Genomic DNA, 57671 nt, shown 5'->3' with positions numbered 1-57671 from the left:
GCAGCCAGAGGGCCTGTCGGCCCGGTTTTTTCAGAAGCTGGCATCCGGCGTGCCGGGCGTGCTGTTTACCTATTGGCTCAGTGCCGATCATCAGTCACACCGCTATCCCTACGTCAGCGACCAGGTAAAAGAACTGTTCGGCGTCGAGCCGCAAAAGCTCCGGGAAAATGCCGATGCGGTTTTCCGGGTCATTCATCCTGACGATGCGGCCGGAGTAGGTGAGAGCATCCTGCACTCGGTGCGAACGCTGCAACCCTGGTGTTACCGCGCCCGGCTGAGGATGAAGAATGGCGAGTACCAATGGTACGAAGCCCATTCCGTGCCGGAGCGGCAATCGGACGGCAGCACCCTCTGGTATGGCCAGTTCCACAACATTCAGCACTACAAGGAGCTGGAGCAGCATCTTCGGGATAGTGAAGCGGAATTCTCGTTCCAGGCGGGTTTCCAGAAGCTGATTGCCCGGCTTTCCAGTGAGTTCATTCATCTCGGATTTGGCTCCATCGACGACTGCATTGATGAGTTGCTCAGATCCATCGGCGCCTTCTTCAGCGTTGATCGCGCCTACGTCTATGCCTTTTCGCCGGACTTTGCCACCATGACCAATACCCACGAATGGTGTGCCCCGGGTGTGCCATCGTTGATGGCGGATCAGCAGGCGGTGCCGATTGACGATTTCCGCTGGTGGCAGCAACAGATTCGCCTGATGGAGGCCCAGAGCAAGGTGGTGTTCATTGAGGATACTGCGGATTTGCCGCCTGAGGCCGCAAATGAGCGGGCATTGCTGGAGCAGCAGGGAGTCAGTTCCATGTTCTGCGTCCCTGTCCGGATCCGCGGCCAGGTGATGGGCTTCTTTGGTGTGGATTCGTTATCCCGGCGGAGTTGGCGGCGGGATATGGCGGATCTGTTGATTATTGTCTCTGGTCTGCTGTCCGGTGCGTTGGAACGCAACCGGCTGGAAGAGGACCTGCTTAACCAGTCGATTCGTGATCCCCTGACTGGACTGCATAACCGTCGTTACCTGATGCCCCGGCTGGACGAGATCCTTGCTGCCAGCAATCGCCATGGTGACCGTTTCTGCCTGGCCATGTTCGATATTGATCACTTCAAACGGATAAACGACAGCCTGGGCCACCTGGCAGGCGATCAGGTACTGATGCGATTTACCGACCTCCTGCTCGCCCACACCAGAACCACCGATGTAGTGTCCCGCTTCGGGGGTGAGGAATTTCTGGTGGTCTTTACCGGAGTAACCGAGAGGGATGTGCAAGCCCTGGTGATGCGAATCATGGAAGCAGTAAGGGAGGAGGAATGGTTGGTCGACGGCAAGGCATTGAGCATTACGGTCAGCGCCGGGGCGGTGTGCGTGTCGGAGCTGACAGACGAGCCGGCCACCCCGGAGGCAATGATTGCCAGGGCAGATGATAGGCTGTACCAGGCCAAAGATGGGGGCCGGGATTGCCTGGTTGATGCATCGGGATTATCGCGCATATAAGAAAACAGCATTTCACCTTATATATCGTTTCAGTATATCCTTAGATCAAATTAAAGAACTGGCGACTTCAAAGGTGAACACCATGACTCAGCCCATCGTTCAGCATTTTTTCGACGAACCCACTAACACCTTCAGTTATGTCGTGCGCGATCCCGGCAGCCGGGCTTGTGCGATTCTGGATTCGGTGCTGGATTTCGATTATGCCGCTGGCCGCACCGATGTGCGCTCGGCCGACGAGATTATTCAGTACATCCAGGCGAACGATCTGACCGTGGAATGGATTCTGGAAACTCACGTACATGCGGATCACCTGTCAGCAGCTCCCTACCTGCATGACAAGCTCGGAGGCAAAACCGGTATCGGGGCAAAAATCATTCAGGTACAGGAAATTTTCGGCAAGGCCTTTAACGCCGGTACCGAGTTTGCCCGCGATGGCAGTCAGTTTGACCGGCTCTTTGAGGAAGGCGACACCTTTGCGATCGGCAGCCTCGAAGGCAGTGTGCTACATACGCCCGGCCATACACCGGCCTGCCTCACCTATGTGATTGGCGACGCCGCATTTGTGGGCGATACCCTGTTTATGCCGGATTACGGCACGGCCCGCTGTGATTTCCCGGGCGGAGATGCCCGGGTTCTGTATCAGTCCATCCAGAAAGTTCTGGCGTTGCCGCCGGAGACTCGCATCTTCCTGTGCCATGATTACAAGGCTCCTGACCGTGATGAATACCAGCACATGACCACCGTGGCCGAGCAGCGCCGGGCCAATGTGCACGTGCACGATGGTGTGTCGGAAGAGCAGTTCGTGAAGATGCGCACCGAGCGGGACGCAACGCTGGATATGCCGAGACTTATCCTGCCGTCGGTGCAGGTGAATATGCGGGCGGGCCATATGCCGCCTGCAGAAGACAACGGCCAGGTGTACCTGAAGGTACCGGTCAACCTGTTCTGAGCCGCGCATGAATCTGAAACGCTATCTGCCCATTCTGCAATGGGCGCCATCCTACGGTCGTGACCAGGCCACCAGTGATCTGGTGGCTGCCGTCATTGTCACCGTTATGCTGATTCCGCAGTCCCTGGCCTACGCTCTGCTGGCAGGCCTCCCGGCGCAGGTCGGGTTGTACGCCAGCATCCTGCCACTGGTGATCTATGCGGTGTTCGGAACCAGTCGCACCCTCTCTGTTGGCCCGGTGGCGGTGGCCTCGCTGATGACGGCGGCTGCTCTGGCGCCACTGGCCGAGGCGGGCACTGCTGAGTATCTGGCTGGAGCTATCTTGCTGGCGGTGATGTCTGGCCTGATGCTGACCTTGATGGGGGTTCTGCGGCTGGGATTCCTGGCTAACTTCCTGAGCCATCCGGTGATATCCGGGTTTATTACCGCCTCGGGCATTGTCATTGCCGCCAGCCAGCTCAAGCACTTGTTCGGTATCCAGGCCAATGGCCACAACTTGCTGGATATTGGTCACTCGTTACTGGTTTCCCTGGGCAATACCAACGTGCCCACGCTGTTGATCGGGGGCGGGGCCTTGATGTTCCTGTTGTGGTCGCGCCGGTACCTGAAACCGGTACTGCATCGATTTGGCCTGGCGCCCCGGGCGGCCGATATCCTGACCAAGACCGCGCCCATTCTGGCGGTGCTCGTCACCGCTCTGGTTGCCTGGGTATTGCGGCTTGATGAGCAGGGAGTGCGACTGGTCGGTGAGGTACCGTCAGGATTGCCTGCCTTCACCATGCCCAGTCTGGATATTGGCCTGTGGTCCCAACTGGCGGTCAGCGCCTTGCTGATCAGTGTGGTGGGTTTCGTGGAATCGGTTTCCGTGGGTCAGACCCTGGCGGCCAAACGGCGCCAGCGCATTGACCCGGACCAGGAGCTGATTGGTCTGGGTACCGCCAATCTGGGGTCCGGCCTGTCGGGCGGTATGCCGGTTACCGGTGGCTTTTCCCGTTCGGTGGTGAACTTCGATGCCGGCGCAGAAACACCGGCCGCCGGTGCCTACACGGCGGTGGGCATTGCCCTGGCGACTCTGTTCCTCACGCCGGCGATAGCCTGGCTGCCCCAGGCGACGCTGGCGGCGACCATTATTGTGGCGGTGATCACCCTGATTGATCTGCCTGCCCTGGGCCGCACCTTCCGCTATTCCCGTACCGATTTCGGGGCCATGCTGGCGACCATCCTGCTCACGCTCGCTCACAGTGTCGAGGCCGGTATCATTGCCGGGGTGGCGTTATCGATCGGTCTGTTCCTGTACCGCACCAGTCGCCCCCACAGTGCCGTGGTGGGTCGGGTGCCAGGCACCGAGCATTTCCGCAACGTGCTGCGCCATGAGGTGGAACTCTGTCCCAAAGTTACCTTCCTGCGGGTGGATGAAAGCCTGTATTTCGCCAATGCCCGTTTCCTTGAAGAAACCGTGATGGATCTGGTTACCCGGGAGCCGGAGCTGACCGATCTGGTGCTGGTGTGTCCGGCGGTGAACCTTATTGACGCCTCAGCCCTGGAAAGCCTGGAAGCGATTAACGAACGGCTGCGCGACGCCGGGGTGCGTCTGCATTTCTCGGAAATCAAGGGCCCGGTCATGGACCGGCTCAAAGGCACGGAGTTGCTGGAACACCTGGGCGGACGCATTTTCCTGAGCACTTATGAAGCCTGGCAAGCGCTCACGGACCGGGCGGCGTTGGCGGCTTGACCTGAACGGTGTGATCCCATTGACGGTGTATGGGGTATGTGTAGACACTGCCCCCTATTTCCAATCGCACCCGCACCGGTAAAACGCCATGGGAATGACCGACAACCTGCTCTCCACCAGTCAATGGCTGATCACCGCCGTGTTGTTTGCGGTGATCCTGTTGAAAGCGGTGCGTTCTGTCGACTGGTCCGCCTTGCGCAAGGATAACGCCCTGCAGCATTCGTTTTTTGGTGCTGCGGTGATTCTGGGTTTTGTCTGGCAGTTACGGGCAGGTATTTCACCAGGATTGGCGATTCACATCTTTGGCATCACGGTGATTACCCTGATGCTGGGTTGGGCTCTGGCCGTGCTGGCGGGCCTGCTGGCCCTGGTGATCACCGTCATCACCGGGCGCGAGCCGCTACTGATGTTTGCCGCTAACGGCCTGATTACGGTGATGGTGCCAGCCCTGGTCAGCCATGGCATCATGTTGTGGGAACGGCGGCGCAATTTCCGTAACTTCTTCGCTTACATCTTCTTCTGTGGTTTTTTTGGAGCCGGTCTGTCGGTTGCCGCGGCGGGCATGGTGATGTGCCTGATGCTATGGAGCAGCGGTACCTACAGTTTTGATGAACTGGTGCATGAGTATCTGAGGTATCTGCCGCTGTTCATGATTCCGGAGGGTTTCATCAACGGCACCTTTGTCACTGGCCTGATGGTATTCCATCCGGACCGGCTCAGTACGCTGGATCAGAGCCGCTACCGGTAAGCGTGCTGTTCAGATGCCCTCGCCCTGTTCGGAAGCCGCCTGCAGTTGCTGGATTTCCTTTCTGGATTCGACCTGACGGCGCCAGTTTTGCAGCCACTCCAGTACCTCTCCGGATGGCATCGGGCGGGCGATGCCGTAGCCCTGAACCAGATTGCAGCCCATGTCCCGCAATGCGGCGGCATGATCCATGGTCTCCACGCCTTCCGCCAGCACAGGATGGTCAAAGCGCTGAGCCAGGAAGATCACGCTTTCAACGATAGCGCGGTCATTGGCGTCGGTGAGCATGTTGCGGACAAAGCTCTGATCAATCTTGATGACATCCACCGGCAGGGTGCGCAGGTAGGTTAGCGATGAAAACCCGGTGCCAAAGTCATCCAGTGCCACCTGCAGGCCCAGAGACTGGCAGCGCGCCAGCACATTGCTGGCGCGCTTGGTGTCCTCCAGCGCCGTGGATTCCAGCACTTCCAGAGTGATTTGCCCGGGGCTCACTTCCGGATGGCTTTGCAGATAGCCTTCCAGGTAGTCCGCAAACTTCCGGTCCATCAGGTGGGGCGCGCTGATATTGATGCTGACTCCCAGAGCTTCGCCGGCTTCCCGCCATCGGTTCATCTGGTGAATCGCTTCTTTCAGCACCCATTGGCCCAGGGGGATCTCCAGGTGACTGTTGGCCACCGCCGGCAGAAAGGCATCGGGGGTAATCAGTCCTTTTTCGGGGTGGTTCCAGCGAATCAGGGCCTCAAAGGCAATCACCTGACAGTCGGCCATGCGCAGTTGTGGCTGGAAGTAGAGTTCGAATTCCTCGTTCTCCAGGGCTCGGGAAATCTCCATCAGCAGGTTCCGACGTTCCTTGCGGAAGGCATATTGGCCTGGATCAAAAATATAAAACTGGTTGCGGCCTTTCTCTTTGGCAGCATACATGGCCTGGTCGGCATGGCGGATCAGGCCTTCGGCGTCGGTATCATCCTCCGGGTACAGGGTGACGCCGAGGCTGGCGGTCAGATTTACCGCTTTACCCGCCATGTCGAAAGGCTCACTGACCGAGCTCAGGATACGCTGATACAGCGGCTCGGAATGATCGCTCTGAATCAGCAGAACAAATTCATCGCCGCCGATTCGGGCGACGGTATCTCCGCTGCGGAGACTTCGGGTGAGCCGTTCCGCCACCATGCGGAGGGCCTCGTCGCCGAAATCGTGGCCGAGTTCATCGTTGATACCCTTGAATCCGTCCAGGTCAAGATAGCAGATGGCGAGTGAGCGTTTCTGCCGGTCCGCGTGCGCCCTGGCGGATCGCAACCGCTCTTCCAGAAGCTGGCGGTTGGGCAGGCCGGTGAGGTCGTCGTAATTCGCGGCCCGGTCGAGCTCTTTGGCGTGATTCTTCAGGGCAGTGATATCGGAGAACGCCGCCACATAATAATGTTTGCCGGGTTCTTCCAGGTGCACCCGGCTGATGGATAGCAGTTCCACATATTCCTCACCGTTTTTTCGGCGATTCCACACCTCTCCGCGCCAGTGATCGGTTTTTTCGATGGACTGCCACATGGAACGGTAGTATTCCCGGGAATGGCGGCCAGAGCTTAGAATGGAAGGGTTGAGGCCGAGTACTTCCTGACGGCTGTATCCGGTAATCCGGGAAAACGCTGGGTTTACATCGATAATGTGGTTGAGGTGATCGGTGATGACAATCGCCTCGTGGCTGCGATCAAAGACGCTGGCAGCGATGCGCAGGCCGCGTTCGCTGTTTTTCCGGTCGGAGATGTTGGTCTGGATTACCACAAAGCCGGGTTCAATGCCGTCCTCTCCATCGACGGGTGTGCAGTAGGTGTGTACCCAGTAAGGTTCGCCGTTGGCGGTGTAGTGCAGGATGTCTTCTTCAAACGCCTCGCCCCGGAACAGGTGGCGATGTATCCGGCTGACGGTCTCCAGATCCGTATCCGGGCCAGCCAGAACCTGATTCGGCAGTTTCCCGCGCACCGAATTCAACGAGTAGCCAGTGTGCTTCTCAAACGCCTGATTGACCCACTCGATGCAGCCACCGGCGTCCAGAATCAGTGCCATGTTGCGGGTGGCGGTGGCCACCAGCGCCAGTCGTTTCGGGTCGATATCCGTGGCAGGCTGAGGGGTATCCGGGGTGTTGGGCATAGATCAGGTGTTCCGGTTATCGGTGGCTTTCGGCTTCCTCCTCTCCATGTGAGAACTGTTTGCGAGTATAGCAATGATTGGCTACCCGCAACCTCCGTATTTGCCGTGTGCCTGTTATCCGTTTCTTGCAAAGGGAGGTTGCCGGGGATGCTACCGCATCCGGGATTGGAAGGCATTCGACCTTGGTTTCAGGAAGTTGACGATCGTCAATTCGAAGTGAGATTTTTACCGTTTCAGGACAGCTAGGAGATTCACTGTCGCCAGCGGGAATGCTTCTGGAGTTTTCGTTGCAGAGTTCGGCGGTGCATGTTCAGAGCCCTGGCCGTTGCGGATATATTGCCCTCGTGTTCATTCAGCACCCGCTGGATATGTTCCCACTCCATTTCCTCCACCGAGGGCGGTTCCTGGCGCAGTGCGGGGCCGCCCTCAAGGGGTTCAAAGCCCTGTATCAGCTGGCTGACGGTGACCGGTTTGCACAGATAGTTTGCGGCGCCACGGCGCATGGCCTCCACCGCCGTGGCGATACTGCCGTAGCCGGTCAGTACCAGTACCTCCAGATTGTCATCGTGTTGCAGCAGCTCTGGCAGTAATTGCAGGCCGCTCTCACCCGCCAGATTCAGGTCCAGCACGCAGCGGTTAAAGTGCTTCTCGCCAAGGGCCCGGAGCGCATCCGCCCGGTTACTGGCCGTCGCGCTCTCCACGCCCTGTCGTGCAAGAGAGCGACTTAGTACCTGCAGAAAGCTCTCATCGTCATCAATCAGCAACCAGCATTCGCGGTCTGTCATGTTCAGATAACTCCCGTGGAAGGTGCGCCAGACATCGGAAGGTCGATCACCATGGTGGTGCCCTGGTCGCTCACCCGGGCACGAAGGTGGCCGCCCAGTCGCTGTATGGTGGCGTTGGACAGAAACAGCCCCACCCCCAGGCCGTTGCGGGAATCCACCACGTCTTCGCCCGGCGCACCGGCAAAGGCACTTTCCAGACCATCGCCGTGGTCTTCGACGATGAACTCTACTCGTGCATTGTCGGCCCTCTGGCAACTGACCGCGACCCATTGCGGGCTGGCGGTGAGGGCGTTGGCGAGCAGGTTCAGTACCGCCTGATCGAGGGTGGCATCTACCGCAACCATGGCCTCGGGACAATCGTCCGCCCAGCGTATCGGCCCGGCGGGCCAGAGCAAGGTTGCAGACTCCCGAAGCCGTTTGAGCCAGGCGGACACCGGCAGGTTTTCCAGTTTTGCGTTGCGGGCTTCGACGGCCGCCTGGGTCAGCTGCTGGAGATGGCCACTGCACAGTGCCAGCTGCTGTTGCATCATGCTCAGATCATCCTCCAGATGCTTGTCGCCCTGATCAGAGGTGGCACAGCGAATTTCATCCAGCAATAACGTCATGGTGTTCAGGGGCGTTCCGAGACGATGGGCGACGGCCGCTGCTGACAGGCCCAGAGAAATAATCTGTTCGTCGCGAAGCCGGTTTTCCCGGAACTGTCCAAGCTGGGATTGCTGTGCTCTGAGTTGGCGGGCCAGGGTGCCCACTACCAGGAGCAGAATGGCGGCAGTCAGGGCAAAGGTCACCCACATACCCACCAGATGTAGCTGGGCCAGGTCGCCGCCGTGATGCTGATGTTCAATGGCGGGCGTATGCCAGAGCACCAGGGCGGTATACACCAGAACACCGGATACTGTCAGGACGATACTGTGGCGCCCAGGCACCAGGATGATGGCGACCGCGATCGGCAGCAGCAGGAGCGAGACCAGAGGGTTGGTGTAGCCTCCGGTAAGGTAAAGCCAGAACCCGATCAGTACCAGATCGGCTGCCAGGGTAAGGCTGACAAAAACCGCCGAGGCGGGCGGGCGCCGGCTGAACCATAACCATCCGAGCGTGGCCAGTACACCGTATAGCAGGCACAGCAGCAGCGCCTCGGCCCGATGAGCAAGGGTGATGGTGGTTTCGGCAACCGCAACGGCCACCAGCAAGGTGACAATGATGGCCAGCCGCATGCCCAGAAGGTAACGGGCGGCCTGGCGAAAACCGGTCTGTGAGTGTGTCAGCCATTCCATGGGGGCATTCTACCAGCGTGTAGCCGATGTCGGCGCGAAAAACCTCTGGCTATTGCTTCGGGTCAACCGGCCGGTAGCACACCAGTTCCTGCCGAACCACATCACCGGTCAGTTGCAGGGGTGTCTGGTCGGTGACATATACCCGGACGGCGCGCTCAATGTCACTGGCGTTGTCAGGCTGGGAGATTTCGCCAGGCAGAAGGTCAGGTCGGTAGCGGCACTGGTCTGATTCAGGAAACAGCGCCACATAGGCAATACCGGTTTCCACCAGATCCTGAAAGAAATGAGAGCCATAGGACAGATCCGGCACCATGTCGCCGGCGTTTTCGGATATCTCCACCAAAGCACTGACCCCGGCGATATCGGCAAACCTGACCGGTACGCCCAGTTCCGGGCTGCTGGTGCCCCAGCGGCCGGGGCCGATCAGCAGGGTGCTTTTGCTGGATTCCCGCACGATCTCGCCGACACGGCGGGCGACTTCGTAACGCTGGTTGGTATTCAGACTGGCGTAAACAGCTGCATCTACACGGATGACCCGCTCGATCGCCAGATTGATGTTGCCGCCCATGAAATGGCCCTGGGTGCGGAAAATCTCCCGCTCTGCTGGCAGGTGTTCCGGCAGTGTGACTGGGCCGGTTTCGCCAATGGTGGCCAGTGGCCGGCACTGCACCAGGTTGAAGGCCGGTTCGCCGTGCTCATCCAGGTGCAGGGTGAACTCGACATCCACGGGATGCTGATAGCCGGCCTCCAGGGTCGATAACAAGGACGACAGCCGCTGAATAAACGAGCTGGCCTGAACCAGCGGCCGGAAGGTGAGCCGCCACACAGGCCCTGGCAGGCCAATCTGTTCCGCCCGAGCACTGGCGGCCCGGTCGATCTCGCCCATGTGCGCCATGGGCAGGTCGCTAACGGTTTCCAGTAACTGGCTCAGGGGCCGGGTTTCCAGATGGCCTTCCTGCAGGTCGAGCAGGTCCACCAGATGTTGGGAGAACCGGTAATGTTCGTCCGGATTGCGAAAAGGTTGCCGGCCGGGATGATCCAGCGCCATCACGCAGGCGTGGTCGCCTTCAATCCGGTCCACGGCCCGGGTGCCAAGCCCCATAACCAGGCGGACCATGCCCGCTTTCGGGTCCATGGTGCTGTCCCAGGCAAAGGTGTTTCTGGACACGCCAACGCCGGCGGCATCGGGCAGGTAATAGCGGCCATGGAAACGGCCATTTACCCGCTGGATTAACAGGGCCATGGGTTCCTCGCGCTGATCCAGGCCTCGTTGTTTACGGTACACCAGAGCGTCGTCGCTCATGGACGAGGCGTAGACCTGTCGGATGGCATCTTCCAGTTCCGCCAGTCGCTGTTCCGGTGCCCCCTGGTTGATCAGGAAGACGCTGTCGTATTTGCCGGCAAAGGCGTTGCCGAAACCATCCTCCTGCAGGCTGGATGAGCGCACCAGGATGGGATACTGGCCATAATGGTCAAGCAGGCGTTCCAGCTCCGAACGGACTTCCGCCGGGAATTGCCCGGTCAGGATGGCCTTGCGCAGGGCGGGTGCTTCACTGAGATAACCTTCTGGTGAGCGTTGTCGCATGATGGCCGGCCAGAGGCCGTTATGGACCAGAAAAGCATAGTAGGCGTCGGTGCCCAGGTAGCTGGAATCGTGGGGTTCCAGATTCGGCTGCCAGAGTTCCGGGGCATCTTTCAACAGAATGTTCCTGGCAATCAGCATACCTGTGGCCTTGCCACCAATATAACCGCTGCCAACCAGACGGCTGCGGATGGTGAGCAGATCTTCCAGAGTCAGGTAGCGCCGGGCCAGTTCGAGAATCTTGGGGTCGCGGCTGATCATCACCTGCAGAACCTGCTCCTGCAGATCAGGCATGCAGGCCTGATCCTGTTCAAAAACGGCCCGGCTGGCTTCCTGGAACAGTCTGTCCCAGTAATCCAGCAGTGGCTGGCGATGCAGGTGCCCGGATTCCAGCGAGGCCTGTAAGCGGGTGGCATCGCTGCTGTCGGTAATTGGCCGAAACTGGCCAGCCTGTTCCCGATGAGGCAGGAACATGGTCGGCGACTGGCGGCGCCAGGCCTTGATGGGATGAATCTGCACATCCTCGCCGTGGCGGTGCACATCGATCATCACCTGGGTGGTCTGGCGAATCCGGTCCAGGGTCATCCGGGAGTGTCGGTCCGGGTGCAGGGCGAACCAGGCGACAGTATCCAGCTCGAACAGGAAGGGACACACCACCCGGAAAAAATTTCCCACCATGGCATCGGTGGCCCAGGCGTTCAGTAGCTCACTCAGGCTGTCGCACACGTAGAAGGCGCCGCGGCCATGCTGTTCTATCAGGTGCCAGACTCGGCTGGTAAAACTTTCGAAGCCGCCGAGGGCATCAATGGTGATGGTGCGCACCGCTGGGTGCCGGTTAATGATCGGGGGATGCTCGCCGAAGCGGAGGTAGATAATCTGTCGGCCGGCGTCGGCGGCGGCGTCCAGAAAGGGAAGAACGAATCGGCGGTAGTCGTCCAGATCGGAGACCCGCCAGACAACGTTGTCGCCGATTCGTAGGCCATCCAGCACCTCATCCAGACCGGGCAGCCCGGTGGAAACCCGGTCTGCGGTCTGGTGAGGCTGCTGGCTGGTCATGGCGCGATCAGATCACGCCCATGGCGGTCATGGCCTTGGCCACACGGATGAAACCGTTGATGTTGGCACCCAGCACGTAGTTACCCTGTGCGCCGAATTCGGCGGCAGTTTCGTAACAGTTCTTGTGGATATCGATCATGATTTCCTCAAGGCGCTTCTGGGTGTAATCGAAAGTCCAGGAGTCGCGGCTGGCGTTCTGCTGCATTTCCAGGGCGGAAGTGGCAACACCGCCAGCGTTAGCGGCCTTGCCCGGGCCGTACGCAATCTTGGCGTCCTGGAAGATGATGATGCCTTCCGGCGTGGTGGGCATGTTGGCGCCTTCAGCAACCGCGATACAGCCATTTTCTACCAGCATCTTGGCATCGCTGCCATTGAGCTCGTTCTGGGTGGCGCAAGGCAGGGCCACATCACACGGAATGCTCCAGATGTTGCCGTCTTCCACGTACTTGGCATCCTTGTGGAACTCAGTGTAGGCGCTGATACGGCGGCGCTCCACTTCCTTGATGCGCTTGACGGTCTGCAGGTCAATGCCTTTCTCATGCACGATCATGCCCTGGGAGTCAGAGCAGGCAATCACTTTAGCGCCCAGTTCGTGGCACTTTTCGATGGCATAGATGGCCACGTTGCCAGAGCCCGACACCACTACAGTCTTGCCTTCCAGCGAGTCACCACGGGCTTTCAGCATTTCGTGGGTGAAGAACACGGTGCCGTAACCGGTGGCTTCGGTACGGGCGCGGCTTCCGCCCCAGTCCAGGCCCTTGCCGGTGAAGACGCCGGACTCGTAACGGTTGGTGATGCGCTTGTACTGGCCGAACAGGTAGCCGATCTCGCGGCCGCCTACGCCGATGTCACCGGCGGGAACGTCGGTGTATTCGCCCAAGTGACGGTACAGTTCGGTCATCAGGCTCTGGCAGAAACGCATGATTTCGTCGTCGGACTTGCCTTTCGGGTCGAAGTCGCTACCGCCTTTACCGCCGCCGATGGGCAGGCCGGTCAGGGCGTTTTTGAAGATCTGTTCGAAGCCCAGGAACTTGATGATGCCCAGGTACACCGATGGGTGGAAACGCATGCCACCTTTATAGGGGCCAAGGGCACTGTTGAACTCGACGCGGAAGGCGCGGTTGATGTGAATTTCACCACTGTCGTCCTGCCAGGGCACACGGAAGATGATCTGGCGCTCGGGTTCGCAGATGCGCTGGATAATCTTCTTGTCCGCGAACTCCGGGTATTTCACCAATACGGGCCCCAGGGTTTCCAGCACTTCGTGAACCGCCTGGTGGAATTCTTTTTCACCCGGGTTGCGATGAAGAACGTCCTGGAAGATCGGTTCGAGCTTTTCGTCGAGTTTTGCAGTCATGGTGTCATGCCCTCGGAATACGCGTATTGAAAGTCGCAGGAAAATGCGACCGCCCAAAAAAAGGGCACTGATTGCACCACAGGGGTGCGGTATTTGGCAAGTAAATCTGCTGCGAAGCCCCGCGCTCTACCCGACGGAGATACCCCCAAGGGGGTGCGGCATTGTGTCTCAAGCCAATGAAAATGAAGCGGCATACAATTCCGGCTAATTAGCAAAATACCTGATCAAAACGCCCCAAGGACCGCCAACCCATGATGAGAAAGACCCACCTGGCTCGCTGTATCAGCCTTGTGATGGCCGGCTATGCTGTCGCACCTCTTGCCAACGCCCAGTCTGAAACCGATGCCCCGATGTTGATCCGGGTGACTGAAGGTCAGTCTGCCGAAGCCGCCCGGCTCTCTGCCGCGGCCATTCAGACCGAACCCGTACAGCGACTGTCCTCGGATGCGGGGGTTTCCCTGTCACGCATGGGCGGCCGTGGTCTTGATCCGGTGATCCGTGGCCAGAACGAAGAGCGGGTTGAGGTGCTGCTCGACGGCATGCGGGTTGAAGGGGCTTGTCCGAGCCGGATGGATCCGCCCACCAGCCGTTTGAGCACAGCGCTGGCGCCGGTGCTGGAAGTGCGCACCAGCAACCGCACCCTGCGCTGGGGCCCGATTGCCGGCGGCCAGGTTGTGGCCACTACCGCCGCCCCGGAATTTGCTGATGATAACCGCACCACTGGCCACCTGACGGTCGGCGGTGCCGACAATGGCGAAGGCAAGCTGGTTAACGGCAGTGTGGCGGCCGGCAGCAAGGATACCTTCATTCGCCTTGCCGGCGGCTACGACGAAGCCGACGACTATGAAGACGGCGACGGTAACGAAGTCCGCAGCGCCTATAAAAACTCTGGAGGCCGGGTGGATGCCGCCTGGACGGCTGATAATGGCTTTTACATCAAGGGCCTGGTCAGCCGCCAGGAAGAGCGGGATGTAAAGTTTCCCGGCCGGGGTATGGATGCACCGACAACGGATACCGACCTGTACCGGCTGGAGCTGGGCGCGCCGGTTGCCAGCGGCGGCTGGAACCTGATGGCATGGCAGGCAGAGGTGGATCACGTGATGGATAACTTCAGCCTGCGTGAGCCGCCGGTAAATATGGGTATGCCCATGAAAATGCAGACCAACTCGGAAACCCGTACCCGGGGCGCCCGACTGGTGCTGGATCAGACCATCAACTACACCAAAGACATTGCCTTTGGTGTCGATGTGGAAAGCAATGAGTGGGATGCCACCATGTACAACGGCATGAATCTCGACCACGAGGCCTCTTTGATGTGGCCGGGCGTCGAGCGAGACCGGGTAGGTGTGTTTGTGGAAGCCTTCCACCAGATACGCGCCAATGCCCGCCTCGGTGCCGGCATCCGTTATGACCGTGTGGAAATGGATGCCACCCGTGCCGATCAGACGTTTACTCCGATGGCCGGCGGTATGATGACGTTCTCCCCTTCCGGGCTTTACGCCTCGGCCTATGGTGCAAGCGATACCGAAGCCAACGATGACAACGTAAGCGGTTTCCTGACCGGGGAGTGGCGTTTTTCTTCGGTCCAGGCCCTTGAAGTTACGGCCAGCCACAGCGTGCGCTCCCCCAGCGTGAATGAGCGCTACGTTGCCCGTAAGACCATGAAAGGCAGTTGGATTGGAAACCCGGATCTGGACACCGAAAAACACCACAAGCTGGAAGTCAGCCTGCCCGGCAATCAGGGCGAGTGGAGCTGGCGCCCGGCTGTCTGGGTGGACCAGGTGGATGACTATGTTTACCGCTTTGACATCCTCAATCCCAATAACACCACGGATACCCGCTACGAAAATATCAGCGCCCGCCTGCTCGGCGTAGAGGGCATGCTGGGGTGGAGCAACGGTACCTGGAGCAGCACCAGCAAGCTGGCTTCCGTGCGCGGCGAAAACCGGGATGCCGACAAGGCGCTGCCGCGGATTCCGCCTATCCAGTTTATCCAGACCCTGGGCTGGCATTATCAGGGCCATACTCTGGAGGCCGAATGGCAACTGGCCCGTCGCCAGGATCGGGTAGATCTTGAATCCGGACTGGACCCCAGTACTTCGCCAGGATACGGCGTATTCAACCTGTCCGGCACCCACCCGCTCATGGCCAATCTGAGCCTGACCTGGGCAGTGGATAACCTGTTCGACAATACCTGGGCGAACCATGTCAGTAAGGACAACCTGGCCGACAGTGGGGTGTTCCGGGTCAATGAGCCGGGGCGCACATTGCGCGCAGCGCTTACGGCCCGGTGGTAAAAACGATTATGGCGGTTACCCGCTTCTCATAGCCGGCGGGTGACATTGATACCCCGGGTGGAGGTCACTCCATCCGGGGTTTTTTTGTCGTTGATCAAACCCGGTTCGCAAGGACAGCAACTAGACTGAAGGGTGTCAGGGGTAATGCTACAATTGGTTATCAAGTAATTCTCTAAAGGAATAACGAAGATGGGTAAGTGTGTTCAGGCGATTCGGGTGCTGCTTCTGATGCTGATCAGTTCCGCTTTATCGGCTGAGACCGTGGAAACGCAGGCGGTAACGCGGGCCACCCTGCAGGAAACCGCCCATCTTGATGGTGTTATTGAAGCGGTTCAGCAGAGTACCGTATCCGCCCAGACCAGCGGTACGGTGGTGGAGCTGCCCTTTGATGTGGATGATTCTGTTGCCGCCGGTGATCTGATCGTGCGCCTGGAAGACAGCGAACAGCAGGCCCGGCTCAACCAGGCTGAAGCCGGATTGCAGGAAGCCCGTTCCGGGTTGCAGGATGCCCGTCAGCAGTATCAAAGAATCGAAGCCATTCATGAACGGGGCCTGGTGTCCCGGCAGGAATTCGACCAGGCCCGCAATAATATGAGCGCTGCTCAGGCCAGGGTGGAAAGGGCGGAAGCGGCGGTGGCCGAAGCCCGCAAGCAGCTGGACTACACCCGTATTATCGCCCCCTATGGCGGCATTCTCACCGAACGGCATGTCGAGCTGGGTGAGTCTGTGAGCCCCGGCCAGCCTTTGCTTAGCGGTTTGTCCCTCGAACAGCTGCGGGTGGTGGTGGATCTGCCCCAGAAATACGCCGACGTGGCCCGCAGCCAGCGCCAGGCCACCGTGACCCTGCCCGATGGCCGCATGCTGGAGACCGGCGAGATGACCTTCTATCCCTATGCCAACCCTCAAACCCATACCTTCCGGCTGCGCCTTCAGCTAAACGAACCCAATGGTGCCTTGTTCCCGGGCATGCTGGTGAAAGTGAGTGTGCCGGTGGCGAGCCGGGAGGCGCTGTGGATTCCGGCGTCTGCCCTGCTTCAGCGCAGTGAACTGCGGGCCGTGTTCGTGATCAACCCTGAGGGCGAACCACGGCTGCGCCAGATTCGGCCCGGCGTTCGCGATGGTCAGCGGCTGGAGGTGTTGTCGGGGCTCAGTGCCGGTGAACAGGTGGTGACCAACCCGGGGGTTCTGGTGGGCAGCGAAACACTGGCCATGCCCGGTTCCTCAGCGGCAAGCGGGGAGTAAGCGGCCATGAGTCAGGAATTGCCCCCGGTTGGCCCGTCCGGTGTCATTGCCCGGGCCTTTCAGAACAATCATCTGACCCCGCTGCTGGCCATTCTGGCGATCATCCTCGGTGTCCTGTCGGTGATCGTCACACCAAAAGAAGAGGAACCCCAGATTGATGTCACCATGGCCGACATCATGGTGGCGCTGCCGGGAGCCAGTGCCCGAGAAGTGGAAAGTGTGATTGCCACGCCGGCCGAACAGGTGATGAGTGAGATCAAGGGCGTAGAGCATGTTTACTCCGTGTCACGACAGGGCCAGGCGGTGGTGACCGTTGAATTCGAGGTCGGTATCACCCGACAGGAAGCACTGGTGCGGCTCTACAACCAGGTGTATTCCAACCAGGACTGGCTGCCGCCGGATCTCGGAGCCTCCCAGCCACTGATCAAGCCCCGGGGTATAGACGATGTGCCGGTGATGAGCCTGACCCTGTTTGATCCCACCAACACCCATTCCGGGGAAGAACTCACCCGGCTGGCGCACATGCTCGAAGTGGCCCTCAAGCGCGTGCCCGGTACCCGGGACATCTATACCCTCGGCGGCGTACCGGACCGGGTGGACATCCTGTTTGATCCGGCGCTGTTGGCGGGCTATGGCCTCACCACCGAGGACATCGCGAGTGCGCTCAATGCCGGCAACGCGGCCAGCCAGGAAGCCCGGGTAACCCGCGACAACGTCTCCATTCCGGTACAGGCCGGAACGCTGCTGGAATCCGTAGACGATGTCCGTTCCCTGGTGGTGGGCATGCACAATGGGGCGGCCGTCTACATGGATGATGTGGCGCAAGTGCGCCGTGGCGGGACGGTGCCGGACCAGAGTGTAATGGTCGGTTTCGGCCCGGCCCACCCGGAGCACAAAGCAGGCGTGGCCGGCCAGGTGTATTCGGCGGTGACGCTGGCGATTGCCAAGAAGCCAGGCGAAAACGCCATCGACATCACCACTGCCATCGAGCAGCGGCTGGATGAGCTGCGTAACCGGGCCCTGCCACCGGATATTGAGGTGCTGGTGACCCGGGATTACGGGGTGACCGCCTCCGACAAGGCACAGAAACTGATCTCCGATCTGGTGTCCGCCACCGTGGCGGTGATGCTGCTGGTGTTGGCGGCCATGGGCTGGCGCCAGGCCCTGATTGTCGGTATTTCGGTACTGATTACACTGCTGCTAACGTTGGTATTTTCCTGGGCCTGGGGCTTTACCCTGAACCGTGTGTCGCTGTTTGCGCTGATCTTTTCCATCGGGATTCTGGTGGATGACGCCATCGTGATCACCGAGAACATCAACCGGCGCATCCAGAACACCCGCCGTTCGATCACGGACATCATCCCGGTGGCGGTGGATGAGGTGGGCACCCCCACCATTATGGCTAGCCTGACCATCATGGCCGCGCTGCTGCCCATGGCGTTTGTGACTGGCCTGATGGGGCCCTACATGAGCCCGATTCCGATCAACGCCTCGGCTGGGATGGTGCTGTCCCAAATCGTTGCTTTCGTGGTGGCTCCCTGGCTGGCCTTCCGGTTGCTCAAGCACAAGAAGGGTGAGCAGGCCGCCGAAGCCGAGGAGGCGTCCAGCTCTGCCGATGGCGTCAGCCCAGTGTCCCTGAGAATTTTCCGGACGGTGCTCGGTCCGTTCCTGGGTGATCATCCCTGGCGGCGTCGTGTGCTGGCGCTGGGCGTGGTGGGCCTGACCCTGGCCGCCACCTCGCTGCCGGTGTTCCAGGCGGTGATCCTGAAAATGCTGCCGTTCGACAACAAGTCCGAGTTGCAGGTGGTAGTGGATATGCCCGAGCGAACGCCCATGGAGCAGACCCAGCGGGTGTTAATGGAAATGGGCAGCTACCTGGAAACGGTGGATGAGGTGGCCAACTGGCAGACCTACGCCGGTACCGCGTCGCCGATCAATTTCAACGGTCTGGTCAGGCAATACTACCTGCGTGGCGATCCTTACCACGGCGATATCCAGGTCAATCTTATTCATGAGGAGCGCCGGGAACGGCAGTCTCATGCCATTGCCCAGTCGCTCCGGGGTCCGTTGACCGAGATCGGTAAGCAGCACGGCGCCAGCGTCAAGATTGTCGAGGTGCCGCCCGGTCCGCCGGTATTGTCACCGGTGGTGGCGGAGATCTACGCGGTGGATGAAAACCGTCGGGCGGAACTGGCCCGGCAAGTGGCCGAGGGCATGACCCGGGTGGATGGTCTGGTGGATATCGATACCACGCTTGAGGCGCCTACTCGACAGTGGGAAGTGGTTGTGGATCGGGACCGCGCGGCACGGCTTGGCGTGTCCCAGGCCCAGGTGGTCGGTGCCCTCCAGACGGCCCTGGGCGGCACCAGTGTCAGTTTCCTGCACGATGACCACGCCAAGTACCCGGTTCCGATTCGTGTGATTCTGAGCGAAGGCGACAAGGCCCAGCCCGCGGCATTGTTATCCCTGAACGTGCGCAGTCGTGATGGCAACCTGCTTCCTTTGGCGAGTATTGCCGATGTTCGCGAGGCCGACTGGATGGGCGCGATCTACCACAAGGATTTGCTGCCGGTGACCTACGTGACGGCGGATATGGCGGGCGAGATCGATTCACCGTTGTATGGCATGTTTGCGATGGTTGAACGTCTGGACCAACAGGAGTGGGCGCCGGAGCAGTATTTCATCGACCAGCCCCCATTGCCGGAGAAGGGCACCCTGAAATGGGACGGCGAATGGCAGATCACCTACGAAACCTTCCGGGACATGGGCGCGGCTTACAGCGTGGGTGTGTTTATGATCTTCGTTCTGCTGGTGGCGCAGTTCCGTTCCTATATTCTGCCGCTGGTGATCATGGCGCCCATACCGCTGACCCTGATCGGCATCATGCCCGGCCATGCGCTGCTGGGGCGCGAGTTCACCGCCACCAGCATGATTGGCATGATTGCCCTGGCCGGGATCATCGTGCGCAACTCGATCCTGCTGGTGGTGTTTATCCGGCAGCTGATCGACGAAGGCGTAGAGCTGGACGAAGCGGTGGTCCTGGCGGGCGCGGTGCGCATCAAACCCATCGCGTTGACGGCGATCTCGGCGATGGTGGGTGCTTACTTTATTCTGAACGATCCGATTTTTAACGGCCTGGCGATATCGCTGGTCTTTGGCCTGGCCATGTCCACTTTGCTGACGGTTCTGGTGGTTCCGCTTCTGTACTACACACTTGCGCGTTGCCGGTGGATTTGACGCCGGGTCATTTGCTACCGGGTTGGCCAGTAGCGCTGCATTTCGAGGAACAGGAAGGAGGCGCTCCAGGTAATCAGGACCAGCCCTGTCAGGGCCTCGATGCCGGTCAGATGACGGAGCATGCCAACGGCTTCAATATCGCCGTAGCCGAGGGTGGTAAAGGTTGTGAAAGAAAAATAGGTACAGTCCAGCATGGAGCCGTTGAAATTGCCAAGCAACTGGCCCCAGCCATCCGCGTGGTGCATGAAATAAAAGGCCGTGGCAAATATCCAGACCTGAAGAGCATGGGCGGTAAGGCAGCCGAGCACTGCGACGATCAAGCGGAAGTGGTGGCTTTGCCGCATTCGTCCCAAGAGGCTACTCAAACGGATCAGGACTTCGTTATGTATCACTACAACGGCACACACCAGAAGGATGTTCAGCAGGGTGACGTTGATCAGAGTATCGTGAGTGGCGTCCAACGGAGTCGGTCCTGAAGCCGGGAAACCTGCCGGAGTAATCCGGAACCTGTTGAAAATTGTATAGTAAATTCGTTGCCTTCGCGCACTTTCATTTAATCAGAGTATTGACTGTCCATGTCCAGAAAACTGCTTCCCCTGTTGATGATCGCCCTGGGTATTGCCGGCTTCCTGCTTTTGAAGGCAACCCGGCCGGAACCGGCGGAAGTATCCGCCACCGAGCGTAGCTGGCTGGTGCAGGTGCAGAAGGTCAAGCCCACTCGAGCGACCCCGGTGTTGCCTCTGTATGGTGAGGTGGTGGCGCCGGATCTGCAGACCATCACCGCCACTCTGGCCGGGCGTATTGACCGGTTACCGGTACGGGAAGGGCAGCAGGTGAGCGAAGGTGACTTGCTGATCGCGCTGGATTCCGCCGATATCGAGCCGGTACTTGCCCAGGCCCGGGCCCAGGTCGCCGACCTGGAGGCGCAGGTGCGGTCCGAACAGGTGCGATACCGCAACGATCAGCGATCCCTGGAGAGTGAAAAGGCCATTCTGGACAACGCCCGTCGCCAGTTTGAGCGTATTCAGTCGCTGGTTGAGCGTAACCTGGCCTCCCGCGAAAGCCTTGAGGCTGCCACCGATGCGCTGGCGAGGGCGGAGTTGACCCTTCGTATCCGGGAGCGGGCCATAGCCGAGCATCCGGCCCGGCTGCAAAGCCTGGAAGCCCGGTTGTCGCAGGCCCGGGCCAGTCTGACCACGGCAGAACTGGACGGTGAGCGGGCGGTATCAACAGCGCCTTTTGACGGTATGGTCACCAACCTGCAAGTGGCGGCTGGCGATCAGGTATCCCGCAATCAGGCGTTGTTGAGCATCTATCCGATACAGGGGCTGGAAGTCCGGGCGCGGGTGCCGCAGATGTATCTCGGCGAGTTGGTGGATGCCCTGGCCAAGGGGGCAACACTAACGGCTACCACCGAGGATTCCGGCCAGCGCTTTGAGCTGGTCCGGTTTGCTGGCCTGTCTGATCCGGCCGGTACCGAGGCGGTGCTGGAGCTGAACGGGGAATCGGGAGCCTTGCGGCCCGGGGCCTTGCAGCCACTGCTGCTGCAGCGGCCAGCAAGGGACAACCTGATTCCCATACCCTTCAGTGCACTGTACGGGGCCGACAGTGTTTACATCATGACTGATGATAACCGTATGCAGCGGGTGACGGTGCAACGGGTTGGCGAGGCACTCAGTGAGAATGGCGAGCGCCGGTTGTTGATCGCCAGTGAACACCTGAAACCGGGCATGCGCCTGATCACCACCCACCTGCCCAATGCGATCACCGGCCTGAAAGTAAAGCTGGCGGATAGCAAGGGAGCACCGGCCTCATGAGTCGCAAAAAGGGTGTGATCGGCTTTTTTGTCCATCACCGGTTGGCCGGCAATCTGGTGATGCTGGTGATGTTGCTCGGTGGCGTAATGGCCCTGACTCGTATGAATATCCAGTTCTTCCCTACTTTCGCCCTGGATGTGGTCAGCGTGCGGGTGGTGTGGAGTGGTGCGTCGGCCGAGGATGTGGAGCGCGGTATTACCGATCCGCTGGAGCAGCGTCTGCGCAGCGTCGACGGCCTCAAGAAGATGACCTCCACGTCGGCGCAGGGGGTGTCGTCCATTACCCTGGAATTCCATGAAGGCACCGACCCGATACAGGCAGTGGATGACGTGCGCCAGCAGGTCGACGAGTTCAATAACTTGCCGGCGGATGCCGAAGAACCGCAGGTGGCCAGGGTTGAACGGTACGAACCGGTGGCCCGGCTGCTGGTTTACGGTGATGTCGACCGGGCCGAGTTGCGCCAGCTGGTGTACCGGTTTGAAGATGAATTGCTGGACCGGGGCATCGACCGGGTCACGCTCCGGGGCCTGCCGGAGCAGCAGATCAGTATTGATGTGCCGGTGGAGCGGCTGGAATCCCTGGGCCTGTCGCTGGAACAGATTGCCGATCGGGTGGCGTCGCTGTCCCGTGACCTGCCGGCGGGGATGATGGCTCAGCAGGATGCCACCCGAGAGCTGCGGGCGGTGGAACAGCGACGCAGCCCCCAGGCCTTCGAGACCATTCCGGTACTCAGCGGTGATCGCATCCGCATGCAACTGGGTGACATAGCCATCATCCGCCAGGAAGCCCGGGACAACCAGACGGTCATGGAAAACAACGGCATGCCCGCCGTAGAGCTGCAGCTTCAGCGGGCGGAAAACGGCAACTCCCTGACCGCCGCGCGGGTGTTTGAGTCCTGGTTGACGGATACCCGCCCGACCTTGCCGGCCACCGTAAATATCAAGGTTTACGACGAAACCTGGCAGCTGATTGAAGACCGGATTTCCCTGCTGGTGAATAACGGCCTGGGTGGTCTGGTGCTGGTGGTGGGGCTGCTCTACCTGTTTCTTCCCGGGCGGGTCGCCGCCTGGGTGGCGGTGGGTATTCCCACCGCCTTTCTCGCAGCCCTGGGGGTGCTATGGCTGATCGGCGGCTCCATCAACATGATTTCCCTGTTTGCACTGATCATGGCCCTGGGGGTGATCGTTGACGATGCCATCGTGGTGGGGGAGGACGCGGACGCCCATGCCCGTATGGGAGAGCAGTCCATCTATGCCGCCGAAGGCGCTGCCAAGCGTATGGTCTGGCCAGTACTGGCTTCGTCCCTGACCACGGTGGCGGCGTTCATGCCACTGCTGGTGGTGGGAGGTGTAATAGGCAATATCCTGGGCGATATTCCGGTGGTGATGATCTGCGTGTTGATTGCCTCTCTGCTGGAGTGTTTTGTGGTCTTGCCAGCCCATCTTCGCCATGCCTTTGTTCGCAAGGTTTCCGAGAATCAGCCAGAGCGACGCCCTCACGCCGTGGCCCGTTTGCGCCGGGGATTTGAGCAACGGTTCGATACCTTCCGCGACGGCCCTTTCCGCCGGTTCTCCCGCTACAGCCTGAAGCACCGGGGCATGACCGTAGCCTCGGCACTGGCGTTGGCTATTGTCACCGTCGGCCTGCTGGCCGGTGGACGGCTTGGGTTCAATTTCTTCCCGACGCCGGAACCATCGGTGTTCTACGCCAATGCCAGCTTTGTGGCGGGCACGGATAAGGACACGGTGGCGCGCTTCATCCGGGAAATGCAGCGCTCACTCACTGAAACGGAGGAGGCCCTGGGTGGCGATCTCGTACTCCATGCCGTGACCACCTACGGCGCTACTCAAGGGGCTGAGGGCAGTTCCCGGAACGATGACGAGCTTGGCTCCATGCTGGTGGAGCTGGTGCCTTCGGACAGCCGTTCTGTGCGCAATGCCGAGTTCATTCGGGAATGGCGCAGCCGTATGACGCTGCCGGCCGGACTCGATGCCCTGAACATCAACGAGCGTCAGGCCGGCCCGCCCGGGCGAGATGTCAATGTGCGACTGACCGGTGATGACGCAGAGGCCCTGAAGCGGGCAGCGGATGAAGTGGCACAGGCACTGGATACCCTGCCGGGCGTGCTGGATGTGGAAGACGATATGCCCTGGGGCCGGGAACAGTTGCTCTATCAGGTCAGCCCTTATGGTGAGGCTCTAGGGCTGACCACTGTGGATCTGGGCCGACAGTTGCGGGCGGCATTTGATGGCCGGATCGCCCAGATCTACCAGGATGGTCGCGATGAGGTGGAAGTCCGGGTGCAGTTGCCGAGGGCGCAACGGGAACAATATTCCACCCTGGAGCGCATGACCATCCGCATCCCCGATGGCCGTTTTGTACCGCTGACCCAGGTGATGAACCTGGACCACCGCCAGGGATTCCAGGCCCTGCGCCATGCCGATGGCAAGCTTGCGGTGGAGGTCACCTCGGCGCTGAATACCCGGGTTGCCACCACCGACCAGATTCTTGAGAGCCTGCAGTCCGGGCCTTTGCCGGAGATCGCCAGTCGCCACGGTGTGCGCTACAGCTTTGAGGGCCGCTCGGCCGATCAACGCGAAACCATGGCGGACATGCAAACGGGGCTGCTTATCGGCCTGGCCCTGATGTATGTGGTGCTGGCCTGGGTGTTTGCATCCTGGAGTCTGCCCCTGATCGTCATGGCGATTATTCCCTTTGCCCTGGTCGGTGCCCTCCTGGGCCACTGGATCATGGGGCTGCAGCTCACCATACTGTCGCTGTTTGGGTTGTTCGGCCTGTCCGGTATCGTGGTGAATAACGCCATTATTCTGGTGGCTTTCTACAATCAGCAACGGCAGAAGGGGCTGGACATCACGGATGCCCTGAATGAGGCCGCCGTGCAGCGGGTTCGCGCGGTGCTGCTGACGTCCTTGACGACCATCGGGGGGCTGACACCGCTGCTGTTCGAAACGTCGTTGCAGGCCCAGTTCCTGATTCCCATGGCAACGTCGATTGCCTTTGGCTTGGGACTGTCCACCTTCCTGGTGCTGCTGGTGATTCCAGCGCTGTTGTCCTGGGTCGAGCAATTCCGGGAATGGCGTGCCCAACGCAGGAACGGTGCGGCAGAACCTCTGGGGGCTGCCGACTGAATACCGGGAGAAAACATGGCCGATAACCTGATCAGTGTCACCGGTCTGAGTAAACAGTTCGAGAGCGGCGACCAGCATGTGACCGTGTTGCGGGAACTGAGTGTGCATCTGGGGCGAGGCGAGTCGCTGGCGCTCACCGGCCCGTCCGGTTCCGGGAAAAGCACGCTGCTGAATGTTCTTTGTGGTCTGGAGTCTCCCGGTTCCGGTCGGCTGGCGATGTTGGGACAGCCTTTGGCCGGGGATGGCGCGCCAACGGGCAAGGCCCTGGAGCGGACCTGGTGCGAATTGAGGCAGAGCCGACTCGGCGTGGTCTTTCAGGATGCCAACCTGATGCCGACCCTGTCCCTGCTGGATAATATCCGGTTGCGAGCGCGCCTGGCTGGCCGGGACGACACCAGCGCTGGCGACTGGCTCCAGAGGTTGGGCATTGGTGAGCTGGGCCAGCGTTATCCGGATCAGGTTTCCGGTGGCCAACGCCAGCGGGCTGCGCTGGCCATGGTATTTGTTACCCGGCCGGCACTGATTCTGGCGGATGAGCCGACCGGTAGCCTGGACCGGAGGACGGCTGAGACTGTCGCCGATGAGTTGTTCGAACTCCAGGCCCGCCATGGCTGTGGGCTGGTGCTGGCGACCCACGATGCGGACCTGGCAGCCCGTTGCCTGCATCAACTGGACCTCGGGCACCAGGGCGGGCCCTGAAGACCTATGTCTCCCCGCATCGCATTGTTCAGTCATTATCGTCGTCACCCCCTGCAGCTGGCCGCGCTGGCTGCCATGATCCTGCTTGCCAGCGCGCTCTGGACCGGGATACATCACCTCACCAGCCAGGCCAGGACCAGCCTTGAACAGAGCGAGCGTGCTGTCGCCGAGCGACAGCAATTGGTGCGAGAGGACGGTAATCCGGTTTCGGTACAGGACTTTGTTAACCTTCGGCGCCAGGGCCTGTGCGTGATGCCTTGGCTGGAAGTGCCGGTACCGGGGCGCGGTCGGCTGGTGGGCATTGATCCGCTGGCGGCCCATTGCTTTGCCGAGCCGGGACACACGCCAGCACCCTGGCAGGGCGAACTCGATGGCAAGCCCTTCGTCGATATCAGCGAAGCCGCCGCCCAGGCCTCAGCCGAAGCATCGGCCCTGGTTCTGCTGGTGTCGCAAGCCGACGGTCAGTCGCCACCACCGGCGGGCTACCGCTATCAGGCATTCGCCGTTGCGCCTGACACGGCAGAGCTGGGTGACAGTTTTCTGCTCAACCTGGATGCGCTCGGAGTGCTGGTCCTGCTGATTACCTCGTTGTTGTTGCGCAGTGTGTTCCTTCTGGGTCTGGCTCAACGCCGGGAAAGCCTGGCTTTGCTGTATCGCTATGGCGTGAACAGGAGCCAGCTCAGCCGACTGTTGCTGGTGGAAAACCTGCTGCTGGCGTTGGTGTGCATACTGCCCGGGGTTTGGTTGGGGCGGGCGCTGTCACTGGTTTTGGCAGATGGCTTTGGGCAGGCCCTGGAAGGCCTGTTCGACCGTCCGCTCTATGCCGGTGGAGGGGAGGACTGGTGGCTGCCAACCCTGACCATGGTGGCGGTGATCGTGGCCGCTTGCCTGGCGGGCGTTCGGGACTCGTCGGGGCCGCTCCTGACTCGGGTGCAACCGGCATTTTTTGCGGTGCTACTGGCCCTGGGGCTGGCAGTATCTCTGTGGGCACCAACTCTGATCTGGCTGTTCCTGGCGGTGGCACTGGTTTTTCTCGCTGCCGGTTGGCTGGCCCCGCTGGCGATTGCCGGGGTTGTCCGCTGGCTGGCCCGTAACACCGGGGATCCGCTGATTCGCTGGCGTCTACAGGAAGTCGCAGTCCTGGTGCGTCGGCTGGCGTTACCGCTGGTGGCCCTGCAGTTTGCCTTGGCACTGGTGCTGGCGGTTCATGCCCTGGTAACCACGTTCGAGGACACCTTTGATCAGTGGCTGGGGCAACGGCTGGAAGCGGATTACTACATTGAAGTACCGCAAGGGGCGGATATCACCGCTGCCGTAAGCTGGCTGGCGGCAAAGCCGGAGCTGGTGAGCCCGGAATTGTGGCATCAGGTGATTCGTGGGCGGGCCAGCGTGCAGGCAGCATCAGGCAGGGAGCCGGTGCCTGTCGATGTGTTTGCGCTCGGGCCGGTCAGTCACCTGGTGCAAAACTGGCGCCTGCTGGCGCAAACAGAAACGCCCTGGCAGGCGTTGGCGCGGGGTGAGGGGCTAATGGTCAATGAGCAGTTGGCCAGAAGGCAACAGCTTGCAGTAGGCGACCGTCTCATTGTCAGGCTTGGCGCCCGTCGGTTACAGGCTCCGGTGCTGGCCGTTTATCCGGATTACGGGCGGCCCTCCGGTGAGGTGCTGGTGCCGGCGAGTCTCTTGCCCGAGGACTTTGAAGCCCGCTTTCGAAGCCTGTCGATAAGCGCGGGCATCGAAGAGATCAAAGTGGTTGAGGCGCAACTGGCCCGGCTTTGGCATACCCCTCAGCTGACCGTGAGGGATAACCAGGCCATCCGGACCCTGGCCACTGATGTTTTTGATCAGACCTTCTTGCTGACCCGGGCCATGACTACCCTCACGCTGATTCTGGCCGCCGCCGCGTTGTTGCTGATGGTGTGGGTCTTTCTCTCTACCCGCGCCTGGTATTTTCGCCTGCTGATCGTCTGGGGTATGCCCCAACGCCAGGCCGCGACTCAGCTCACCCGGGTCTCCCTGGCTCTGATTTTTGCGGTATTGGTTTGTGCACTGCCACTTGGCGTGTGGCTCACCTGGATTCTGGTCCAGCGCATCAATCCGCTGGCTTTTGGCTGGTCACTGCCGATGGCGGTGTACCCGGGGTTCTGGATCGAGCTGGCCGTGTTGGCTCTGATCATCGGCCTCAGCATTGCCTTGCTGATGCGCCTGCAGCTGCGTCGCCCGGCCTCGGCGCCGGAGTCCGCACACGGGCTGCAGGGAGGGGAACGATGAATCGTTTCGTTATCGTACTTCTGGCGCTGCTACTCACCGCCTGTGATCGAGCAGAAGAGCCGAGCGGATTCGCAGGCCTTGCCGGTGTGGCGGAATCTGAGCATGAGATTCAGTTCCTGCAGCCCGGGCCCGGAGACCGGCTGTCCTTCCCCGCCGATTTCGGCCCTCATCCCCAGCACCGCATTGAATGGTGGTATCTCACCGCGAATCTGGAAACCGAAAACGGCGGGCCGCTGGGTCTGCAATGGACGCAGTTCCGGCAGGCCTTGACCCCGAGGTCCGTTGAATCCGAACCGCCGAAGCCGGCACTTTGGCCTCTGGAGGCTGCCTGGATGGCTCACGCAGCGGTGAGCTACAGCGGTCAGCACCGCTTTGCCGAAAAGCTGGCCAGGGGTGACGTCGGGCATGCCGGGGCCACCGCCCAACCCTTTTCAGTCTGGCTGGATCACTGGCACCTGAGGCCAGCGAGCGGACACGTTGGCTGGCGGCTGTCGGTCGCTACAGAACACTGGTCCTACGATCTGTTGTTGCAGCCGCAAGGTGATCCTGTGGCTCATGGTGACGACGGTTTCAGCGCCAAATCCGCCAGTGGCGAAGGCTCCATGTACTTCAGCCTGGTAGATCTGAAAATTGAGGGAACGGTTACCCTTGAGGGTGACACGTTGACGGTGGCGGGCACTGGGTGGTTCGACCGGGAGTGGAGCAGCCAGTTTCTCAAAGCCGGACAGCAGGGCTGGGACTGGTTTGCCCTGCATCTGGATTCGGGGGACAAGCTGATGCTGTTCCAGTTGCGGGAAACACAACAGGCGTTCCGCTCGGGTACCTGGATTCCAGCCACGGGCGAGCCGGTGGCGCTGGGGCCGGAACAGATCGGGCTGACCTCTGTGGGCCAGCCAGCCGGTTATCCGCGCCGTTGGCAGATAACCCTTCCGGCTTTCGACGTGAACCTTGAGGTCTCCGCGCCGGCAGGGGATTACCGGAATTCCGGGCTCTATCCGTATTGGGAGAGCCCGGTTTCCGTCACCGGAAGCCATTCCGGCGTGGGTTACATGGAGCTTACCGGTTACCAGGCACAATAAGGCCCGGAAACTCACTCAACGGCATTGGCACCGATACGGTGAATGCTGAGGTCGGCACCGTTGAACTCTTCTTCCTCTGTCAGTCTCAGGCCGCTAATGGTTTTGATGGCACCGTAAACGATGAGCCCGCCGGCAAAGGCCACGATCACACCGGCCACCGAGCCAATAATCTGCGACATCAGGCTGACGCCACCCAGGCCCCCGAGCGCTTCCTGGCCGAAGATACCGCAGGCAATGGCGCCCCAGACACCGCATACGCCATGCAAGGGCCAGACACCCAGAACATCATCCAGCCGCTCGATTTTCGCCTGTGCCCACTCGAACAGGTAGACAAAGATGGCGCCGGCCACGCCCCCGGTAATCAGGGCGCCGACGGGGTGCATCAGGTCTGAGCCGGCGCACACCGCCACCAGTCCGGCCAGCGGACCGTTGTGAATGAAGCCAGGGTCTTTGCGGCCGAGCAGCATGGAAACCAGAATACCCCCCACCATGGCCATCAGGCTGTTGACCGCGACCAGGCCACTGATGCCGTCCAGAGTCTGGGCCGACATGACGTTAAAGCCGAACCAGCCCACGGTCAGAATCCAGGCGCCGAGGGCGAGAAACGGAATGTTGGAAGGGGCAAAGGCCACGACCCGACCGTTGCGATAGCGACCGGTGCGGGCGCCGAGCAGCAGCACCGCAGCGAGAGCAATCCAGCCACCGACAGCATGCACCACAACGGAGCCGGCGAAATCATGGAAGGACGCACCAAACTGGTTCTCCAGCCAAGCCTGGAAACCAAAGTTCCCGTTCCAGATCAGGCCCTCAAAGAAAGGATAGACGAAGGCCACGATCAGGCCCGAGGCAATCAGCATGGGGTAGAAGCGGGCACGCTCTGCGATACCGCCGGAAACGATCGCCGGAATGGCCGCGGCGAAGGTCATCAGGAAGAAAAATTTGACCAGTTCATAGCCGTTGGCGGAGGTGAGTTCGGCGGCGCCATTGAGAAAGTGCCCGCCATAGGCGATGTAGTAGCCGATGAAAAAATAGGCGACTGCGGATATGCCGAAGTCGGTCATGATTTTAACCAGGGCATTGACCTGATTTTTATGGCGAACAGTGCCCACTTCCAGGAACGCAAAGCCGGCGTGCATGGCCAGCACCATAATGGCGCCAATCAGAATGAAGAGCGTGTTGGCGCTCTCGGTCAGGGTGTGTACGGCACTCGTGATATCCACGGGTTTTTCTCCTGAGTGTTTTGATTACGCGGCTTCTGATGAGCCGTTGTGCATTGTTGGGGTGCGACTTAAGCAAGTGCTGTTCCAAAACAATGCATATCAAGTACTGCAGGGGGGTTGGAGAACCTGAGGGCGCCGAGGGAGGTATTTATCTGCGTCAAAGTGCACCAGAGGCGTGCGCATCAAGGGCTTGTGCACCAATCTGGATAGGGCGCGAGGCAAGGTTTTACTACCAGGTAATCTCGCTGGGCGTATCCCGACCGGGCTCAATGCCAATAATGGCTTCCTGCGACTCGCTTTCGGAACGAATCAGCTCGCGAAGGCGCAGTTCCTGCTCTTCCATGGGCTCTGACAGATCGATAACGATTTCAACCCGCCGGTTCTTGGCTCGGTTTTCCGGCGAGGTGTTGGGTACCCGTGGTTCGGTGTCGGCCAGACCGGTCACCCGGATGCGGTCCGGAGTCACCTGCTCCCGAGCCAGCAGAACATTAGCCACCGCGGCGGCACGGGCTGCGGACAGGTCCCAGTTACTGTAGAAACGTTCGGTGCGGATGGGCACGTTATCGGTATGGCCTTCAATGGCGAGGTCGCCGGGCATGTCGGCCAGAACCTCCGCCATATCCAGAAGCAGGCCTTCGAATTCCCAGGTCAGTTGGGCTGAACCTGAGGCAAACGAGCCCTTCTCCTCAATGCGAATGATGATGCGGCGCTGATCTTCCGAGACGTTGATCCGGCCATCCAGAATCGCCGGTTCCAGCACTTCAAGAATCCGGGCCATGTTGGCGTCCATCTGTTCCTGGATGGATTCCTCAATGGCTTTCTCTTCGGGGCTTTTCAGAGTCTGGATTTCGGGCTGTACGTCGGTGGTGGTCTGTTTGACTTCATTGACCACAGTGGGCTCTGGCGGCGCCGGCGAAAACTTGTCGAAGATCGGGCTGGTGCCCTGAGGGATCTCAAGCGCAGGCACTTCCCGCTGCACCCCGAAGGCCTTGGAGAGTTCACCGGCGATCTGTTTGAACTTCTGGGCGTCGATTTCCGAAAACGACAGGAGCAATACGAAAAAGCACATCAGCAGCGACATCAGGTCGGCAAATGTGACAACCCACGCAGGAATCCCGGGCTTTTCCTCTTCTGGCAAATCATCCATGTTTAACCGCCTGCCGTTTCCGCATCGCCGTTTCTGGCCCGCTCTTTGGGCGAAAGATAGCTGGACAGCATCTGCTCGATAATGCGCGGGTTGGTGCCTTCCTGGATGGCAACGAGGGCATCAATATAGAGCGACTGCATGCGCGCCTCCTCCGTCATGCGCAGGGACAGCTTGTCGGCAATGGGGGTCGCGATCATGGTGGCGATCATGGCGCCGTAGAGCGTGGTCAGCAGGGCTACGGCCATGGCCGGCCCGATAGACTTGGGATCTTCCATGTTGGACAGCATCTGCACCAGGCCAATCAGCGTGCCAATCATACCCATGGCCGGAGCCACATCTGCCATGGCGGTGAACACTTTCGCGCCCGACCGGTTGTGTTCCAGTGTCATCAGGCGTTCCTTGTTGAGGAGCTGCTTGATGGTGTTGCCGTCCTGTCCGTCCACCAGCATCTGAATACCCTGGCCCAGGAAAGGGCTGCTGACCTCCCTCCCTTCGATACCAAGAACGCCCTCTTTTCGGGCGATGCTGGCAATCTCCACCAGTTCTTCGATGCTGGCCTGAGTTTCGGGCAGTTTGAATTTGAACGCTCGGGCTGCCACCTTGAAGGCATCAAAAAACTGGGCAAGACTGAACTTGGCCAGTACTACCAGCAAGGTACCGCCAATCACAATCAGCAGGGATGGCGGATTGATGAACATGCCTGGCGATGCGCCCAGGATAATGGCCGAAGAAATCAGAAGAATGGCGCCGACGAGGCCGATAAGGGTGGCGAAATCCACAGTAACTCCAGAACTGTGCAGGTGACGATTAAGGGGGCGGGAGAATACTCCCTGGTTGATTATTAATCAATGCCCGGTTGGTCCCTCATCCTATGATGAGTGAAGCTCCTTCCATGCAGCGTAGCGGTGCAGATCGGATTCGACCAGTTTAAGGCACAAGGCAACCACACCGGCATCATCAACCAGGCCGAAGCCGAAGATCAGATCCGGAATCAGGTCCAGCGGATTCAGCACGTACAGCAACGCTCCGGCTACCGCAGCGATGGACTTCCAGGGTATGGCCCGGTAGTGGCCGTACCAGTAATCGCGAATCAGCGAGAACATCAGCTTGATATCGGTAGAGAAACGATTCAGCCTGCCGCTGTTTTTGACTTTCTCTTCAACGGCTTTTTGTCGTTCAAGCAGGGCCTCAAGGTCGCCTCTGTGAACCTTGGCACTTTGCTCTCTCAACTCGTTTGCCGCTGTTTTATCTGAGATCCATGCCATACATTGTCACCACTTTGCTCAGCGATTGCCTCAACATAACGAAATCGTGCAGGTTCGTCACCTTCCCAGGCCATTTCAATAATTCGTGAGACTTCCTGGGAGTTCAGGATCGGGCGCTTCATGGTCTTTGGTTTTGTGGTGGTCCGGAACGAAGGCCAGCCGTTTTCGAATCAGTACGTCCTGAGCTCTGAGTAATGGCTCGGTATCTGTGGCCGGTTCGGTCAATGTAAAAAGGTAGGCGACGGCTTCTGCGGTTGAGAGTTGCCCGGCCTTTGGTGCCTTTCGGATACGGTAATGTGAAGCTGGTGGCTCAGCGAAATGAAAGCAGGGCAACTGCCGGAACTGCGGGTTCAGGTGCAGGATTTTAGCGGCTTTACGCCAGGTGCCGTCCAGAACCAGCCACTGGTCGATCTGGGCTGGCGCGTTGCTCTCCACGGGCTGACTGTCAGCACATGGAAACAGCAGTCCGGTGCGGGTTCCGGTTAACAGGCGCTCCAAGCCTTGACCGGAAAACGACTCAGGGCTCTCGCCGACCAGTACCTCCAGCCGGGTCAGACACTGCTGAAGTACTCGCACAGTACCCTTGCTGTGACCGACTTCTGACGGGTGCTGCAAAATGATGACGCGATGGCGGTTGTCGACCTGCTCGCAAACCTCGCATACGCAGGTGTTCGGGTGCAGGCCGCAGCGGGTACACAGTGCTCTGGCCACGCTTAACCCACGAAAATGCGCTTGGCCAACCCCGCGCCTTTCAGGCCGCGAACGGCCAGGGTTGTAACCAGCCCGCCGATCATTGCCCCGACCACGCCACAGGTAAGAATATCCTGCCCGGTCAGGTACAGTCCGGGGATGTCGGTTTTCGGCCTCAGCCAGCGTTGCTCGAAACGTTCTGGCGTGTGGTCCAGCCCGTACAGCTCACCCTGCTCATAGCGGCAGAACCAGGCGGTCGACAGTGGTGTGGAGGTTTCCACATAGTCTACTTTACCTCGAAGCTGGGGCAGTTTTTCGTACATGACTTCCAGAAGCTGCTCGGTGATCCGAGCCTTCAGAGCCTCATAATCCTCGCCCCGTTTGCCCCAGGTGGAGCCCTGCCACGGCTCGAACATTTCCCAGGTGGTGGGCGCCACAATCTCGATGGTGGAGGTTCCGGGCCAGCGGTTCTGGTAGTCCGGGTCTTTGGCTGCCGGGAACGAGATGTAGACTACCGGGAAAGAGGTGTTCCGGGGATCTTTCAGGAATTGCTCCACGTTGCCATCGTGGTCGGCGCTCGGATAAATCCAGAAGTTGGTGCGCGGCAAGCCGAGCTGGTCGGGCGTGCCTTTCAGGCCTATATACAGGCCGATATGGGGCATTGAGGGTTTGATGTGTTCCCGGCTGCCAGGATAGCCAATGCTGTCTGCGACAGACTCGGGTAAAAGCCGTTCGAAAGTATTGATCACACCGGCGTTGCTGATCACCAGCGGTGACCGGATATCATGGCCATCGGCCATGCGCACACCCACGGCTTTGCCCTTTTCGACCAGGACCTCTCTCACGTCGGCGTAGGTGAGCACGTCACCACCGCCGGACTGAATCACCGGGATGATGGTTTTGGCAATTTCCGAGGCACCGCCCACCGGGTAGAAACCACCGTACAGGTAATGTTTGGCAATGAGCGCGTGCACCATGAAGCTCGACTGTTTCGGGGTCACCCCGCAATCGCCCCACTGACCGGTAATGGCGCCAATCAGCTCTTCGTTGGCGGTGAGTTCCCGCAATACGTCATAGGTGGTGCGGTTGAAACAGTCCGGCAGTACCGTTTTCAACCCTCTGGAAACCAGTGGCGCAGCCAGCGCGGGCGAGAGTTTGGACAGGGTATACCATTGCATGCCATCGGCCACTTTTCCGAGCAGAGCCAGGTAACGGTCGATGGCCTCTTCTTCGTCCGGGAAGGACGCCAGTAGCGAGTGCCTCAGGCCTTCCTTGCCGGCCCTGAGGTTGACCACTTTGTCGCCCAGAAAGAACCGGTCGTAGTTCTCATCCATCGGAGCCCATTCGAGCTTGCCATCGGTGATGTAATCGAACAGCCGGCGGCCGAGGGTGTGGCGCGCGCCCATGTCGCCTATGTAGTGCACGCCCACATCCCACTCGTAGCCATTACGGGCGTAGCTGTGGGTGTAGCCACCGGCGGTGTAATGCTGTTCCAACACCAGTACTTTGTAGCCGGCTTTGGACAGGCAGGCGGCAGTGGTCAGACCGCCGATACCGGAGCCGATCACTATCGCATCATAGGGCCCATCGAGCCGGCTCGCGCGGTAACGGGTACCGATTCGGATTGTACTGGGCTTCAAGGATTTCGAATTTGTATCTACCACCACGCTTTTCCCCACATTTCCGGATTGGCCCAGTTATCGGGATTGTTCCAGGCCCGTTTATGATTGTAAGTATCCAGATTGTAGGTATAGAGCGTGAGTGCGCCGTTCTCGCTTTCGATATCGGCGTGACGCTGAAAGCCCAGGGCGATGAAGTCGGTAAAACCCCAGTCTGTGGTTTGGGGCACCAGTACCGCAATCTGGTGGGTGCCATAGTTGCGTAACTGGCCCAGTAAAAGCGCCCCTTCTTCGTAGGGGAGGTGTTCCAGAGTGTCTGTGATGATGGCCAGGTCGGGCACGGAATCCAGTGGCAGTCGGGCGTTCGGGTCCGCGGTGTCCAGCGCCAGCAAGCGAACGGCTTTCCGTTGCCCGTGCCACACCTCGCTGACCCGGCTGGCGGTGTCGCCGCAATACAGAAGGGTGTCTGGCTGGCTGGTATCCAGAATCCGGGCCAGTACTCTCTCTGGTTGGCTAACAGGTATTGTCATGATATTGGCCAGTCTGCTGCGTCTACGGTATGCAGGCCCACTGGTTGTTGAGCCTCTCCCTGCCAACGATGTACGAAGGCTCCCTCAGGATCGTACTGTTGCGCCTGCTTGTCCAGATTGAACTGCCGAAGCCCGCGGGGATCGGCGCCGACGCCGGCCAGATACTGCCAGTTTCCGTAGTTACTGGCCACGTCGTAATCCACCAGTTGCTGTTCGAACCAGGCAGCACCGTAACGCCAGTCCAGTTCCAGTTCATTGATCAGGCAGCTGGCCACCAGTTGGCGTGCGCGATTACTGATGTAGCCGGTTTCCCGTAACTGATTCATGGCCGCGTTGACTATCGAATACTGGGTATTGCCCTCGCACCAGGCCTTGAATCGATGGCCATAGAAGGTCACCGGGCGGCGTTTACGTTGCACGCCATCGCGGCTAAACAACCGCCCCCCGTGTTTAAGGGCATACCAGAAGAAATACTCGCGCCAGAGCAGCTCAAACCAGAGCCAGTAGGTCGAATCGTTACGGGTGTGCTGACGTTCGTATTGTTCGATGGCGGCAACCACCTCCCGCACTGACAGGCAGCCGTTCGCCAGCCAGGGGGAGAACTTGGAGGATGAGCCCCAGTCGTCCAGCGCATTGCGGGTTTCCTTGTAGTTGGCAATGCGATGTTGTCCGAATACGAAGGCTTGCAGCTGTGCCAGGCCGGCTTCCTCACCGCCGGTGAATGGTGACCGATGTATCGGTTCCGGTATCGGCGGGCACAGGCCCCGGTTATCTTCGGGGAATCCCGGGGGTGGTGGCAGTGCGCTGACGGTTCGAATCCTGAGGGTGTGGTCCGGTTGCTCAGCTTTCTCCACCTGCTTGCGGAATTGCGAGAAGGTATCGGGCAGCTCTGCCAGTTCCATGGGAAGCTGGCCTTCCGCAAACATGCCCAGGGTTTCGAACTGCTGAAACGTCACTTCCGGCAGGCGGGTTTTGAGGGCCTGCCACTGCGCGGCTTCTTCGGTGCCGGGTAGGCGTGAGCGGATCAAACGCTGCACGCCGTGCTCACGGGCCAGCTCTGGCAGAACGATTTCCGGTTCGCCCCAGGCGATATGAAGTCGTTGCCCCAGGGGCCGCAGGCTCCGTTCCAGTGCCATCAGACTTTGCCACAGGAAGCGCCAACGATGATCACCCAGTGCACGGCACTGAAACCGGTCACCGGTAAACCAGCGCGGGTCTACGACAAAGACACACAACAGCATGTCTGAACGGGCCGCGGCCAGCAAGGCCGGGTTGTCGTGCAAACGAAGGTCGCGGGTAAACCAGTAAAGGGTATGCAACGTATACACCTCTTCGTTAGATAGTAAACCGTTTAGTGGTACGCCTGCTGATTCGAAAAGGATCTGAAAACACGATGAAGGAATACCTCGGGGCGCCGATATAACGCTACCCACGGAACAGGATGTCAGTGGTTACCGATCAATGTAAGAGTAAAACGACGATGTTTCTGACCCGAAAGCAAAAGCAAGACATGGCCGATTGCCAGGCCCGTGCCAGCCAATGCCAGGCTGTGTACAGTGCTATCCGCCACGCGGTGGCGACGATTGAATTTACCACGGACGGGCTGATCGTGGATGTAAACGATCTGTTCCTTGACGTGGTGGGCTACCACCGGGATGAGGTGGTGGGGAAGCACCACAGCCTGTTCTGTGATCGTGAAGTGGCAAACTCGGCCGATTACCGGAGGTTCTGGGATGCAATCCGGGCTGGCCAGGCACAGACCGATACCTTCCCGCGCCGGCGCAAGGATGGCGGCAAACTCTGGCTGGAGGCAACCTACTTCCCGGTTTATGGGAACGATGGCCGGGTGCAGCGAGTGATGAAAATTGCCTCGGATGTCACCGCGAAACAGGAGCGCCTGCGGGACCAGCAAGCGGTCTTTGAGTCCGTTGACCGCTCCATGGCAATCATCGAGTTCGAGCCGGACGGCACCATCATTACCGCCAATGCCAATTTCCTTGCCGCGACTGGTTACCGGTTGAGCCAGGTTGAGGGCAAACACCACCGGATGTTCTGTGATCCGGGCTTTTACCGGGATAATCCCGATTTCTGGAAGGGTCTTGCCAGTGGCCAGTTCCGCAGTGGCCGTTTTCATCGCCTGCGCTCAGACGGCAGCGACCTGTGGCTCGAAGCCAGCTATAACCCGATACTGGACGAGCGTGGCCGTGTCACTAAAGTGATCAAGTTTGCCAGTGACATTACCGAACGGGTGGAAAAATCACTGCAGACCCAGGATGCGGCAGCGATTGCATCATCCACCGCCACCCAGACCGCGAATATTATCGGCAAGGCGGATGAGGCCCTGCGCCAGTCCAAAACCACTGCCGAACGCATTGAAGCGGGCGTCGACAAAGCCCGGGCTCTGATTGCTGATCTGAACGAACGGTCGCAAAGCATCGAGAAAATGGTCGATACCATTGCCGGCGTCGCGGATCAGACCAACCTGCTGGCGTTGAATGCGGCCATCGAGGCCGCCCGCGCCGGAGAACATGGCCGGGGCTTTGCCGTGGTGGCCGACGAAGTACGCAAGCTGGCGGCCAGAACCGGCACAGCCACCGATGAAATCGCTGATGTGATTCACACCATTCTGGAGCTGTCTGGTGGCGTGGAAACCCAGATTGCCGAGGTTCTGGCTGTGGCGGTCGAAGGGCGCCGGCAATCCGAGGATGCCGAGGCGGTGATCGCCGAAATCCGCGATGGCGCCAGGGCGGTGCTGGCCGCCATTGATGACATCGGACGGTAAGGCCCGGAAGACCGGGGCGTGCTAGAGTTGTGAACTGTATCAATGTCGGCGCTGGCCGACCGAACCGGACAACAGGAGACTGAACGTGATCAAATCCCGCGCAGCTGTGGCGTTTGAGGCCAACAAACCGCTGGAAATTGTGGAAGTGGATGTGGCGCCGCCCAAAGAAGGCGAAGTACTGGTGAAGATCGTGGCCACAGGCGTGTGCCATACCGATGCCTACACTCTGTCCGGCGCCGACCCCGAAGGCCTGTTTCCGACCATTCTCGGCCACGAGGGCGGCGGCATTGTTGAAGCTGTAGGGCCGGGTGTGACCGGCCTGGAAGTGGGTGACCACGTGATCCCGCTGTACACCGCCGAATGCGGTAAATGCAAGTTCTGCACCTCCGGCAAGACCAACCTGTGTGGCGCGGTGCGCGAAACCCAGGGCAAGGGTGTGATGCCAGACGGCACCTCCCGGTTCTCCTACAAGGGCCAGCCGCTGTATCACTACATGGGCTGTTCCACGTTTTCAGAGTACACCGTACTGCCGGAAATCTCCCTGGCCAAAATCCCTAAGGAAGCCCCGCTCGACAAGGTGTGCCTGCTGGGCTGTGGTGTAACCACCGGGATTGGCGCGGTGCTTAACACTGCCAAGGTTGAAGAAGGCGCCACGGTCGCCATCTTTGGCCTGGGCGGCATCGGCCTGGCAGCCATCATCGGCGCGACTATGGCCAAGGCCGGGCGCATCATTGCGATTGATATCAACCCTGGCAAGTTCGACATCGCCAAGCAGTTGGGCGCCACCGATGTGGTCAACCCCAACGACTACGACAAGCCGCTCCAGGAAGTCATCATCGAGATGACCGATGGTGGCGCCGACTATACCTTCGAGTGTGTGGGCAGCGTGAAGCTGATGCGTGCGGCGCTGGAAGCCTGTCACAAGGGATGGGGTGAAAGCACCATCATCGGTGTGGCCGGTGCCGGTGAAGAAATCAGTGCCCGCCCGTTCCAGTTGGTGACCGGCCGGGTCTGGCGCGGTTCCGCCTTCGGTGGCGTGAAAGGCCGCACCGAGCTGCCGTCTTACGTGGAAAAAGCCGAGAAAGGTGAGATCCCGCTGGATGTGTTCATCACCCACGAGATGAAGCTGGAAGACATCAACAAGGCGTTTGACCTGATGCACGAGGGTAAGAGCATCCGGACTGTGATTCACTTCTGACCACTGCTGACCAGAAGTGAACTCCGGGTCACTTCTGGTCAGACCCTTTCGATGAGGGTAGCAATACCTTGGCCGACGCCTACACACATGGTGCAAAGGGCATAGCGGCCACCGGTGCGCTGAACGTCAGTACCAACGCCGCACGGGTGGATATCAATACCCTGATGAACATCTACCTGTCACGCCTTCAGAACGTTGCGGAGAAGATTCGCCAGGCCGCTCGCGCCTGAAAGCGCAGAGGTGGGCCTGGAAACCAGAATTGCATGGATGAGCTCTGCTGTGACCTTGAGGGAAACAGACAGAATGTGACGGTCAGCCTTCCTGCAGCGCCTGCAGCACAGCCTTGGCAGCGCCTTCGGAAGACGCCGGGTTCTGGCCGGTAATCAGCTTGCCGTCCACCACAATGTGCGGTGCCCAGTCATCGCCCCGGCTGTAACGGGCGTTGTTCTGCTTGAGCATGTCTTCCAGCAGGAAGGGCACAATATTGGTGAGCTGCACAGCGTCTTCTTCGGTATTGCTGAAACCGGTGACTTCACGGCCGCCCACGATGTTCTGGTCCGGTTTTATGAACACATTCTTGAACACGGCAGGAGCATGGCATACGGCGCCGATCACCTTGTCTTGCTCGTAAGCGGTTTTGATCAGGGCTATCGACTTGTCGTCCTCGGCCAGATCCCACAGCGGGCCATGGCCACCGGGGTAGAAGATGGCGTCGTACTGATTCATGTCCACGTCGGCCAGTTTTCTGGTGCTGGCCAGCATTTCCCGGGCATGGGTGTCTTCACTGAACCGCCGGGTGGACTCGGTCAGTGCATCTTCAGCCTCGCTGTTCGGGTCAACCGGTGGCTGGCCGCCTTTAGGGGATGCGAGGGTGATGTCGGCGCCTGCGTCTTTGAATACGTAGAACGGCGCAGTGAATTCTTCCAGCCAGAAACCGGTTTTGTGGCCGGTGTCGCCCATCTGGTCGTGGGAGGTTAGTACCATCAGAATCTTCATGCCAGTCGACCCTCCTGTCGGGAGTCCGGGTGTATTTCGTTCGTCTCACTACATCAAATTGTGATGATCGCTCGGTTTTCAACCGTCAGTACGTTAGCACTGGCATATTGGATGCTCATTAACGGCTATACTGCGAGGGTAGTTATCGCACATGTAACGTCATGGACCAGGACGGATTTATATGAGGTGGATTGCCTTGAAAGGCGTGCTTGCCGGCATTCTGATGCTGCTTTGGGCGCCTGGTGTTCTTTCACAACAGGGCACTGAAACAGTAGAGCCACTGACGGTGACCGTTGGCGTTGACCACTCGCCGCCCTACCGTATTCTCGGGCCGTCGCAAAAAACCGGTCTCTATCTTGAGCTATTCGAGGAGATTGCGGACCGGCTAGGCTGGCGTGTGCAGTACCGGGAGGCGCCATTCCGGCGCATCCTGCTGCTGATGCGCAGGGGTGAGGTGGATGTCGTGCTGGGGCCGCTGCGTACCGAAGAGCGGGAAGAATTCATGACCTTCGTGGCTCCGGCTTTTCCGCCGGAGCGGCGCTTGTTTTTCTACCTGAACGAGAGTAACCGTATTGAGCGATACAACGATCTTCCGGGAAAAGTCATCGGTATTCTTGAGGGCGCCCGTTACTTTACCCGGTTTGACAACGATCAGGCTCTGCGTAAAGAGTCTGCGGCCCACTACGAAAACCTGATGATGATGCTTCAAAGAGGGCGGGTTGATGTCGTGGTGGCCCCCGAGCTGGTTGGATTGTATACGCTGAGAGCCCAGGGGATAGAAGCGAACATTTCACCGTTCTTTGTACCGGGTGATCGTTCCTGGATTGCGGTTTCGAACCAGTCTCCTGCCCGCCGTTATGCAGAAGATATAAGGGCGGCCCTGAAGCTGATCGAGCGCGAGGGGATTCGGGAAGACCTTGTGCTGAAGTACCAGGAACAAACAGCCTATTGATCGATTTCTGTATTTGATATCGATGCGCCCCTGATTTGAGGAACTTAGGGTGCTTACCTTTGTCTGTGATCGTTTGACAGGTTTTGGCAAAGGAACTGGTATGAAGACGATTCGATTGTGGGATCTCCCCACCCGGCTGTTCCACTGGTTACTGGTAATTGCTGTGGTTGGCGCAGTGGCGACGGTCAAACTGGGCGCTGGCTGGATGGCCTGGCATGAGCGTTTTGGACTGGCGGTTGTCGGCTTGCTGGCGTTCCGGGTGGTCTGGGGGCTGGTGGGCTCCACATACGCGCGCTTTAGTCAGTTTATATCGGGGCCAGGGGCGATGATCCGTTATCTTAGGGGTCAGTGGCAGGGCGCAGGCCACAATCCCCTTGGTGCCTGGTCGGTGCTGTTGTTACTGGGACTGTTCGGTTTTCAGGCGGTTACCGGTTTATTTGCCAATGATGAAATTGCCTTTAACGGCCCACTCTATCGGCTGGTGTCGTCGGGCTGGAGCGATACCCTGAGCAGCTGGCACCGTCTCATGGAATGGGGGCTGTACGCCGTGGTTGCCCTTCATGTCCTGGCGGTGCTGTTTTACACCCACGTGCGTAAGGATAATCTGATAAAGCCGATGGTGACTGGCCGAAAGCAGGTTAAGAGCTCAGAGCTGAAAGACGCCAGCGGCGGTGGCTGGCTGGCAATGATCATTGCACTGGCGATTGCCGTTGCTGTGGTCTGGGCGGCGAGTGGCGGACTGATTCCGCCACCGCCGCCACCGCCCCAGAATCTGGGTTGGTAAGCCCCTTGGCCTACTTGGCGCGGAAGTTGTCGTGGCAAGCCTTGCAGGTTTCACCGACTTTGGCGAACTGGCGTGCAATCGCGGCCTGGTCGCCGGCTGAAGCCAGTTCCTGCAGTGCGTTGGCTTCACGGACGAAGCTGACCGCAATTTCCTGAACCTTCATCGGCTCCTCAAAGAAGTTGGGCTTGAGGCGGGTGTTCTCGGCCCGGTCATTGGCGCTGTCACGGCTGTAAAGCACGCTCATGCCGGAGTTGGCCACGGCTGCAATGGCTTTGGCGGCTGCGGCAACCTGGTTCTGGTCAAACGCTACGGAGCCATCCACGGTCTGGGCCTTGATTTTGCCCATGTTCCAGGACGCAAACTGGTAGGCGGCCTGGCGGGTTTCGATCTGGTCTTCCACGCTCATCTGGGCCACGGTCGGGGTTGAGATCGCGGCCGCAAGCACCGCAACGGAAACAAAACGTTTATTCATTCCAGGTCCCTCTCTTGGTGTGATTGGTGATAATGCAAAAATGCTCTATAAAGGCGTGGTTATAAGCATGCTACCTGTATAGACTCATTCCTGACAGCTATAAGAAACGAAAGTTCAATCTGAGGAGTTGCACGATGTCGATCTGGACGGTTACCCCTAATCTTGAGCAAATGACAGAGGCCAGCAAAAACACCGCGGTCAGTCATATGGGCATTGAATACCTCGAAATCGGTGACGATTATGTGAAAGGCCGGATGCCGGTGGATGAGCGCACCGTCCAGCCATTCGGGATCCTGCATGGTGGTTCCTCCGTTGTGTTGGCGGAAACGCTGGGCAGCATGGCTGCCAACTGTTGCCTGAAAGATAAAAATACGGTCGCTGTGGGGCTGGATATTAATGCCAATCATATTCGGCCTGTTACCGGGGGATGGGTCTATGGCACGGCGAAGGCCATACACATCGGCAGTGCAACGCAAGTATGGGAAATCCGCCTGGAAAACGATCAAGGCAAGGTGACCTGCATTTCCAGGTTGACCATGGCGGTAACCCGCCGCTCGTAAGAAAACAGGGAGCGATGGCTCCCTGATTCCGACCTTGCGCGTCGATTTGCGAAATAAGCTCGCCATCCTTGATTAATATCAAAAGAAAATCGTTTGCCGGGACTGTCGCCCTGCTATACTTAAAATAGTTGAGGATGTTAACTAAATGCCATGAGGTTATTCCTCACGGGAAGGTTTCACTGTGCTGAAAATTCGTTGTAACAGGGTGTCTTCGAAAGCGCACAAGTCCTGGTATGCGTTGCTCTTTTTGCTATGCGCATCCTTTGGTCTGCGAGCTGCCCCTTTGTCTGAGTGCTCAACGCTGAGAGTGAGTGGTAATCCGGAGTATCCGCCTCTCCTATGGCCGAGCGTGGCGTCGCCGGATCTTTTAGATGGCGCGGTTCCTCAGTTCCTGCGGGAATTGGCTGAGCCCCTGGGTATCAAGGTCAGTGTCCGCAACATTGGGTCCTGGGCGCGGGTGCAGCGGTTGGCAGAGTTGGGGGAGATCGATCTGGTGGCCGGGGCCTTTATCACGGCAGAAAGATTGGGCTACCTGGATTATATTCTGCCGCCCATGATGCACCTCGATACCAATGTCTGGGTGCCGCGGCGAAGGATGTTTGAGTATCGGCACTGGCCGGACCTGGAGGGGAAACAAGGCAGCACCCTGATCGACAACAGTTTCGGTGAGCGGTTCGACAGCTTTGCCGCCGATCACCTGGATATCCTCGGCGTCCGCTCCATTCACCAGTCCTACCTGATGGCCGATATCGGTCGTATCGATTATGTACTGTACGAGTTGTTGCAGGGGCGGGCGAAGCTGGCCCGGTATGGCATGTCGAATGACTTTGTGGCGCTGGAGCCCCCTGTGAGTAGAGAAGGCCTGTTCTTCGCGTTTCCGAAACTTTCCCGCTGCAATAGCAAAGCCTTGCGAGAGGCTTTTGCAGCCAGGTTGCTGGAGTTGACGGAGCAGGGCAGGCTGGAAGAGTTGATTGAAGAGTATCTCATCCGGTATACCGAGGAGGGCCGTTAGCGAGGCCTTCTTGGGTTTAGGTGGCCAGTGTCACTCTGCTTCTTCCTTTGGCCTTGGACTGGTACATGGCCTCGTCTGCGCGACACATCAGATCTTCCAGTCTGCGGTCGCCGTTTCCCAGGCTACTGATTCCGATACTTGCCGACGGCGAGATTCTGCTTTTCTCGTAAGACACCACCAGATTACAAAGCAAGGCCAGCAAGCGGCTCGCCAACACGTGTGCCATCGTCATGTCGGTGTCCGGTAGCAGAATGGCGAATTCCTCTCCGCCCATTCTGGCCACAATATCGCAATCCCGAATCCGGGCTTTCAGTAGCCCGCTGACCTGCTTCAACACTTCATCGCCCGCCTGGTGACCGTAGGTATCGTTGATGATCTTGAAGTGATCCAGATCCATCATGACCAGAGTCAGTGGTGTCTGATGCCTGGCAGACTGGTTCAGCAGTTGCTCTCCGAACTCGAAGAACGCGCGTCGGTTATGCAGCCCGGTAAGTTCATCCTCCAGCGCTGCTGCCCTGGCTTTTTCGTGGGCTGCCCGCAGCTCCAGCTCCATCTGTTTACGTTCGGTAATATCAGTGGCAATCTCCAACCTTACCAGGCGGCCATCGGTCCAGCGGATCGCCTGGTCACGGCACTGGTACCATCGTTGGTCCAGTTGATTCTGGAACTCCCAGACATGGGGTTTGTTGGGCTCGCCCTGATCATTGATCAGCAGGTGATTGGTGCAGAAGCTGCATGGGCCGTCACCGTTCTGAAGCACCTGCCAGCATTTTCGGTTGCCAACGTCACCCCAGATCTGCCGGCCGTAAGCGTTCATGTACAGCAGATCGTGTGTTGTAAAATCGGAGACGTACACCAGGGCATCCAGATTATCGAGTACGGCCTGAAGACCTTCCGGGGGTGTTTCCTCGGTGGCTGGCGGTGTCTGATCCCGGTGAACGGGCAGATTCAGTGACGGAATGCCGGATTTCATGGGGTGTGCGCTGTCTGTTTTTTATTCAGTTTAATTTCCAGTATGGCTTTTGTCATACGACGCTGTCTGCAAAAGCGTGTAAGGTTTGCGGACATTACCTACGTTGGCCGGACAGCCGGGCCAACGAAATTCTGGCTTCATGAGGGTTTGGAAAGGGATGAAGGTGTCCGGGGAAAACTGCCCCTGCGGTAGCGGGAAAGCCTACCTGCTGTGTTGTCAGCCCTGCCATGCAGGCGCGCCTGCCACCACACCGGAGGCGTTGATGCGTTCCCGGTTCAGTGCCTTTGTGGTGAAGGATGCCGATTATCTGCTCGAGACCTGGCATCCGGAGACCCGGCCGGCGGAACTGGATCTTTCCGGCTCACCGGAATGGGTTTCGCTGCAGATACTCTCCTCCAGTGCCGGTGTCGACACGGGCCGGGTTCACTTCCGGGCGGTCTATCGTGCCGGTGGTGGTTGGGGTTATCTGGAAGAGCGATCAGACTTCAGCAAAGAGAATGGCCGCTGGTTCTACCGGGAGGGCGAAACCCGCGAGGGAATGCTGAAGCCCGGTCGAAACGACCCCTGCCCCTGTGGCAGTGGTCGCAAGTTCAAGGCCTGTTGTCTTTAAACGTTCTATTCGAATTTCGGCAGATCCGGCTGAGCGACCTCTTTACCCGCTTCCAGCCAGGCGTCAAAGCCGCCTTCAATGGATTGTACGTTCATATAGCCCATCTCTTTCAGCGCTTTGGCGCTGAGTGCTGCACGGCCGGAGGTTTTGCAGTAGAGCACAATTTTCATCTGCCGGTTCTCCAGTGCAGGGTCGTTGGTGAACTTGAATTCGAGCATGCCCCGGGAAACATTGACGGCCCCGGGGATGTGGCTGGCCCGGTATTCATCGGCATCCCGCACATCCAATAGCAAATCGGCATTTTTGATGGCCGCCTCGGCGCTGGCCAGCGGCACCTCCTGAATGTCTTTTTTGGCTTCGGCAACAAGATCGTGAGCAGTCTTCATGGCAGTTCCCTTTGAGCGTGGGTGTATCCGTTCAGGTTAAGGCATTTGCCACGGGTGAGCCACCTATGGGTTGCCTGTGACTAAGGCATGAGCCTTTGGCGACGGGGTTTGTGTTAGATTGGCAGGCTGTACAATGAGGAAGCTATGAAACCGCTGAATGACACCACCAAAGGCGTGGTCTATGGGTTAGGTGCCTATACCCTGTGGGGAAGTTTTCCCCTGTATTTTGCCCTGTTCAAGGGCATTCCTTCGTGGGAGGTGCTGATTCACCGGGTGATCTGGTCCTGCCTGTTTCTGGCGCTGGTCATTTCGATACTCAAGCGCTGGCCGCCGGTGGTGGCGGCACTGCGACAGCCGCGCCGGCTGGGGTATGTGCTGGGTTGTGCCGTGTTTATTGCCCTGAACTGGGGTATCTATATTTATGCGGTGGAAACCCGCCATGTGTTGCAGGCCAGTCTGGGTTATTTCCTGACGCCGCTGGTGAACGTGGCCATGGGGCTGTTGATCCTGGGTGAGCGTATTTCGCGGCTGCAGGCTGCGGCGGTGGGTCTGGCGGCGGTTGCGATTCTCTATCAGCTGTTGCTGCTGGGCGAGCTGCCGTGGATTACGCTGGTACTGGCGTTCAGCTTCGGCACCTATGGCCTGATGCGCAAGAAAGTCGAACTTGATGGCCTTTCCGGTCTGTTTGTTGAAACGCTGTTATTGCTGCCGTTGGGCTTGCTGACCCTGGCCCGGCTTTCATCGCAGGGGCTGTCGCACTTTTCGGACAGCACCTACAGCGCATTGTTACTGGCCTCCAGTGGCGCGGTGACCGCCATCCCGCTGCTGGCTTTTGCCGGGGCTGCGCGCCGTTTGAAGCTGTCTACCGTGGGCTTTCTTATGTACATCAACCCCACGATCCAGTTTCTGATCGCGCTGTATATCTTCCATGAGCCGCTTAGCACCGCCAAACAGGTGAGCTTTGTGATGATCTGGGTGGCGTTGGCAATATACTCGTGGTCGGCCTGGGTGGGCCGATCGAACAGAGAGGCTTCGGCATGAAACAACCCATCAGCGGCTATCACAAAGACGGGGAAAGCCATTGGGTAGCGCAGCTGGCGTGTGGCCATAACCAGCACGTGCGCCATGATCCGCCCTGGGTAAACCGGCCCTGGGTTGTCACGGTGGAAGGCCGGCAATCCATGTTGGGGGTTAAGCTGGATTGCCGGAAATGTGATGACGATGCGCCTGCGGATGTCCGTCCGGGGAGTCCGGAAGGACCTCAGTCTCCCGATCAGGCCAGGGTTTCCAGATAGGCTTCCAGTTCGTTGGCGAGCCAGCCCACCACGGCGCCTCCTTGCGCCTGCTCTGACTCCAGCGCACTGAACACTTTCCACCAGCGGGCGCTGCGGTGGTGGATGGTTTTCAGCTGTTCCTTGCGCAATGCCTCAGCAATCAGGGGTAAGGGTAAATCCGCCCAGCCAGCGCCATCAATCACCGCATCCCGCATCAGTTCGTATTGGGTAAAGGCGAGGTAGTTGGCGGTTTCCGGGGATTCGGCCACCAGTTGGGCGTCGAGCATGTAGGCCAGGGTGATTTCCGTGTGGCTGACCAGGTCGTCCTGAGTGACCCGTTTCAGCTGACTCAGGGGGTGATCCGGCGCTGCCACGGTGAGCATGCGCACATCAGCCAGTTCCCGAAACCATTGATAACCTTCGTTCAGCAATTCCGGCATCAGGCCATAGGCCACATCCACGGACTGGTTGCGAACCAGCGGCGCCAGTTCCCGGGGCGAGGCAAGGTAAACCGACAGGCTGGTCTGGGGGAAGCGTTGTTTCAGCCGGCGCAGAATGTCCCGCCAGATATCTTCCGGAATGGCATCGTCCCGGGCAATGCGCAGGACCGATTCGGCACCACTCAGGTGGTGCTGGCAGCGAGCCCTGATCTGGCTGGCAACCTGGTCGAATCGCCGGCAGTCGGTCAGGATGGACTGGCCGATGGCCGTCAGGTGCAGTTGATTGCCGCTGCGTTCAAACAGCTCCACCCCCAGTTCATCCTCCAGGGACGCCAGCACGGTACTGACGGTGGTGCGGCTGCGGTTCAGTTCCCGGGCCGCCGCGGCCACGCTGCCGTTGCGCACAACCGAGAGGAAGGTCTTGATCTGTGACGTTTTCATGGTTTGCTCTTTGCGACGGATTTTCCGTCGCTCAGCGACTCACACCTGTTGAATGATGCCGCTAATATGGCAGCAATTCTCAGGAGGTCAAAATGTTTACTTCTCTGGCGCGGGAAAACCTGGCGCTGACATTATCAGCGGTGGGCGCGGGCCTGTTTGCGCTCGCCGGTATTACCTGGGGTCTTTGGGTCGATTCCCTGGTTATTATCTTCGATGGTGCCTATTCCCTGATCAGCCTCGGGTTGTCGCTCCTGTCACTCTATGCCGCCCGCCTGGTTCGCCGGCCGGCCAATGACGATTACCCATTCGGGATGGGGGCCGTGGAGCCGCTAGTGATCGCTGTGAAAGGTCTGGTGATTGCAGTGGTGTGTATCTTGTCGCTGGTATCGGCGGTGGTGTCGCTGCTTCAGGGCGGCCGTGCCGTGGCGGCGGACATGGCAATGATCTTTGGTGCGGTGAACGTGGTGGGGTGTCTGGCGGTCTGGGCGTATCTACGGTGGTCAAGTCTGCGCAATGGTTCGGGGCTGGTGCAGGCGGAACAGCGCCAGTGGCTGATGGACAGTGCCCTAAGCGCTGCCGTAATGATTGGTTTTGGCGCGGCCTGGCTGCTGGAACGCAGTCATTGGGCGGAGCTGGCCGTGTATGCCGACCCGGTAATGATGCTGGTGATTTCGGTCTACTTTATGACGGTGCCGGTGAAGATGGTTCTGGAGTCAGTTCGGGAGCTGTTGCTGGCGGCACCGAAAGACGATGCACTGGACGACATCCATGAGACCCTGGAAGACCTGGGCCTGAATCCGGAACAGGTCCGGGTGGCCAAGCTCGGCCCGAACCTTCTTCTTGAGGCCCGCATGATCCGGATCTGACCGGGCCTCAGAGGTTTAGCCCTCCCATAGCCAGTACCTGCCTGCGGGTATCGGCTTTCTCCCGCTCAAGTTTGCCAAGCAGTGACACCCCGTCGCACTCCGGATGGTCGGCGAGGAATCGCCGGGTCAGCTCGATCTGGACATGCAGATCCTGGAAACGGCCGTACAGATCCTGTCGCTGGCGTAGCTCTTTCCGGAATGGCTTGCTGTACCGGGCATCCAGTTCCAGAAGATAGCGGATACGCTTGAGGTTCTTGCGCAGCTGGTGCAGGGCTTCATCCGGAGCGGTGTGCAGCAGTTCTGCGGTTTTTCGGTTGAACTGCTTCAGGCGCCGGTTTGTCGCGGCCTGGATGTCTTTTTTCCGCAGGTTTGCAGCCAGCTTATGAAAAGATTTGGACTCAATGTAGTCTTGCCAGCGCGACAGGCTTTGCTGGTAGCGTTTCTGGCCAAGGCGTTTGGCCAGTTTGCGCTGTGCTTTAGATGCCCTGAGCCGCGCCCAGTCGGTCAGCGTGGTGCAGAGTTGTGGGTTGTCGTGGCACAGCTCGGGGATATCCTGAAGAAATACGTGCAGATCCCGCAGGGCGCTGGTGGCCCGGGCATGTCGCTTCAGTTCGCGAATATGCTCCTGTAATTGGCGATCGCCGGTAATCTCGGCCAGGGGTTCGGCAATGGCCCGACTGCGGCGAAGGGCAATGCGGTATTGGTGCAGGAATTCGTCATCCAGCCCCAGCATCACCCCAGGGGTCAGAAGTTCCAACTGGTTGTTCAGCTGCTGTAAAACCTCCGGGAGCGTGTTCTGGTCCAGATCAGTGGCGTCGGGACTGGCTTTTCGGTTCTTGCGCCGGAATTCGTTGTAACTGAAATCACGAGGCGTCAGGAAGGTTTCCAGTGCACCCTTGTTTTTGTCCACTTTCTTCCAGTGCCTTACCGGCAGCCGGATCTCCAGGATACTGGCGGTTGGCAATTCGAACGGAGCCTGGGGTACCAGAAAGGCGGCCAGTTCGAGTAATGCCGGGTTGTGGCCGATGAGGGTGATGCGGTTCTGGTTGTTATCCAGATTCTGCAGCCAGCGTAATAGACGCCGGAAGTCGAAGGTGTAAAGCTCATCTTCGGTGCGGACATGGTCCGGCTGGGCGTCGACGCTGAGTGCACCTGCCAGCGTTTGCTGGGCTCGCACAGCGGGGCTTGAATAAATGGCACCGGACAGCGCGCCGAGGCATTTCATTGCCCGCGCGAGCGGCGCAAGCTGGCTTTGGCCTCTGTCATTCAGTGGGCGTTTCTGGTCGCAGAGGCTGTCGTCGTTCCAGCTCGATTTGGCGTGGCGGATAAGGAAAAGCCGTTTCATGCATGCTTGCTCATGAGCTGAATGTTCAGACCTTAGTCTGACACAGCCTCAAGTCGTTTACATGACGGCCGATACGTATTTAGACGTATGACGCTGATATGACGGGCTTGTTTACATAAAAACCTGTTCCTGACCTGCGTTTGGTATACAGCTTTTAACAAACTGCAACGGAGTGCGGGCTGCGTTTGTGCATAATCAAAGGATTACAAGAAATGACCCCGGAGCGAAGACCATGACCTTCATGAGCAACCTGACCATCAGAACACGGCTTCTGATTGGTGTATTGGTGCCTGTACTGATTACGGCTGGAACAATTGCATGGATTACGGCGAACCAGATCCGGGCCAATGGAGAGGCAGAGTTGCAACGCCTCGAGCAGGAACTGTTGGAAGCGCGCAAGGAAGGTTTGAAAAATCTGGTTGAAACCGCGAAATCCGTGGTGCTTGAGGCCAAGTCCACTCCCGGTTTTTCGGAGCAGGAGGCGCAGGAAGAGGCGCGAGAGCGGTTGCGGTCAATCAAGTTCGGTCAGAATAACTATGTCTTCGCCTACGATCGCAGTCTGTTCAATCTCGCATATGCACCGGACCCCTCCAAGGAAGGCCCGACTACCAATCCGAACACCCAAAAGCTGGTTCGCGGGTTGTTTGACGCGGCAGGTGACGATGGCTTCATGCCTTATGAGTGGACCAACCCTGCTACCGGCCAGGTGGAACCGAAAGTCTCCTACTCCACTATCATTCCGGGCTGGGACTGGATGATAGGTTCCGGCGTGTATGTAACCGATGTTCAGAGAGCGGTGGCCGCTGCCCGGCAAGAAATTGATGCAACCATGACATCTGCTATGGGCTTCATTTTACTGCTGACCATTGTGGTGGTGGTGATTTCACTGGTAATCGGGTTGGTCATTGGCCGCACCGTGACTGCGCCGCTGAACAAGGTCAGCGACATGATGCGGGAGATTGCCGACGGTGAAGGCGATCTGCGCCAGCGCCTGCCGGAAGATGGTAAAGATGAACTGGCCGTTCTGGGTCGCCGCTTCAACCATTTTATCATCAAGATTCAGGACACCATCCGTGAGGTGGGGTCCACCACCGACCAGGTAGCTTCAGCCGCTGAAGAACTCAGCCGGGTGGCGAATGAAACCCGCCAGTCGGTTCAGGAGCAGGGTTCGGAAACCGACCAGATTGCTTCGGCCATCAACGAAATGGCGGCAACGATTCAGCAAATCTCCGGCAACGCCAATGAGGTAGAAGGCGCAGCTTCCGATGCGGACCGCATGGCCAAAGAGGGTGGCGAGACCATCAATAGCGCCCAGGGGGCGGTCAATCAGCTGTCCCAGGAAATGGAAGATACCGCCCGCAGCATCAATGCCCTGGCCGAGAAGTCGAACGATATCCAGCAGGTGCTGGACGTGATTCACGCGGTGACCGAGCAGACCAACCTGCTGGCCCTGAACGCTGCCATTGAGGCAGCCCGGGCCGGCGAGCATGGTCGCGGCTTCTCGGTGGTTGCCGACGAAGTGCGCCAGCTGGCCAAGCGGTCTGCCGAATCGGCTGATCAGATCCGGGAAATGATTGATGGCTTTGTGGCGGAGTCCAAGGCTTCGGTGGAACGTATGAACAACTCCCGCAAGAGTTCAGAAGCGACTGTTGAGCGCATCAATCACGCCACCAATGCACTGAATACCATCGTGACCTCGGTGACTCAGATCCACGATCAGGTGACGCAGATCGCCACCGCCGCTGAACAGCAGAGCCAGGTGGCGGAAGAGATCAACCAGAACGTGGTGCGGATTGTCGACGCGGCCCAGCGCAGCGACACCGGCGTGACCCAGACCAATGAAGCCAGCCACGAACTGGCCCGGCTGGGTGAGAACCTGCGCGAGCTGGTTGGTCAGTTCAAGGTCTGATTGCCCGCACAAGAAAGCCGGCCCGCCACATTGGCGCGGTCGGCTTTCGTCGTTATGATGGATCATTCAGGCATGTTTGAATCAAAAATCGATAACAATGGAAGCCAACACTATGTCCCTGCGTAAAACCTTGCTGGCGGCAGTCAGCACTCTTGGCCTGCTGGCCAGCCCTTTCGCGGTCTCTGAAGAAACCTTTACCCTGCGTCTCGCGGAAACCTGGGGGCCAAATTCCGGCCTGCTGGGGGATGCGCCCCGCAACATGGCAGCCATGGCCGAGGAAATGTCCGGCGGCCGCCTGAAGATCCGGATTGATTCCTCCAACAAGCACAAGGCGCCTTTCGGTATTTTCGATCTGGTCCGTAATGGCCAGTACGACATGGGCCACACGGCTTCTTATTACTACAAGGGCACCATTCCCAACGCCATGTACTTCACCACCATACCCTTCGGCATGATTGCACCGGAGATGTATGCCTGGTTCTACCACGACGAAGGCATGGAGCTGATGCAGAAGGTGTATGAACCCTTTGGTCTGTTGTCCTTCCCGGGTGGCAACACCGCCAATCAGATGGGTGGCTGGTTCCGTAAGGAAATCAAGTCACTGGATGATCTGAAAGGCCTGAAAATGCGCACCCCCGGCTTTGCCGGAGAGGTTATGTCGGAAGTGGGCGTGGCGGTAACCAACCTGCCACCGGGCGAGCTGTATACCGCGCTTGAGCGTAACACCATCGACGCCGTTGAATGGGTTGGCCCGGCACTGGACCTGCAGATGGGCTTTCACCAGATTGCCAAGTATTACTACTCCGGCTGGCAGGAGCCCAATGCCGAAGTGCAGTTCCTGATCAACAAGAAAACCTGGGATAAGCTGCCGGCTGATCTGCAGGCCATCCTGCGGGTCTCCATGCGCACCGCAGCGTATGACATGTATATCCAGAGCACCCACGAAAGCGGTTTGGCCTGGGAGAAGATGAAGCAGGAATACCCGGATGTGACCCACAAGGTGTTTCCGCCGGAAGTTATTACTGCCCTGCGTGAAACCACCAACCGCCTGCTGGATGAATTTGCCGAGAAGGACGAGCTGGCGAACGAAATCATCACCTCACAGCGCGAGTACCTGAAGCAGGTTCGCCCCTGGACCAACATCTCGGACAAGGCGTACCTGAACAGCGTCGCCGACCAATAAGACCGGTGCGTGACAGCCCGGCCTGGTAAGGCCGAAAAACAAGAGGGGCGTGGTCAGGGAATATCCGCACGCCCCTTTTTGTTTGCGTCTGTTTCTGGAAAAATACGCCGCTCAAACTTTGGGCAGGGCCGATGAAACAGACACTGCTATCTCTGAGCAATCTCACCAAACAGTTCGACGGCAAAAAAGTGCTGGATTCTCTGGATCTGGACATTTTTGACGGCGAGTTCATTACCCTCCTGGGGCCCTCCGGTTGCGGCAAGACCACCTTGTTGCGGATGATGGCGGGTTTCGAGCATCCGGATGACGGCACCATCGCCCTGGGCGATCAGGACCTGACTCACACTCCGCCGGAACACCGGCCGCTGAACACGGTCTTCCAGAACTACGCGCTGTTTCCCCACATGTCGGTGTTCGACAACGTGGCCTATGGCCTGAAAATGGAGAAGCGGCCAAAGCAGGAAATCCGGGAGCGGGTCGAGGATGCCCTGGCCATGGTCCAGCTTGAGGACTTCGCCCGGCGCAAGCCGCATCAGTTGTCCGGTGGCCAGCAGCAGCGGGTGGCCATTGCCCGTGCGGTGGTCAAGCGCCCGAAGGTACTGCTGCTGGATGAGCCGTTGTCGGCGCTGGACTACAAATTGCGCCGCACCATGCAGGTGGAGCTCAAACGCCTGCAGCGGGAGCTGGGCATCACCTTTGTGTTTGTCACCCACGATCAGGAAGAAGCCCTGTCCATGTCCGACCGGGTGGTGGTGCTGAAAGATGGCCTGATCCAGCAACTGGGGACGCCGCGGGAAGTCTACGAGCGCCCGGCCAACCTGTTTACTGCCCGCTTTGTCGGTGAAACCAACTTCTTCCCGGGCCGGGTGGACAAAGCCAACGGCGATGACACCATCACCGTGGACGTGTTCGGTCTGAAGCGTACCTTCCGCAAGCCGGATTTCCCGGTCTCCGGTGGCCAGTCCCTGCATGTGCTGTTGCGCCCCGAGGATATCCGGGTACTGGCGCCGGACGATGAGGATGGTGTGGCTGGCAAGATCGTAGAGCGTAACTACAAGGGCAGTACCCTGGATTCGGTGATTCATCTTGAGGATGGCACCGAGGTGCTGGCGTCGGAATTCTTCGACGAAGACGACCCTACCTTCGACTATCGCCTTGGCGAGCCGGTCAAAGTGAGCTGGGTTGATGGCTGGGAATGGCTGTTACCCACAGAGCCGGAAGCTCTGCCAGAGGAAGAAGGCACCGATGCGTAGCCTGACACAGCAGCCGTTCAGAACGGCCGTGCTGGTGCTGGTCTGGGGCTGGTTGTTGTTTCTGGTGCTGACCCCCAACCTGCTGGTGGTCGGTGCCAGTGTAATGACCCGGGACCCGGGCTCCTTCATTTCGCTGCCGCTGACCCTGGATGCCTACCGGCAACTGCTCAATCCGCTGTACCTGGAAGTGTTCCTGCACTCCCTGTATATGGCGGCCATGACGACGCTGGTGTGTCTGCTGATCGGCTACCCGTTTGCGTGGGCGTTGTCCAAGGTCGGCAAACGCAATCAGGTGCTGCTGATCTTCCTGCTTATCGTGCCGTTCTGGACCAATTCCCTGGTGCGAACCTACGCCCTGAAGTTGATCCTGGCCACCAATGGCCTGCTCAACAACGCGCTGATGTCGCTCGGGGTGATCGAGGAGCCCATGCAGCTGCTGTATACCGAAGGAGCCGTGATTATCGGGCTGGTGTATCTGTTGTTGCCGTTCATGATCCTGCCGCTCTACTCGGTGTTTGAAGACCTGCGGGAAGACTACCTGAGGGCGTCGCACGATCTGGGCGCGGGGCGCCTGTCCACGTTTATCCATGTGATCGTGCCGCTGACCCTGCCGGGGGTGCTGGCGGGCATCATGCTGGTGCTGTTGCCGGCCATGGGGTTGTTCTTTGTGCCTGATATTCTGGGCGGTTCCCGCAACCTGCTGGTGGGTAACGTCATCAAGAACCAGTTTCTGGATGCCCGCAACTGGCCCTTTGGTGCCGCTGCCAGCATCCTGCTGACCCTGGCCATGGCGTTCCTGATGTTCGCCCACCGCCTGAGTAAACGGCGGATCGGGGAGGACGGTGTATGAATCGCTGGCTGCCCCGCACCTACCTGACGCTGGTGTATCTGCTGCTGTACGTGCCTATCGTGGTACTGGTGGTATTCTCCTTCAACGATTCCCGCACCGGTTACGAATGGGGTGGCCTGAGCCTGCGCTGGTACGAAGCCCTGTTGAACAACCGGGCCATGGTGCAGGCCATGTGGAATTCCCTCTGGCTGGCGCTCTCCGCGGCCACTGTGTCCACGTTGATCGGCGCGCTCACCGCACTGGCACTGCACCGATACCGGTTCCGGGGCAAGAAAGTGCTCAATGGCATGTTGTTTGTGGTGATGATGTCGCCGGAGATTGTACTGGCGATTTCGCTGCTGGCGCTGTTTCTGCTGGTCGGCCTTCAGCTGGGCTATGTATCCCTGTTGCTGGCCCACGTTACCTTCTGCCTGCCCTTTGTGGTCATCACCGTGATGGCCCGCCTCAGCGGGTTTGACGAACGCCTGCCGGAGGCTGCCCGGGATCTGGGAGCCAACGATTTCACCATGACCCGCACGGTACTGATTCCGGTGATCATGCCGGCCTTACTGGCAGGCTGGCTGCTGGGGTTTACACTGTCACTGGACGACGTGGTGGTCAGTACGTTTGTCAGTGGCCCGAGTTATGAAATTCTGCCGTTGCGCATCTATTCCATGGTGCGGGTGGGCCTGAAGCCCGAAGTGAATGCCCTTGGCACCCTGCTACTGGTATTCTCACTGGTCATGTTGATCTTGTCTCAATGGATACTGTTAAGGAGCAAACGATGAAGAAACTGGCACTGGCCGGCCTGCTGGCGGTGGGCCTGACTGGCTGCAGTGGTTCTGAGGAGCCCAAGGTTCTGAACCTGTACAACTGGTCTGAGTACATGCCCCAGGAAGTTCTGGATCGCTTTACTGAGGAAACTGGTATCCAGGTGGTCTACACCACCTACGACAGCAACGAAGCCATGTATGCCCGGCTGAAACTGCTGGATGAGAGCGCCGCCTACGACCTGGCCGTGCCCTCCACCTACTACGTGAGCAAGATGCGGCAGGAAGACCTGCTGATGCCCATCGATCGCAGCAAGATCGAAGGCTTTGACCAGCTGGACCCGGAACTGGTGAACCTGGATATCGACCCGGACAACCAGTACAGCGTGCCATACCTGTGGGGTACTACCGGCATTGCCGTGGACACCGCCGATGTGGAAGGCGAAGTGACAGCCTGGGCGGACCTGTGGGATGAGCGCTTTGAAGGCCGGGTCATGCTGACCAACGACATGCGTGAAGTGTTCCACGTTGGCCTGCGGGTGCTGGGTTACTCCGGTAACAGCACTGACCCGAAGGAAATCGAGGAAGCCTACGAGAAGCTGACCGAGCTGATGCCCTCTGTGCGCACCTTCAATTCGGATGCCCCCCGCATGCCGTACCTGGAAGGTGAAACCGACGTGGGCATGATCTGGAACGGCGAAGCCGTCATGGGCCGCGATACTCTGGATTCCCTGGAATACGTGTATCCGGAAGAAGGCATCATCGCCTGGCTGGACAGCTTCGTGATTCCCAAGAACGCCAAGAACCCGGAAGCCGCTCACCAGTTCATCAGCTTTGTGCTGCAGCCGGAAATCTCGGCCCTGATCAGCGAAGAGATCGGCTACGCCACACCCAACCTGGCGGCCCGGGATCTGCTGGATGACGCCGTTGCGAACGACCGGGCCAGCTACCCCAACGCCACCGACATGATCAATGCCGAGTTCCAGACCGACATTGGCGACGAGGCGCTGCAGGTGTATGCCAAATACTGGGAAATGTTGAAGTCCGGTCAGTAACCGGAAGAGCATCATGAACCTGGAAAACGGAGGCTTCGGCCTCCGTTTTTTATTGTCCAGGTTTCACTAAACTGAAATACATGGTCTATAACACTGAAGCATTTAATGGTCGTGCGCAGCATGGCCTTTAAATGTGGGTTGGACTAAGCCGCTGCCACTAATGCCAGCACACAATGTATAAGGGTAAAGTAAATTTTGAACGGATACC

Annotated in this window: 49 protein-coding genes (1 of these 49 running past the window's edge); 29 read left to right on the top strand and 20 right to left on the bottom strand. The window is 59.1% G+C overall.

From position 1 onward, the window contains the following. The 4 genes from QPL98_RS14535 to QPL98_RS14520 form a co-directional block, all read left to right on the top strand. Positions 1–1492, top strand: partial view of a diguanylate cyclase gene (locus QPL98_RS14535; protein WP_199453591.1) — the 3' portion only. Its footprint begins 23 nt before the window's first position; only the last 1492 of its 1515 coding nucleotides appear in the window; its start codon lies beyond the left edge, outside the window; the stop codon is at positions 1490–1492. Positions 1493–1574: 82 nt separating this feature from the next. Next, the gene (locus QPL98_RS14530) at positions 1575–2441 is read left to right on the top strand and encodes an MBL fold metallo-hydrolase (RefSeq protein WP_199453593.1); all 867 of its coding nucleotides are present in this window, start codon (positions 1575–1577) and stop codon (positions 2439–2441) included. 7 nt (positions 2442–2448) lie between these two features. Next, positions 2449–4173 (top strand): SulP family inorganic anion transporter, encoded by a 1725-nt coding sequence (locus tag QPL98_RS14525; RefSeq protein WP_303293504.1) that lies wholly within the window; start codon positions 2449–2451, stop codon positions 4171–4173. 88 nt (positions 4174–4261) lie between these two features. Next, positions 4262–4921: an energy-coupling factor ABC transporter permease gene (locus QPL98_RS14520; protein WP_014420213.1), complete on the top strand. Its 660-nt coding sequence runs from the start codon at positions 4262–4264 to the stop codon at positions 4919–4921. A gap of 9 nt (positions 4922–4930) precedes the next feature. Here QPL98_RS14520 and QPL98_RS14515 read toward each other — a convergent pair whose 3' ends face one another. From QPL98_RS14515 to gdhA, 5 genes are all read right to left on the bottom strand, one after another. After that, positions 4931–7060 carry a bifunctional diguanylate cyclase/phosphodiesterase gene (locus QPL98_RS14515; RefSeq protein ID WP_014420214.1) on the bottom strand — a complete coding sequence of 710 codons (2130 nt, stop codon included), beginning with the start codon at positions 7058–7060 and terminating at the stop codon, positions 4931–4933. Between the two features lie 251 nt (positions 7061–7311). Continuing rightward, entirely contained in the window at positions 7312–7845 is a 534-nt protein-coding gene (locus QPL98_RS14510) for a response regulator transcription factor (RefSeq protein WP_113879567.1), read from the bottom strand. Positions 7846–7847: 2 nt separating this feature from the next. After that, positions 7848–9119 carry a HAMP domain-containing sensor histidine kinase gene (locus QPL98_RS14505; protein WP_303293503.1) on the bottom strand — a complete coding sequence of 424 codons (1272 nt, stop codon included), beginning with the start codon at positions 9117–9119 and terminating at the stop codon, positions 7848–7850. Between the two features lie 49 nt (positions 9120–9168). Further along, entirely contained in the window at positions 9169–11757 is a 2589-nt protein-coding gene (locus QPL98_RS14500; RefSeq protein ID WP_303293502.1) for a PEP/pyruvate-binding domain-containing protein, read from the bottom strand. 7 nt (positions 11758–11764) lie between these two features. Further along, positions 11765–13114, bottom strand: a complete 1350-nt coding sequence (gene gdhA, locus QPL98_RS14495; protein WP_113879565.1) for an NADP-specific glutamate dehydrogenase — start codon at positions 13112–13114, stop codon at positions 11765–11767. Between the two features lie 251 nt (positions 13115–13365). On the opposite strand from gdhA, the gene QPL98_RS14490 reads away from it, so the two are divergent. From QPL98_RS14490 to QPL98_RS14480, 3 genes are all read left to right on the top strand, one after another. Continuing rightward, positions 13366–15411: a TonB-dependent receptor gene (locus QPL98_RS14490; protein ID WP_303293501.1), complete on the top strand. Its 2046-nt coding sequence runs from the start codon at positions 13366–13368 to the stop codon at positions 15409–15411. A gap of 189 nt (positions 15412–15600) precedes the next feature. Further along, on the top strand, positions 15601–16653 hold the full coding sequence (locus QPL98_RS14485; RefSeq protein ID WP_303293500.1) for an efflux RND transporter periplasmic adaptor subunit: 1053 nt from the start codon (positions 15601–15603) through the stop codon (positions 16651–16653). A 6-nt stretch (positions 16654–16659) separates the two neighbouring features. Continuing rightward, complete coding sequence (locus QPL98_RS14480; protein WP_303293499.1) at positions 16660–19890, top strand: efflux RND transporter permease subunit; 3231 nt, start codon at positions 16660–16662, stop codon at positions 19888–19890. Positions 19891–19904: 14 nt separating this feature from the next. Here QPL98_RS14480 and QPL98_RS14475 read toward each other — a convergent pair whose 3' ends face one another. Next, positions 19905–20330, bottom strand: coding sequence for an ion channel (locus QPL98_RS14475; RefSeq protein WP_031211080.1), 426 nt, complete (start codon positions 20328–20330; stop codon positions 19905–19907). Between the two features lie 135 nt (positions 20331–20465). On the opposite strand from QPL98_RS14475, the gene QPL98_RS14470 reads away from it, so the two are divergent. The 5 genes from QPL98_RS14470 to QPL98_RS14450 are packed head-to-tail and all read left to right on the top strand — an operon-like array spanning position 20466 to position 28902. Continuing rightward, positions 20466–21707: an efflux RND transporter periplasmic adaptor subunit gene (locus QPL98_RS14470; RefSeq protein ID WP_023007776.1), complete on the top strand. Its 1242-nt coding sequence runs from the start codon at positions 20466–20468 to the stop codon at positions 21705–21707. Beyond that, positions 21704–24856 carry an efflux RND transporter permease subunit gene (locus QPL98_RS14465; protein ID WP_011783861.1) on the top strand — a complete coding sequence of 1051 codons (3153 nt, stop codon included), beginning with the start codon at positions 21704–21706 and terminating at the stop codon, positions 24854–24856. The genes QPL98_RS14470 and QPL98_RS14465 overlap by 4 nt, the downstream gene beginning before the upstream one ends. 15 nt (positions 24857–24871) lie before the next feature. Continuing rightward, entirely contained in the window at positions 24872–25555 is a 684-nt protein-coding gene (locus tag QPL98_RS14460) for an ABC transporter ATP-binding protein (protein ID WP_022993374.1), read from the top strand. 6 nt (positions 25556–25561) lie between these two features. Beyond that, positions 25562–27823 carry an FtsX-like permease family protein gene (locus QPL98_RS14455; protein WP_022993373.1) on the top strand — a complete coding sequence of 754 codons (2262 nt, stop codon included), beginning with the start codon at positions 25562–25564 and terminating at the stop codon, positions 27821–27823. Continuing rightward, on the top strand, positions 27820–28902 hold the full coding sequence (locus QPL98_RS14450) for a lipocalin-like domain-containing protein (RefSeq protein WP_303293498.1): 1083 nt from the start codon (positions 27820–27822) through the stop codon (positions 28900–28902). Before QPL98_RS14455 ends, QPL98_RS14450 begins: the two co-directional genes overlap by 4 nt. 11 nt (positions 28903–28913) lie before the next feature. Here QPL98_RS14450 and QPL98_RS14445 read toward each other — a convergent pair whose 3' ends face one another. The 8 genes from QPL98_RS14445 to QPL98_RS14410 all read right to left on the bottom strand — a co-directional run bounded on the left by QPL98_RS14445 (position 28914) and on the right by QPL98_RS14410 (position 36692). Next, positions 28914–30122 carry an ammonium transporter gene (locus tag QPL98_RS14445; protein WP_011783865.1) on the bottom strand — a complete coding sequence of 403 codons (1209 nt, stop codon included), beginning with the start codon at positions 30120–30122 and terminating at the stop codon, positions 28914–28916. 229 nt (positions 30123–30351) lie between these two features. Then, positions 30352–31269 (bottom strand): flagellar motor protein MotB, encoded by a 918-nt coding sequence (locus QPL98_RS14440; RefSeq protein ID WP_023007771.1) that lies wholly within the window; start codon positions 31267–31269, stop codon positions 30352–30354. Between the two features lie 2 nt (positions 31270–31271). Next, entirely contained in the window at positions 31272–32048 is a 777-nt protein-coding gene (gene pomA / locus QPL98_RS14435) for a flagellar motor protein PomA (protein ID WP_014420230.1), read from the bottom strand. Positions 32049–32138: 90 nt separating this feature from the next. Beyond that, the gene (locus QPL98_RS14430; protein WP_141066799.1) at positions 32139–32534 is read right to left on the bottom strand and encodes a YkvA family protein; all 396 of its coding nucleotides are present in this window, start codon (positions 32532–32534) and stop codon (positions 32139–32141) included. Positions 32535–32609: 75 nt separating this feature from the next. Next, positions 32610–33245, bottom strand: coding sequence for a tRNA-uridine aminocarboxypropyltransferase (locus QPL98_RS14425; RefSeq protein WP_199453626.1), 636 nt, complete (start codon positions 33243–33245; stop codon positions 32610–32612). 2 nt (positions 33246–33247) lie between these two features. Continuing rightward, positions 33248–34891, bottom strand: coding sequence for an NAD(P)/FAD-dependent oxidoreductase (locus QPL98_RS14420; protein ID WP_303293497.1), 1644 nt, complete (start codon positions 34889–34891; stop codon positions 33248–33250). Then, entirely contained in the window at positions 34882–35373 is a 492-nt protein-coding gene (locus QPL98_RS14415; protein WP_121208163.1) for a DUF6231 family protein, read from the bottom strand. Before QPL98_RS14415 ends, QPL98_RS14420 begins: the two co-directional genes overlap by 10 nt. Beyond that, on the bottom strand, positions 35370–36692 hold the full coding sequence (locus QPL98_RS14410) for a DASH family cryptochrome (RefSeq protein ID WP_036149996.1): 1323 nt from the start codon (positions 36690–36692) through the stop codon (positions 35370–35372). The genes QPL98_RS14415 and QPL98_RS14410 overlap by 4 nt, the downstream gene beginning before the upstream one ends. Before the next feature lie 161 nt (positions 36693–36853). Between QPL98_RS14410 and QPL98_RS14405 the strand changes: the two genes are divergently transcribed. The 3 genes from QPL98_RS14405 (at position 36854) to QPL98_RS19480 (ending at position 39583) form a co-directional block, all read left to right on the top strand. Then, positions 36854–38155, top strand: a complete 1302-nt coding sequence (locus QPL98_RS14405) for a PAS domain-containing methyl-accepting chemotaxis protein (protein WP_206769641.1) — start codon at positions 36854–36856, stop codon at positions 38153–38155. 85 nt (positions 38156–38240) lie between these two features. After that, a complete protein-coding gene (locus QPL98_RS14400) occupies positions 38241–39353 on the top strand; it encodes an S-(hydroxymethyl)glutathione dehydrogenase/class III alcohol dehydrogenase (protein ID WP_022993365.1) in 1113 nt (370 codons plus the stop codon). Between the two features lie 68 nt (positions 39354–39421). Next, positions 39422–39583: a hypothetical protein gene (locus tag QPL98_RS19480; protein WP_022993364.1), complete on the top strand. Its 162-nt coding sequence runs from the start codon at positions 39422–39424 to the stop codon at positions 39581–39583. 82 nt (positions 39584–39665) lie between these two features. On the opposite strand, the gene QPL98_RS14390 is transcribed toward QPL98_RS19480, so the two are convergent. Beyond that, a complete protein-coding gene (locus QPL98_RS14390) occupies positions 39666–40349 on the bottom strand; it encodes a type 1 glutamine amidotransferase domain-containing protein (protein ID WP_022993363.1) in 684 nt (227 codons plus the stop codon). A gap of 181 nt (positions 40350–40530) precedes the next feature. On the opposite strand from QPL98_RS14390, the gene QPL98_RS14385 reads away from it, so the two are divergent. Further along, a complete protein-coding gene (locus tag QPL98_RS14385; protein WP_303293496.1) occupies positions 40531–41301 on the top strand; it encodes an ABC transporter substrate-binding protein in 771 nt (256 codons plus the stop codon). A gap of 100 nt (positions 41302–41401) precedes the next feature. After that, positions 41402–42085: a cytochrome b/b6 domain-containing protein gene (locus QPL98_RS14380; protein ID WP_022993361.1), complete on the top strand. Its 684-nt coding sequence runs from the start codon at positions 41402–41404 to the stop codon at positions 42083–42085. A gap of 10 nt (positions 42086–42095) precedes the next feature. On the opposite strand, the gene QPL98_RS14375 is transcribed toward QPL98_RS14380, so the two are convergent. Further along, positions 42096–42557: a cytochrome c gene (locus tag QPL98_RS14375; RefSeq protein WP_022993360.1), complete on the bottom strand. Its 462-nt coding sequence runs from the start codon at positions 42555–42557 to the stop codon at positions 42096–42098. Positions 42558–42691: 134 nt separating this feature from the next. On the opposite strand from QPL98_RS14375, the gene QPL98_RS14370 reads away from it, so the two are divergent. Both QPL98_RS14370 and QPL98_RS14365 read left to right on the top strand, forming a co-directional pair. Further along, positions 42692–43117, top strand: a complete 426-nt coding sequence (locus tag QPL98_RS14370; protein ID WP_014420257.1) for a hotdog fold thioesterase — start codon at positions 42692–42694, stop codon at positions 43115–43117. Positions 43118–43400: 283 nt separating this feature from the next. Then, on the top strand, positions 43401–44129 hold the full coding sequence (locus tag QPL98_RS14365) for an ABC transporter substrate-binding protein (protein WP_223268748.1): 729 nt from the start codon (positions 43401–43403) through the stop codon (positions 44127–44129). 16 nt (positions 44130–44145) lie between these two features. Here the strand turns inward: QPL98_RS14365 and QPL98_RS14360 are convergent, their stop codons facing one another. After that, positions 44146–45102 carry a GGDEF domain-containing protein gene (locus QPL98_RS14360; protein ID WP_022993358.1) on the bottom strand — a complete coding sequence of 319 codons (957 nt, stop codon included), beginning with the start codon at positions 45100–45102 and terminating at the stop codon, positions 44146–44148. Between the two features lie 139 nt (positions 45103–45241). Here QPL98_RS14360 and QPL98_RS14355 point away from each other — a divergent pair, with 139 nt between their 5' ends. Beyond that, complete coding sequence (locus tag QPL98_RS14355) at positions 45242–45712, top strand: YchJ family protein (protein WP_223268749.1); 471 nt, start codon at positions 45242–45244, stop codon at positions 45710–45712. A gap of 5 nt (positions 45713–45717) precedes the next feature. Here QPL98_RS14355 and QPL98_RS14350 read toward each other — a convergent pair whose 3' ends face one another. Next, on the bottom strand, positions 45718–46098 hold the full coding sequence (locus tag QPL98_RS14350; RefSeq protein WP_222180366.1) for a rhodanese-like domain-containing protein: 381 nt from the start codon (positions 46096–46098) through the stop codon (positions 45718–45720). Positions 46099–46242: 144 nt separating this feature from the next. On the opposite strand from QPL98_RS14350, the gene rarD reads away from it, so the two are divergent. Together rarD and QPL98_RS14340 are read left to right on the top strand one after the other, a co-directional pair. Continuing rightward, positions 46243–47139, top strand: coding sequence for an EamA family transporter RarD (gene rarD, locus QPL98_RS14345; protein WP_303293495.1), 897 nt, complete (start codon positions 46243–46245; stop codon positions 47137–47139). Then, complete coding sequence (locus QPL98_RS14340; RefSeq protein WP_303293494.1) at positions 47136–47393, top strand: DUF3565 domain-containing protein; 258 nt, start codon at positions 47136–47138, stop codon at positions 47391–47393. The genes rarD and QPL98_RS14340 overlap by 4 nt, the downstream gene beginning before the upstream one ends. Here QPL98_RS14340 and QPL98_RS14335 read toward each other — a convergent pair. Then, on the bottom strand, positions 47372–48253 hold the full coding sequence (locus tag QPL98_RS14335; RefSeq protein ID WP_022993354.1) for a LysR family transcriptional regulator: 882 nt from the start codon (positions 48251–48253) through the stop codon (positions 47372–47374). The two genes, QPL98_RS14340 and QPL98_RS14335, sit on opposite strands and share 22 nt — an antisense overlap. A 92-nt stretch (positions 48254–48345) precedes the next feature. Between QPL98_RS14335 and QPL98_RS14330 the strand changes: the two genes are divergently transcribed. After that, positions 48346–49119, top strand: coding sequence for a cation diffusion facilitator family transporter (locus QPL98_RS14330; RefSeq protein ID WP_303293493.1), 774 nt, complete (start codon positions 48346–48348; stop codon positions 49117–49119). Positions 49120–49126: 7 nt separating this feature from the next. Here QPL98_RS14330 and QPL98_RS14325 read toward each other — a convergent pair whose 3' ends face one another. Beyond that, positions 49127–50464: a CHAD domain-containing protein gene (locus tag QPL98_RS14325; RefSeq protein ID WP_303293492.1), complete on the bottom strand. Its 1338-nt coding sequence runs from the start codon at positions 50462–50464 to the stop codon at positions 49127–49129. A gap of 232 nt (positions 50465–50696) precedes the next feature. Here QPL98_RS14325 and QPL98_RS14320 point away from each other — a divergent pair, with 232 nt between their 5' ends. The 6 genes from QPL98_RS14320 (at position 50697) to QPL98_RS14295 (ending at position 57463) form a co-directional block, all read left to right on the top strand. Beyond that, positions 50697–52373 carry a methyl-accepting chemotaxis protein gene (locus QPL98_RS14320; protein WP_303293491.1) on the top strand — a complete coding sequence of 559 codons (1677 nt, stop codon included), beginning with the start codon at positions 50697–50699 and terminating at the stop codon, positions 52371–52373. 112 nt (positions 52374–52485) lie between these two features. Beyond that, positions 52486–53556 carry a TRAP transporter substrate-binding protein gene (locus QPL98_RS14315; RefSeq protein WP_303293490.1) on the top strand — a complete coding sequence of 357 codons (1071 nt, stop codon included), beginning with the start codon at positions 52486–52488 and terminating at the stop codon, positions 53554–53556. Between the two features lie 131 nt (positions 53557–53687). Further along, complete coding sequence (gene potA, locus QPL98_RS14310) at positions 53688–54809, top strand: spermidine/putrescine ABC transporter ATP-binding protein PotA (protein WP_011783894.1); 1122 nt, start codon at positions 53688–53690, stop codon at positions 54807–54809. After that, positions 54802–55659, top strand: a complete 858-nt coding sequence (potB, locus tag QPL98_RS14305; protein WP_113879541.1) for a spermidine/putrescine ABC transporter permease PotB — start codon at positions 54802–54804, stop codon at positions 55657–55659. The genes potA and potB overlap by 8 nt, the downstream gene beginning before the upstream one ends. Continuing rightward, a complete protein-coding gene (gene potC, locus QPL98_RS14300; RefSeq protein ID WP_011783896.1) occupies positions 55656–56426 on the top strand; it encodes a spermidine/putrescine ABC transporter permease PotC in 771 nt (256 codons plus the stop codon). Before potB ends, potC begins: the two co-directional genes overlap by 4 nt. Then, a complete protein-coding gene (locus QPL98_RS14295; RefSeq protein ID WP_153739830.1) occupies positions 56423–57463 on the top strand; it encodes an extracellular solute-binding protein in 1041 nt (346 codons plus the stop codon). The genes potC and QPL98_RS14295 overlap by 4 nt, the downstream gene beginning before the upstream one ends. Positions 57464–57671: the final 208 nt, after the last annotated feature.

This window comes from Marinobacter sp. ST-43, assembly GCF_030541085.1.
Taxonomy (GTDB): Bacteria; Pseudomonadota; Gammaproteobacteria; order Pseudomonadales; family Oleiphilaceae; genus Marinobacter; species Marinobacter nauticus.
The sequence above is the reverse complement of the archived record's forward strand: the minus strand, read 5'-3'. Positions and strand labels throughout refer to the sequence as shown.

What these genes read in the sequence shown, in the direction of transcription:
- QPL98_RS14505 (WP_303293503.1), bottom strand. Translation starts at nt 9,119, where the DNA reads ATGGAATGGCTGACACACTCACAGACCGGTTTTCGCCAGGCCGCCCGT.
- QPL98_RS14295 (WP_153739830.1), top strand. Translation starts at nt 56,423, where the DNA reads ATGAAGAAACTGGCACTGGCCGGCCTGCTGGCGGTGGGCCTGACTGGC.
- QPL98_RS14320 (WP_303293491.1), top strand. Translation starts at nt 50,697, where the DNA reads ATGACCTTCATGAGCAACCTGACCATCAGAACACGGCTTCTGATTGGT.
- potC (WP_011783896.1), top strand. Translation starts at nt 55,656, where the DNA reads ATGAATCGCTGGCTGCCCCGCACCTACCTGACGCTGGTGTATCTGCTG.
- QPL98_RS14465 (WP_011783861.1), top strand. Translation starts at nt 21,704, where the DNA reads ATGAGTCGCAAAAAGGGTGTGATCGGCTTTTTTGTCCATCACCGGTTG.
- QPL98_RS14325 (WP_303293492.1), bottom strand. Translation starts at nt 50,464, where the DNA reads ATGAAACGGCTTTTCCTTATCCGCCACGCCAAATCGAGCTGGAACGAC.
- QPL98_RS14340 (WP_303293494.1), top strand. Translation starts at nt 47,136, where the DNA reads ATGAAACAACCCATCAGCGGCTATCACAAAGACGGGGAAAGCCATTGG.
- QPL98_RS14335 (WP_022993354.1), bottom strand. Translation starts at nt 48,253, where the DNA reads ATGAAAACGTCACAGATCAAGACCTTCCTCTCGGTTGTGCGCAACGGC.
- QPL98_RS14385 (WP_303293496.1), top strand. Translation starts at nt 40,531, where the DNA reads ATGAGGTGGATTGCCTTGAAAGGCGTGCTTGCCGGCATTCTGATGCTG.
- QPL98_RS14440 (WP_023007771.1), bottom strand. Translation starts at nt 31,269, where the DNA reads ATGGATGATTTGCCAGAAGAGGAAAAGCCCGGGATTCCTGCGTGGGTT.
- QPL98_RS14455 (WP_022993373.1), top strand. Translation starts at nt 25,562, where the DNA reads ATGTCTCCCCGCATCGCATTGTTCAGTCATTATCGTCGTCACCCCCTG.
- QPL98_RS14525 (WP_303293504.1), top strand. Translation starts at nt 2,449, where the DNA reads ATGAATCTGAAACGCTATCTGCCCATTCTGCAATGGGCGCCATCCTAC.
- QPL98_RS14405 (WP_206769641.1), top strand. Translation starts at nt 36,854, where the DNA reads ATGTTTCTGACCCGAAAGCAAAAGCAAGACATGGCCGATTGCCAGGCC.
- QPL98_RS14480 (WP_303293499.1), top strand. Translation starts at nt 16,660, where the DNA reads ATGAGTCAGGAATTGCCCCCGGTTGGCCCGTCCGGTGTCATTGCCCGG.
- QPL98_RS14415 (WP_121208163.1), bottom strand. Translation starts at nt 35,373, where the DNA reads ATGACAATACCTGTTAGCCAACCAGAGAGAGTACTGGCCCGGATTCTG.
- QPL98_RS14355 (WP_223268749.1), top strand. Translation starts at nt 45,242, where the DNA reads ATGAGGGTTTGGAAAGGGATGAAGGTGTCCGGGGAAAACTGCCCCTGC.
- rarD (WP_303293495.1), top strand. Translation starts at nt 46,243, where the DNA reads ATGAAACCGCTGAATGACACCACCAAAGGCGTGGTCTATGGGTTAGGT.
- potB (WP_113879541.1), top strand. Translation starts at nt 54,802, where the DNA reads ATGCGTAGCCTGACACAGCAGCCGTTCAGAACGGCCGTGCTGGTGCTG.
- QPL98_RS14370 (WP_014420257.1), top strand. Translation starts at nt 42,692, where the DNA reads ATGTCGATCTGGACGGTTACCCCTAATCTTGAGCAAATGACAGAGGCC.
- QPL98_RS14360 (WP_022993358.1), bottom strand. Translation starts at nt 45,102, where the DNA reads ATGAAATCCGGCATTCCGTCACTGAATCTGCCCGTTCACCGGGATCAG.
- QPL98_RS14375 (WP_022993360.1), bottom strand. Translation starts at nt 42,557, where the DNA reads ATGAATAAACGTTTTGTTTCCGTTGCGGTGCTTGCGGCCGCGATCTCA.
- potA (WP_011783894.1), top strand. Translation starts at nt 53,688, where the DNA reads ATGAAACAGACACTGCTATCTCTGAGCAATCTCACCAAACAGTTCGAC.
- QPL98_RS14380 (WP_022993361.1), top strand. Translation starts at nt 41,402, where the DNA reads ATGAAGACGATTCGATTGTGGGATCTCCCCACCCGGCTGTTCCACTGG.
- QPL98_RS14315 (WP_303293490.1), top strand. Translation starts at nt 52,486, where the DNA reads ATGTCCCTGCGTAAAACCTTGCTGGCGGCAGTCAGCACTCTTGGCCTG.
- QPL98_RS14485 (WP_303293500.1), top strand. Translation starts at nt 15,601, where the DNA reads ATGGGTAAGTGTGTTCAGGCGATTCGGGTGCTGCTTCTGATGCTGATC.
- QPL98_RS14530 (WP_199453593.1), top strand. Translation starts at nt 1,575, where the DNA reads ATGACTCAGCCCATCGTTCAGCATTTTTTCGACGAACCCACTAACACC.
- QPL98_RS14390 (WP_022993363.1), bottom strand. Translation starts at nt 40,349, where the DNA reads ATGAAGATTCTGATGGTACTAACCTCCCACGACCAGATGGGCGACACC.
- QPL98_RS14330 (WP_303293493.1), top strand. Translation starts at nt 48,346, where the DNA reads ATGTTTACTTCTCTGGCGCGGGAAAACCTGGCGCTGACATTATCAGCG.
- QPL98_RS14510 (WP_113879567.1), bottom strand. Translation starts at nt 7,845, where the DNA reads ATGACAGACCGCGAATGCTGGTTGCTGATTGATGACGATGAGAGCTTT.
- QPL98_RS14515 (WP_014420214.1), bottom strand. Translation starts at nt 7,060, where the DNA reads ATGCCCAACACCCCGGATACCCCTCAGCCTGCCACGGATATCGACCCG.
- QPL98_RS14490 (WP_303293501.1), top strand. Translation starts at nt 13,366, where the DNA reads ATGATGAGAAAGACCCACCTGGCTCGCTGTATCAGCCTTGTGATGGCC.
- QPL98_RS14470 (WP_023007776.1), top strand. Translation starts at nt 20,466, where the DNA reads ATGTCCAGAAAACTGCTTCCCCTGTTGATGATCGCCCTGGGTATTGCC.
- gdhA (WP_113879565.1), bottom strand. Translation starts at nt 13,114, where the DNA reads ATGACTGCAAAACTCGACGAAAAGCTCGAACCGATCTTCCAGGACGTT.
- QPL98_RS14460 (WP_022993374.1), top strand. Translation starts at nt 24,872, where the DNA reads ATGGCCGATAACCTGATCAGTGTCACCGGTCTGAGTAAACAGTTCGAG.
- QPL98_RS14450 (WP_303293498.1), top strand. Translation starts at nt 27,820, where the DNA reads ATGAATCGTTTCGTTATCGTACTTCTGGCGCTGCTACTCACCGCCTGT.
- QPL98_RS14500 (WP_303293502.1), bottom strand. Translation starts at nt 11,757, where the DNA reads ATGACCAGCCAGCAGCCTCACCAGACCGCAGACCGGGTTTCCACCGGG.
- QPL98_RS14520 (WP_014420213.1), top strand. Translation starts at nt 4,262, where the DNA reads ATGGGAATGACCGACAACCTGCTCTCCACCAGTCAATGGCTGATCACC.
- QPL98_RS14350 (WP_222180366.1), bottom strand. Translation starts at nt 46,098, where the DNA reads ATGAAGACTGCTCACGATCTTGTTGCCGAAGCCAAAAAAGACATTCAG.
- QPL98_RS14430 (WP_141066799.1), bottom strand. Translation starts at nt 32,534, where the DNA reads ATGGCATGGATCTCAGATAAAACAGCGGCAAACGAGTTGAGAGAGCAA.